The sequence below is a fragment of the Phenylobacterium sp. genome, from assembly GCF_030680185.1.
GTDB lineage: Bacteria > Pseudomonadota > Alphaproteobacteria > Caulobacterales > Caulobacteraceae > Phenylobacterium.
On record NZ_JAUXVZ010000047.1, the window covers coordinates 1 to 56664 of the forward strand.

Genomic DNA, 56664 nt, shown 5'->3' on the forward strand with positions numbered 1-56664 from the left:
CGCCATGCCCCACTGGATGCCGCGCAAGCTCGGCCTTCGCCTGGCCGCCAAACGCATCCGCAAGCTGGTGGGAAACATGGAGGACTATGGCCTGCCCAAGCCCGACCATGAGCCGCTGACCGCCCACCCCTCGGTCTCCGGCGAGTTCCTCACCCGGGCCGGCTGCGGCGACATCAAGTTCAAGCCGAACATCGCCGAGCTGATGGGCGACCAGGTGCGCTTCGAGGACGGCAGCGTGGAGACCGTGGACGCCATCATCTACGCCACCGGCTACAAGATCAGCTTCCCCTTCTTCGACGACCCGGACCTAAAACCCGACGCCGAGAACCGCTTCCCCCTGTTCAAGCGGATGATGAAGCCCGGCGTGCCGAACCTCTTCTTCATGGGCCTGGCCCAGCCCCTGCCGACCCTGGTCAACTTCGCCGAGCAGCAGACCAAGCTGGCCGCAGCCTGCCTCACCGGCCGCTACGTCCCGCCGCCGCGCGCAGAGATGGAAGCCATCATCGCCAAGGACGAAGCCCTGCACCTCGGCCACTTCTACAAAAGCCAGCGCCACACCATCCAGGTCGACTTCGGGCTCTATGTGCACGACCTGATGAAGGAGATTGGGCGGGGGGAGAGGCGAGGGTAACCCTTGACAAGCACTTCGCAGCACCTCTGCCATAGACGACATCGTGAGATCGATTGAGCCTGCCCACACATACGGGCAGCGGAGGGAAAATGTTCAAAAAGATTGCGGATCTCGATATCGGCTCAATCGACGCTATCAACTATAGCGGCCGAAAAGAAAAGGAACTTCTGAAGCGCATATTTTATAAAGACGCGTTCTTAGACCGAATTCTAGAGACTAAAAAGTATTTTATCGTCGGCGAGAAGGGAACCGGAAAAACTGCATACGCCACTTACCTTAGCAACGGCGTCTACAATTCTACAAATTCGACGACAAAAAATATCAATAGCACGGACTATACTAAATTCTATCACTTAAAGCAAATAGGTCACCTTCCGGTGTCTGATTTTATAGATACATGGAAAGTAATACTTTTACTTTTACTTTGTGACCATATAAAAGAGAATGGACGTTCGAGATTTGGGGCGCCCGAGAAGTTCAAATCCGCCCAGCAAGCAATTGAAAAGTACTACGACTCGGCTTTCGATCCGGAGGTCGTCAGCGCCATCGAATTCGTGAAAGATGCAGAGATTAGCGCCGAGCTACTTGTAAAGTATGCAAAATTAGCCGCATCAGAAAGGTCGAGCGTCTCGGCCTCTGGCACTAAGTTCCAGACCAATCTACTCATAATTGAAAAATCTCTAAAAGAGGCTATCTCTTCGTTAGACTTGAGAGATGATCATATTCTTTTCATTGACGGAATCGACGTTAGGCCAAGCGCGCTAAGTTTTACAGACTACATGGAATGCGTTAGAGGCCTTGCATTCGCAGTATGGCAACTTAATACCGAGTTTCTAGCTAACATTAGGGACTCAAAAGGGCGAATTAAGGTAGTTCTTCTGCTACGGCCCGACATATTTGATGCGGTTGAGTTCCAGAATGCCAACGCTAAAATGAGAGATAACTCTGTAAATTTATCCTGGATTACTACCTACGGTGATTACAGGACGTCTCGCATATTTCAACTAGTGGACGGCATTCTTGCTAAGCAAACCGGACACGATCCAATGATTGCCGGAGAGGCATGGGATCACTATTTCAATTATGACGTTCCAAATATGCGCATCGCAGAACGTCTAGACAATCCGTTCGTTTCATTTCTGCGATATTCTTTTTATAGACCCAGAGATGTAATATCCTACCTTGGAATTATGCAAGAATATGTTCGTCAGCACAATTCCGGTATGATGAATTTTACAGACCGCGTATTTTTGAACTGCCAAAAGGAGTATTCGGACTACTTACTTGGTGAAGTTCGTGATTATCTATCATTCTACTATTCGTCCGCAGATTTCAATGAACTCGTCGGATTTTTTAAATTTATGAAAGGAAAGAGCAAGTTTTCATGGGACGAATTTATTGAGAATTACACGCGCTTTCATGCAGCTAATTCCCGAGAGAAGCTAACGCTTCAGCAGCTTAAGGATGGCCCAGAAGAGTTCATTCAGTTTCTTTATTCTATGAATGTGGTTGGGTACGACGAGGAGGCTGAACATGGGCCAGGGCGGTTTGTACACTGGTGTTTCCGCGATAGAACCCCCGTCAACTTGTCACCGAAGATTCCAACCGGACTGAACGCAGGTCGTCCGTACGGAGTTCACCCAGGTTTGGTGCGAGCCCTCCAGGTTGGCGGCGAAAACGAAGCCAAGGCTACACATCGGCGGCGCTAGGCCTGCCATCGACCCCCTCTATCGACCCCCCAGATAAAATCGATTTCTGCGATGCAGCATGGGGTGGTAGGAAGGCGGTGTTTCCTCCCCCTATCCACAAAACGCCCAGGAGCGCGCCGCATGGCTTCCGTCAACACGACCATCCTTCCCTTCACCGCCCAGGCCTATAAGGGCGGCAAGTTCGTCGAGGTCAGCGACGCCGACCTGAAGGGCAAGTGGTCGGTGGTCTTCTTCTACCCGGCCGACTTCACCTTCGTCTGCCCGACCGAGCTTGAGGACCTGGCCGACAACTACGCCCAGTTCCAGAAGCTGGGCGTGGAGATCTATTCGGTCTCGACCGACACCCACTTCTCGCACAAGGCTTGGCACGACTCCTCGCCGGCCATCGGCAAGATCGAATACACCATGATCGGCGACCCCTCGGGCCTGGTCACCAACAACTTCGGCATGATGCGCGCGGGCCAAGGCCTGGCCGACCGCGGCACCTTCCTGGTCGATCCGGAAGGCGTGATCCAGTTCATGGAAGTCACCGCCGAGGGCATCGGCCGTAACGCCATGGAGCTGCTGCGCAAGATTCGCGCGGCCCAGTACGTGGCCGCCCATCCGGGCGAAGTCTGCCCGGCCAAGTGGGAAGAGGGCGAAAAGACGCTCTCGCCGTCCCTGGACCTCGTCGGCAAGATCTAAGGCCGACCCTTTCCAGATCCCCTGATCCTGCCGGGTCAGGCTGACGGAATAAGGGGCGTTTCCGGTCCCGTCTGGCGCACGCGCCGGGCAGGCCTGCGGGAACGCCCCGCCCGCCCTATCGATCGTGGAACCGAAAAGGCGCGCCGGACCTAGACTTGGTCCAGGCCCTGCCGGGCCGTGGTCGCCGCCCTGATCGTTTTCCTCCCCCTGCGCGCCGCGGGTCTTAGGCCCTTTGCGCGCGAACACCGGAACCGAGCCATGTTGGACGACACTCTGAAGAGCCAGCTGCAGGGCTATCTGCAGAACGTCACCCAGCCGGTCGAGCTGGTGGCCACCCTTGGCGAGGACGCCAAGAGCGCGGAGATGAAGGACCTGCTGAACGACATCGCCTCGGTGTCGGGCGGCAAGGTGACCGTGCGCCTGGATGGCGACGATGAGCGTAAGCCTTCCTTCGAGATCCGCCGCACCGGGACCGATGTGGCCGTCACCTTCGCGGGCCTGCCCATGGGCCACGAATTCACCTCGCTGGTTTTGGCCCTGCTGCATGTGGGCGGCCATCCGCCCAAGGTGGACGCCGAGACCGTCGAGCAGGTGAAGGCGCTGGACGGCGACTTCGTGTTCGAAACCTATTTCTCGCTGTCGTGCCAGAACTGCCCCGACGTGGTGCAGGCGCTGAACACCATGAGCGTGCTGAACCCGCGCATCCGCCACGTGGCCATCGACGGCGCGCTGTTCCAGGAAGAAGTGGCCGCCCGCCAGGTCATGGCCGTGCCCACCGTCATGCTGAACGGCGCGGAGTTCGCGCAAGGCCGCATGACCCTGGAACAGGTGCTGGCCAAGCTGGACACCGGCGCGGTCGCCCGCGAAGCCGAGAAGATCAAGACCAAGGAACCCTTCGAGGTCCTGGTGATCGGCGGCGGTCCGGCCGGCGCGGCGGCCGCCATCTATGCCGCCCGCAAGGGCATCCGCACCGGCGTCGCGGCCGAGCGGTTCGGCGGCCAGGTGCTCGACACCATGGCCATCGAGAACCTGACCGGCACCCCGCACACCGAGGGCCCCAAGCTGGCGTCCGACCTGGAGCGCCATGTGCGCGACTACGAGGTCGACATCATGAACCTGCAGAAGGCCGCCAAGCTGATCCCGGCGACCGAGACCGGCGGCCTGGTCGAGGTGGTGCTGGAGAACGGGGCGTCGCTGAAGTCGCGCACCGTCATCCTGGCGCCCGGCGCCCGCTGGCGGCAGATGAACGTCCCCGGCGAAGACAAGTATCGGAACAAGGGCGTGGCCTACTGCCCCCACTGCGACGGCCCGCTCTATAAGGGCAAGCGCGTGGCGGTGATCGGCGGCGGCAATTCCGGCGTCGAGGCGGCCATCGACCTGGCCGGCATCGTCGCCCACGTCACCCTGATCGAATATGACGGCAAGCTGCGGGCCGACGAGGTGCTGCAGCGCAAGCTGAAGAGCCTGAAGAATGTCGACGTCATCACCTCGGCCCTGACCACCGAGGTGATCGGCGACGGGTCCAAGGTGACGGCTCTGACCTATAACGACCGCGGGACCGGCGAGAGCCACACGGTCGAGCTGGACGGCATCTTCGTGCAGATCGGCCTGGTGCCCAACACCGAATGGCTGGCCGAGGGCGGCGTGGCCCTGTCCCAGCGCGGCGAGATCGAGGTCGACGCCAAGGGCCAGACCTCGGTGGCCGGCGTGTTCGCCGCCGGCGACGCCACGACGACGCCCTACAAGCAGATCGTCATCGCCATGGGCGAAGGCTCCAAGGCCGCCCTCTCGGCCTTCGACTACCTGATCCGCCTGGCCCCGGTGGAGGCCCGCGAAGCGGCTTAAGGGGAGGCGGCGCCCCCACCCCCAACGCCGTCATGCTCGGCCCTGTGCCGAGCATCCCTGTCGAGGGCGGACGCAAGCGTCGAGAGGGATCCTGGGCACAAGGCCCAGGATGACGGCGGAGAGGGAGGCCCACCCACGCCCCTCATCCTGAGGTGCGAGCGTAAGCGAGCCTCGAAGGACGCAAGGCATCCCCGTCTCCGTCACCCTCGGGCTCGACCCGAGGGTCCATGCACACCGCGGCCAAGGCCTGCGTTCATGGATGGTCGGGTCAAGCCCGACCATGACGGTAGAGGGGGTGAGCGCAGTTCCCCCTCCACCCCCACGTCGTCATGCTCGGCCTTGTGCCGAGCATCCCTGTCGAGGGCGGGCGCGAGCGTCGAGAGGGATCCTGGGCACAGGGCCCAGGATGACGGTGGAGAGGACTGCGCGCCGTCCTCGTCCTTCGAGGCCCTGCTAGCGCAGGGCGCCTCAGGATGAGGACGGACTTCAGACGCCCACATCCACGCCCCTCATCCTGAGGTGCGAGCGAAGCGAGCCTCGAAGGACGCACGGCCCAGCAGCCCCTACCCCACCGCAGCCTTGATCGCGTCGATGTCCAGCTTGACTTGGCTCAGCATCACGGCGCTCGCCCTCTCCGCCGTCTTTGGATCGGCCAGCAGGGCGTGGAGCTCCACCGGCACGACCTGCCAGGAGACGCCGAAGCGGTCCTTCAGCCAACCGCACTGAACCGGCTGTCCGCCGTCGGTCAGCCTCTCCCAGTAATAGTCCACCTCGCCCTGGTCAGCGCAGGGGATGACGAAGGACACCGCCTCGGAATGCGGGAACTGCGGCCCGCCGTTCAGGCCGGAGAATTTCTGGCCATCCAGTTCGGCCTCGACCAGCATAGCCTTTCCAGGCTCACCCATCCCGCCCTCGGGATAGCGGGTCACGTTCAGGATCTTCGAATTGGGGAAGATCCCGACATAGTGGCTCATGGCCTCTTCGGCCTCGGTGTCGAACCACAGGCAGGGATTGATCTTAGGCATGGCGTCCTCCGTCGTTGGGCTGACCCAAGGACGCCCCAGAGGTCGGCCGACCGACAGAGGCCGTTAATTCTCTTCCGGCGCCTGGGCCTGGAGGGCGGCGTTCATCACCTGAAGCTTCTCGCGCAGGTCGGCGATGTCGGCCTCGGCCATGGGCAGGCGGCGAACCACCTCGCAGCGGACATCGGCCACCTGCTCGCGCAGGTCCCAGCCGGCCTGGGTCAAGGTCACCCAGACCAGCCGCTCATCGGCGGTGTCGCGGGCGCGGGCCACCAGGTCCGCCCCCTCCATCCGCTTGATCAGCGGGGTGAGCGTGCCGGTGTCCATGGACAGGGTCTTGCGCAGATCGCGCATGGTCAGCGGGCGCTCGGCCTCCCACAGGGCGATCAGCACCAGATATTGCGGATAGGTCAGGCCGAGCGGATCCAGCAGGCCGCGATAGATGCGCGTCACCTGGCTGGCGGCCACCTGCAACGCCAGGCAGAGCTGGCGATCCACATAGAGGTCCCGCAGGCGGTGGGGCAGCTCGGCCGCCTCAGGCCTGGCAAAGGTATTTGTGGTGAAAACTGACATGGATCAAAGCCGACCGCAGCAACATGCGCCTACAGACAGCCTAGGGTAGAATGGCAAACCAAACCTTTACGCAATCATTTTTGATTCAATCAGGTTTGATACAATCACTTGTTAGGGATTGCGGGGCCATAGGGAAGAACAACGTTCCTCCAATACCCGCAGGACCTCCCCATGTTCCGCTTCGACTCCAAACGGCAGAAGGCCCAGGATCTCGAACTCTCCGAGCTGCGCGCCAAGTCGGCCGCCATGCTTCGGTCGCAGGCCGTCATCGAATTTGAGCTCGACGGCACGATCATCACCGCCAATGAGAACTTCCTCGGCGCGATGGGCTACACCGCCGACGAGGTGGTGGGCCGCAAGCACAGCATCTTCGTGCCCCCGGATTTCGCCAAGAGCCCCGAATACGCCGCCTTCTGGGACGGCCTTCGCCGGGGTGAATTCATGGCCGAGAAGTATCTGCGCCTCGGCAAGGGCGGCAAGGAGATCTGGATCCAGGCCAGCTACAACCCGATGTTCGACCCCGACGGCAAGGTCTACAAGGTGGTGAAGTTCGCCACCGACGTCACCGCCATCGAGGACGAGCGCGCCCGCAACGAGGCCGAGCGCCGCCAGCGCCAGGCCGACCAGCAGATGGCCATGAGCGCCATCGGCGCTGGCCTCTCGGCCCTGGCCGAAGGCGACCTGCGCGCCCGCATCGACGGCGACTTCCCCGCCGAATACGCCGCCCTGCAGCAGGACTTCAACGCCGCGGCCGACCGCCTGGGCGAAGCAATGGCCGCCCTGGTGGCCGTCGCCGACCAGATCGGCATGAGCACCGGCGAGATCAGCCAGGCCTCCGACGACCTGTCGCGCCGCACCGAACAGCAGGCCGCAAGCCTGGAAGAAACCGCCGCGGCGCTGGACGAGATCACCGCCACGGTGAGGAAGTCCGCCGAAAGCGCTCGCCTGGCCCGCGACTCCGTGGCCGTGACCCGCGGCGACGCCGAGGCCTCGGGCAAGGTGGTCCGCGAGGCGGTCGCCGCCATGGGCCAGATCGAACAGTCCTCGGCCCAGATCGGCCAGATCATCGGCGTCATCGACGAGATCGCCTTCCAGACCAACCTTCTGGCCCTGAACGCTGGGGTCGAGGCCGCCCGGGCCGGCGACGCCGGCCGTGGCTTCGCCGTGGTGGCCTCCGAAGTCCGGGCCCTGGCCCAGCGCTCGGCCGACGCCGCCAAGGAGATCAAGACCCTGATCAGCGCCTCGGCCGGCCATGTGGCTGGCGGCGTGCGCCTGGTGGCCGAGACCGGCCAGGCGCTGGAGACCATCGTCACCCAGGTCAGCCAGATCAACGGCCTGATGATCGAGATCTCCGCCTCCTCCGAGGAGCAGTCGATCGGCCTGGCCCAGGTCAACTCGGCCGTTAACCAGATGGATCAGATTACGCAGCAGAATGCGGCCATGGTCGAGGAATCTACCGCCGCCAGCCATGCGCTCGCCCAGGAGACCGCCGAGCTGAACCGCCTGATGGGCCGGTTCCAGTTCGCCACGGACATCCGCCCGCGCGCGCAATCCAAGGCTCCGGTCCGGGCGCCTCGCCCTGTCGCCCCCGCCCGTGCGCCGCGTCCCATGACGCACGGATCGGCGGCCTTGAAATTGGCGCCCGTGGCCCAAGAGGCCGGCTGGGAGGAATTCTGACCATGAACGACCAGGACACCATGTCGGCCAGCGGCGAGCTGATCACCGTCATCATCGGCGCCCAGCGCTTCGCCATCGACATCCAGCTGGTCCGCGAGATCCGCGGCTGGACCACCTCGACCCCGCTGCCCAATGCGCCGGACTATGTGCTGGGCGTGATCAACCTGCGCGGCGCGGTGCTGCCGGTGCTGAACCTGGCCGCCCGCCTGGGCCTGCCGGCCAGCGCGGCGGGGCCGTCGTCGGTCGTCATCGTCGTCGATCTGGTGGGCCGCACGGTCGGCCTGCTGGTGGACGCGGTCAGCGACATCATCAATGTCGGCGAGGGCGAGATCCAGCCCGCGCCGGTGATCGGGGCCGCCGCCTCAAAGGGCCTGGCCCGCGGCATGATCACCACCGACGAAGGCATCATTACCCTGATCGACATGAGCGGCATCCTGCCGACCGTCGCACAGGAAGCCGCCTGACCTCTAAATTCTAGGGCTCAGCACTCCACCACATTGACGGCCAGGCCGCCGAGCGAGGTCTCCTTGTAGATCTCGTTCATGTCCTCGCCTGTCCGCTTCATGGTGGCGATGACCTTGTCCAGGCTGACCGTGTGCTGACCATCCCCCAGCAGGGCCAGGCGCGAGGCGTCGATGGCCTTCACCGCCCCCATGGCGTTGCGCTCGATGCAGGGCACCTGCACCAGGCCGCCGATGGGGTCGCAGGTCAGCCCCAGATTGTGCTCCATGGCGATCTCCGCGGCGTTCTCGATCTGGGCGTTATTGCCGCCCAGCGCCGCCGTCAGGCCTGCCGCGGCCATCGAGCAGGCCACGCCCACCTCCCCCTGACAGCCGACCTCGGCGCCCGAGATCGAAGCGTTGCGCTTGTAGAGCGCGCCGATCGCCGCGGCCGTCAGCAGGAAGGTCCGGCGCCCCTCGGCCCCGCCCCGGTGGAAACGGTCATAGAAGCGCAGCACCGCCGGCAACAGGCCCGCGGCCCCGTTGGTCGGCGCCGTCACCACCTTGCCGCCTGAGGCGTTCTCCTCGTTCACTGACAGCGCCCAGAGATTGACCCAGTCCAGGGCCGCCAGGGGATCGCTGATATTGCGCTCCATCCGTCGGGTCAGCTCGTTGAAGTGCTGCTGGGCGCGGCGGCGCACCTTCAGGCCGCCGGGCAGGCAGCCATCCTGGCGCAGGCCCCGCTCGATGCAGGCCTCCATGGCCTCGAAGATGGCGTCGAGCCCGGCATTGACCTCCTCGGGCGTGCGGCGGGCGATCTCGTTGCGCCACATCAGTTCGGCGATGGTCACGCCCTGCTGCTCGGCCATGGCCAGCAACTCATCGGCGCTGGTGAAGTCATAGGGAACCGTCGGGCCGTCCGTCGTCGGCGCCTGTCCGAACTCGGCCTCGTCCACCACAAAGCCGCCGCCGATGGAGAAATAGACCTGCTCGGCCAGCACCTGGCCCTCGGCGTCCAGGGCGCGGAAGCGCAGCCCATTGGGATGTTGCGGCAGGCGGGTGCGGCCCTCCCACAGGATGTCGCGGGCGGCGTCGAATTCGACCTCCGGCCCCTCGCCGCCTAAGGTCAGGCGGCCCTCGGCCGCGATCTGCGCCAGAACGGCCTCGGCTTCGTCCGGGTCGATGGTGGCGGGCTCGAAGCCGGCCAGCCCCAGGATCACCGCCCTGTCGGTGGCGTGCCCGCGGCCGGTCATGGCCAGGGAGGCGTAGAGGGTCGTCTCCACCCGCGCCACCGAGCCCAGCCCCGACGCCTGAGCCAGGCCGCGCAGGAACCGCGCCCCGGCCGTCATCGGCCCCATGGTGTGGGAACTGGAAGGCCCGACCCCCAGCTTGAAAAGGTCGAAAACGCCGGCGGGCATGAAGGGCTCTTGGAATTGAGGCGAGGGAAGGCGCGACCATAGCGACCGCCTGCGCCCTGGCCAGCCTTGCGTTGCGCCACAGGCTGAGGGCCCGCCCTATGGGCGCTTCTGAACGCAATGCGACCACCAAGCTGACCTCGGGTGAGCTTTGACAAGGCCGGACGGCCCGCTCAACCTCATGCCATGACCGAGATCGCGCCCCTGCCCGCCCTGCCCTCGCAGCCCGCCGCCACGCCGTGGCCGACCCAGCAGTGGCCGGAGGGAGACCTGCCCAGCCAGGTGGATCGATCCGCCCTGGAGGCGCTCGTGGCCACCGCCTTCGCCGCGCCGGACACTGAGCTGCTCGGGGAGACCCACGCCCTGCTGATCGTCCAGGGCGGGCGGATCGTCCTGGAGCGCTATGGCGAGGGCTTCGGTCCGGACGCCACCTACCCCTCCTGGTCCAAGGCCAAGAGCATCACCCACGCCCTGGTGGGCCTGTTGGTCGCCGAGGGGAAGATCGACATCCACGCCCCGGCCGACGTCCCGGAATGGCGTGAGAGCCCCGGCGATCCTCGGGCTGAGATTACGCTCGATCAGCTCCTGCGCATGTCCAGCGGGCTTTCCTTCGTGGAGGACTATGTGCCGGGCCACGTCTCCGATGTGATCGAGATGCTGTTCGGCTCAGGCAAGGCCGATGTGGCCCACTACGCCGCCAGCCGGCCGCTCGCCCATCCGCCGGGGACCTTCTGGTCCTATGCCAGCGGCACGACCAACATCGTCGCCCGCTGCGCCGCCCGCGCGCTCGGCGTCGATGGGGCGGGCTTCGAGGCCTTCATGCGCCAGCGCCTCTTCGGCCCCCTCGGCATGGCGAGCCCGGTCCCCAAGTTCGACCCCGCCGGGACCTTCATCGGCTCGTCCTTCTGCTTTGCGACGGCCAGGGACTTCGCGCGCTTTGGCCTGCTCTATCTGCGCGGCGGACGGTGGGAGGATCGCCAGCTGCTGCCGGCCGACTGGGTCGACTATGCCCGCACGCCGACGCCGCAGCCGGCCGTGCGCGAAGGCGACTACGGCGCCCACTGGTGGCTGAAAATCGCCGGCCCCGGCTCCTTCAGCGCCAATGGCTATGAGGGCCAGTACACCGTCCTGGTCCCCGATCTCGACCTGATCCTCGTCCGCCACGGCAAGACGCCGCTGGAGAAGAAGGACCATGTCAAGACCTGGATCGCCCAGGTGGTCGACGCCTTCCGCTAGGGGTCAGTCCTCCACGGTCCGGCGAAGCGGCGCGAGCGCCACCAGGCTGACCAGGGCTGCGGCGCCCAGATAGAAGCCCACGGGGACCAGGCCACCGCGGTCGGCGAGCAGCTGGGCCACCAGGGGGGCGAGGCCGCCGCCCAGGATGCCGCCCACATTGAAGGCCACCGAGGCGCCGGTGTAGCGGACCCGCGCTGGGAACAGGCCCGGCAGGAAGGCGCCGAGCGGTCCATAGACAAAGCCCATGCAGAACAGGCTGAGCGACAGGAAGCCGAACACCAGCAGCAGCGAGCCCGACCCCAGCATCGGGGCCAGCAGCAGACCTGCGACGATCACCATGCCGCAGCCCCACATGAGCACGCCCCGGGGCGTGGTGGCGTCGGACCAGTAACCGGCGATGATGATGCCGAGCGCCATGAACAGAATGGCCCCCAGCTGGATGGCCAGGAACGACTCCCGGGAATAGCCCAGCGCCGTCACCCCATAGCCCAGCGCAAACGAGGTGGAGAGGTAGTAGGTGGCGAAGCAGGCCACGACCGCAAACGTGCCGCCCAGGGTCTCCAGCGGATGGCGGGCAAGCAGCTCGAACAGGGGCGTCTTGGGCGGCGGCGCTTCCTCCAGGGCCTTGGCGAAGGCCGGGGTCTCGGTCAGCTTCAGCCGCACCCAGAGGCCCACGCCCACCAGCACGGCGCTGAGCAGGAACGGGATCCGCCAGCCCCAGGCGATGAACTGCTCAGGGGTCAGCAACAGGCCCAGGATCAGGAACAGGCCATTGGCGGCGATGAAGCCGACCGGCGCGCCAAGCTGCGGGAACATGCCGAACCGCGCCTTCCAGCCCGGCGGCGCATTCTCCACCGCCAGCAGGGCCGCCCCGCCCCACTCGCCGCCGAGCCCCAGGCCTTGACCAAAGCGCAGCAGGCAGAGGAGAGCCGGGGCGATCCAGCCGGCGGTGGCATAGGTGGGCAGGAAGGCGATGGCGAAGGTGGAGACCCCCATCAGCATCAGCGACGCCACCAGGGTCGATTTGCGGCCGATCCGGTCGCCATAGTGGCCAAACAGCGCCGCACCTACGGGCCTGGCGAAGAAGGCGATGGCGAAGGTGGCGTAGGACGACAGCAGCTGCGCCGACGGCGAGGCCGCCGGGAAGAACAGCGGCCCGAACACCAGGGCCGCGGCCGTGGCGTAGATGTAGAAATCATAGAATTCCACCGCCGTGCCCACCAGGCTTGCGCCCAGCACGCGGCGGGTGGACGGCGCCTTCAGCACCTCGATCCCTTGCGACATCTGTTGTCCCCTCCCCGTCGAGGTCGAACGGCTTGGCCCCGGTGAAGATCGCCGTCAAGTCTTCGGCTTTTCCAGCCCGCCCCGGTTGTGTCACCTTGGCCGACCACAAGGAACAGAGCCGCAAAGCGGCCGACGGCGTCCGGGGAGGGCGAAATGGCCAGATTGGAACTGCCAGCTCAGGGGACGCCCTGGCCCCAGGTGGCCGCCCGCATGGACGAACTCGGCGCGCACGACGTCAAATGGCGCGACGGCAAGGCGGCGGTCTATGTGTTCAACGCCGGGCCTGAGATCGAACAGGTGCAGAAGGAGGCCTATGCCAGGTTCGCCTCGGAAAACGGTCTGGGGCCGGCGGCCTTTCCGAGCCTGAAGCAGATGGAGGCCGAGGTCGTCGGCTTTGGTCTTGGTCTGCTGCACGGCGACGAAGCCTGCGTCGGCAACATGACCAGCGGCGGCACCGACTCCATCCTGATGGCGGTGAAGGCCGCCCGCGACCACGCCCGCAAGGTGCGCGGCCTGACCGGCCAGCTGAACCTCGTCCTGCCCCGCTCGGCGCACCCCGCCTTCGACAAGGCCTGTGCGGTGATGGAGATCGAGGTGCGGCGCACGCCGCTGGCCGACCTGCTGGCCGATCCGGTGGCCATGGAGGCCGTGATCGATGGCCAGACCATCATGATCGTCGGCTCGGCGCCCTGCTTCCCCTATGGCCTGATCGATCCCATCGAGGCCCTGGCCGAGCTCGCCCTGCGGCGCGGCGTGTGGCTGCATGTGGACGCCTGCGTCGGCGGCTATATCGCCCCCTTCGTGCGAATGAACGGCGCGGCCATCCCGCCCTTCGATTTCGAGGTTCCGGGCGTCTCGTCCATCTCGGCGGACCTGCACAAGTACGGCTACTGCGCCAAGGGGGCGTCCACCGTCTTCTTCCGCAGCGAGGCCCTGCGCGCCCACATGATCTTCGAGGTCGGCGAATGGCCCGCGGGCAAGATGGTCACCCCGACCCTGGCCGGCACCCGGCCCGGCGGCGCCATCGCCGCGGCCTGGGCGGTGATGAATGTGCTGGGGATCGAGGGCTACCGGGCCAAGCACGGCGAGGTCACCGACGCCCGCCAAGCGATCGCCAAGGGCGTCCAGGCGCAGGGCTGGCGGCTGCTGGGCGATCCGATGCTCGGCATCCTCGCCTTCACCCGCGACGACGTGAACCCCTTCGCGGTGCTGAAGAAGCTCTATGAGCGCGGCTGGGTGACCAGCGCGGTGACCGAGCCGGCCGGGCTGCACCTGATGCTCTCGCCGGTTCACAAGTCCGTCGCCGACCACTATCTCGCCGACCTGGACTGGGCCATGACCGCCGCCCGCGGGGACGGCGGCAAACCGGCGGAGGCGCGCTATGGCGGCTGAACGGAAAATCCCCTGGGGCGCCATCGCCGCGGTCGGCCTGCCCACCGCCCTGCTCGGCGGCTTCCTGCTCGCCCGCGGCCAGCTGAACGACGAGTCGGTGCCCAGGGCTCATATCCTGCCTGGCGTCGGCGCCGAGGTCACGGTCCTGGCCATCTGGGCCCATCCGGACGACGAGATCACCTGCGCCGGGACGCTGGCCCGCATGGCCAAGGCCGGCGCGCGCGTCATCCTGCTCTATCTCACCCATGGGGAGGCGGCCCAGCACACCGGCTATGGGCCCGAGGAACTGGCGCGGGTGAGACTGGCCGAGGCCAAGGCCGCCGGCCGCCTGCTGGGCGCCGAGGCCGTGGAGGTGCTGGACTTTCCCGACGGCGGCCTCATCCGGCTGGATCCGGCCAAGCCCAAGGCCGCCATCGCCGAGGCCATCGGTCGCTATCGCCCCCAGGTGCTGATCAGCTTCGACGAGAAGGTCGGCTTCTACGGCCATCCCGATCACGTCCGCACCGGCGTCTGGGTGCGCGAGGTCTTCGAGGCTGCGCCCAAGGACGGACCCTGGCCGCGGCTGCTCTATCAGGTGACCCTGCCCGGCGCCCTGGTGCGTCTGGCGCGCCGGCTGGTGGCCGCCTTCCGCGAGCATTATCCCCGCGATCCAGCCAAGGGGCTGCCGTCGCCGGAACTGGCGGTGAGCATCGCCAGCGTGGCCCAGACCAAGCGCGACCTGCTGGACGTCCACGCTTCCCAGGCCAAGATCATCGCCGACGTGCAGCCCTATTACGACCGCGTGCCGGCCTGGCTCTATTACCGCCTGTTCGACCGGGAATATTTCGCGTCCATCCGCCGGCGCTGAGGCCTGCCCCCAGCGCCTTCCGGGTGTCAGGCAGCGTCGGTCCAGAGCGGCGAAGAGTCCTTCATGAAGCGCAGGCAGAAGGTCACGCGAGCGTGGTCGCGCCCGGAACGGGGGTCGGCGATCAGCACATCGTACCAGACGTTCTCGGTCCTGGGGCTTTCGGTCAGGGCGTGGATCCGCGTGCGGCCCACATAGTCGGCGCCGGCCCGCAGGGGACCCTGCAGAAACTGGATCTCCAGGGCGCCGAACAACCCCACCGCCGACCCGGCCGAGGCCACGACGGCCGATCGCGCCCCATGGGCCAGGTGGACAACCATCGACGGCGGCAGGACAGCCCGCTCGTCCTGATAGCAATCCAGGGTTTCGGTGATGGTCTCCAGCCGCCGCTTCAGGGCCTCTGGGGACACGCTGAGCGCGATGTCATGGGCCTCGTCCCCCACATGCAGGTCGCCCAGAATGCGAAGGGCGCTGCGGGATGCCGACTCTCGGGTCAGCAGCCGCCGCGACAGCTCGGAGCCGGCGTCGGCATGGTCGGCGGCCGTGCCCTGGCAGATCATGGCGCGGGCCTCGTCGTACATCTCCAACCGGGCGCGCTCGACGCCCGGCGTCGCCTGGGCGATGACCGCCTCGCCGTCCACGGTCGGCTGCTTGAACAGCAGCGAAAGATTGCCGCCCTCGAACCAGGACTCCCCATAGAGGTCCATCAGCAGGGGGACGAACTGGTCCATATGGATCGAGCCGGCCACCGTGCCGCCCCGGAATCCGAGCTTCTTGGCGGTGGCGTCCTCGTGGATGGAGCCCTGAACTTCGCCGGCCATGTTGCGGGGCGTGCGACGCGGACCGACCAGAGTCGCCCCGTCGCCTGCCGCCTGTTGTGCGACGCGCATCATCGTTTCCTTCCCTGGCCCGGTCATTGGCGCCGAGCTCATTTGTTTTCTGCAGGGCGCGCGCGATCGCGGGTGCGCGGACCCTGGCCAAGCGGCGCGGCGCGCTGGCCGCGACGGCATGACGGCGTTATCCTGACACGACCCCGCCAGAGGGTCACGGCGCCAATTGTCGCCGACCAGACACGGAGGACGTCACGCCCGCCGGCGCCCGGCCGGCCGCAGCCTTGCCAATCAGAACAGAGCCGCCCCAGGCGGCCGGGAGCGCCCCATGACCGAACACCCCGCCGAACACGACGCCTTTCGCCAGTCCGCCCGCGCCTGGCTTGCGGAGAACTTCCCCCCGTCCCTGGCGCACCGACCACCCCCTGGCCCCGGGGTGGAGGAGGGCGTCGAGACCGACGACGCCAGACTGTGGAAGTCTCGTATGGGCGAAAAGGGATGGGGCGTGCCCACCTGGCCGGCCCGCTATGGCGGCGGCGAGCTATCGGCCGAGCAGGCCCGCATCCTGGCCGAGGAGATGAAGGCCATCGGCGCGCACAACCCCATCGGCGGCATGGGGGTGATGATGTTTGGCCCCACCCTTCTGGAGTACGGCGACGAGGACCAGAAGGCCCGCCACCTTCCGCCCATCGCGCGGGGCGAACTGCGCTGGTGCCAGGGCTTCTCCGAGCCTGGCGCAGGCTCCGACCTTGCCTCGCTCTCGACCCGGGCCGAGGACAAGGGCGACCACTGGCTGGTCAACGGCCAGAAGATCTGGACCTCCGGCGCCGACCTGGCCGACTGGTGCTTCTGTCTGGTCCGGACCGACACGACAAAGAAGCACGAAGGCATCTCCTTCCTGCTGATCGACATGCGCTCGCCCGGCGTCGAGGCCCGCCCCATCCTGCTGATCGCCGGCAATTCGCCCTTCTGCGAGACCTTCTTCACCGATGTGAAGGTGCCCAAGGAAAACCTGGTCGGCCCGCTGAACGGCGGCTGGACCATCGCCAAGCGCCTCTTGCAGCACGAGCGCAGCGGCCTGGCCGGGGCGGCTGGCGCCCAGCGCGCCCAGGTCAAGGTCCCCCTGCCGCAGATGGCCAAGGCCTATGTGGGCGAGGATCAGGCCGGCCGTATCGCCGACCTCGACCTGCGCCAGCGGATCATCAATTACGAGATGGACCTGAAGGCCTTCCAGCAGACCGCCGAGCGCGCCGCCCTGGAGGCCAGGTCCAACCGCGGCCCCAGCGCGGCGACCTCGATCATGAAGAACGCCGGCTCCTTCCTGCGCCGCGACGGCGCCGAACTGACCGTCGAGATCATGGGCTGGCGGGGCCTGGGCTGGAGCGGCGATCCCTTCAGCGCTGACGAGCTGGCGGCTGCGCGCACCCTGGGAAGCTCCAAGGCCGGAACCATCGCCGGCGGCTCTCAGGAGGTGCAGTACAATATCATCGCCAAGCGCCTCCTGGGCCTGCCGGACCCGATCTCGGCGGCGGCGGGGCGTTAGGTTGGGCGGGGCTTCGGTGCGTCCTTCGAGGCTCGCGCCGCTCGCACCTCAGGATGAGGCGCGTGGGGACGGGCGCTCGCTGGAGCCTCTCATTCCGTCCTCATCCTGAGGCGCCCGGTGAAAGCCGGGCCTCGAAGGACGAGGGCGGAGGCTCGGGCCCTCGGTCCAGCGCTCGTCATTCCCGGCCTTGCGCCGGGAATCCCTTTCGAAGCTCGGGACAAGCCCGAGCATGACGGTTGGGAGCGCTGGGTCTAATATCACCCTCGGCGAAACGGAGAGTGCGATGAGCGACGCGGTCGGCCCTGGCGATCTGGTTCTATGCGTCAATGCGGCCCCCAATCACGTCAACGGACGGCCTGTGCCCCTGCAGGCCGGCGAGACCTATCGCGTCTGGGCGGTGATGGACTTCCCCTGCCCCTGCGGTCGCTCCGACGCCCTGATCGATGTCGGCGTCGACTTCGCCTGGTGCCAGTCCAGATTCCGCCTGCTCCCCAAGCCCAAGGCCCAGGCCAAGCCCCAGAAGGTCTCGGCGCCGCGGGAGAAGGAAACGGTGCGGTAGGTGGGCCCTACTCCGGCTGCCGCGGCCGGTCTGCAAAGAAATTCTCCCACCCCCTGCCGCGGACGTGGGTCTTCATGGCCTCGGGCTGGTCGGCAGGGCGCTCCATCCCATCGGTGACGTCAGGGCCGCCCCGCTGCGCCTGGGCGCGCTTGTTCATCAGGTTGACCAGTTCCGGCGAGGATCTCCAGAGCGCCGCATAGACTGGGGTGCGGCTGACCGACGGGGGAAACTCCGTGGCGCCGTAGGGCAGCGCCCAGGGCAGGTAAAGCGAGCCTCGGTCCACGGCCTCGCGGAGCGCTTCGAGCGCCCGCTCCGATGCGCCGGCCTGGGCATATTCCAGGGCGAGCACGAACCAGGCGTCCCCTAGTGTACGCCCGAATTTCCGGGCGTCGGGCGGGGCGGCCTCATAGAGGGCGCGATCAGCCTCAAGCACGCTGAGGAAGGCCTGGGGGCGTCCCTCGAGAGCATCGGCGCCGGCCTCCATGCGGGCGATCTGCGCGGCGATCTGCGCCGGCGGGGCGCCCCGCCAAAGATCGCTGCGCGTGAATTCGGCAAGGGCTCTCAACGCGGGCGCGTTCCGCTCCGCCAGCCGCATCAGATAGACCTCCCGCAGCAGGAAGGCATTTGCGGGGTCGCGCCCTTGGAGATCGCGGTAGATGTCCGCAGCCGCCTGCCGATGGCCCGCGCAGTGCAGCAGCCGGGGGACGGCCAGCTGGCGCCAGGTGACGTCCGGGGCGAGGCCTGCCGCGATACGGGCATGCTTCAGGCCCTCGTCGCATCGCCCCAGCAGCCCGAGGTGATAGGCGTACCAGGTGTTGGCGTCAGGCGAGTTGGGATCGATGGCGATCGCCCGTTCCAGCAGCCGCTCCGCGTCATCCCAGCGCAGACTCTGTCGATAGCTCTCGCCCGCGGCGACGAGGACTTCGGGATCATCCGGATTGGCGGCGACCGCGCGCGCCAGATAGCCCGCCGCCCGCTGCAATCGGCCCTGAAACTCGGCTTCGGTCTCGCCGGGCCGCGGATACTGGGGGGCATGGTCGACCTGATAGCGCACCATCAGGGCCCCGGCCGAGGTCGGCTCCAGGGCGAGGGCGCGTGCGGCGTCGGCGTCGGCGGCCTGGGCCAGCCGCATCGACAGGGGCCATTCACGACGATGCCTGGCTTCGTTGGATTGGGCGTAGGACCTTCGGGCCTTCGCCACCAGCCGCTCGGCCTCGGGGTCGGCCGGCTCACGAGCCGCGGCCTGCCCAGCGAGCCCGTCGCCGAGACGGACCGCGAGATACCGGGCCGCGGCTGAAACGGCGCGCTCCTGAGCGGTGGGATCGTCGGTCGCGCGGCCGTCGAACCGCGCGCTCCAGATACGCACGCCGGAATGGCCGTCACTGAGAATCAGCTCGATGACCGGCTGGCCGTCGCCCTGGCTCACGACCCCCTCGAGACTCAGATCCGGCGAGGCGGATGAACCGGCGTTCGTCGTCACCAATCTCAAGCCCTGCATATGCGACAGGGTCTCGCGCATCTGCCGTTCGAAGGCGACGGCCACAGGGGCGTCGGCAGGGTTGGGCGCGGTGAGGCTCAGGGACAGGCTTGGTCCCTCAAGGGACCCTGCGGGCGCCGGCGCTGCGGACGGCGGCATGAGGCGCGCCGCCAGCAGCCCCCCGCCCGCCGAAAGGATGACCACCAGCGCCAGCACGCCCACGAGCCATCCCATCCTGCGCCGGACCGCGGCGGCGGCGATCTGCGGTCCGCCGTCGGCCCCATTCTGGAGCGCACCGGGCTCGGGCGCGACGGGGTCCAGCCGATAGCCGACCTTGCGGATCGTGCTCAGGTGAAAGGCCCCGGTGGCGCTCGAAAGGCGGCGCAGGCGTGACAGCACGCGATTGATCGCGTCCTCGCTCACGGCGCGCCCGTCCCAGGCCTGGTCGACGATGGCGTCACGCGAGAGAACGCGGCCGGGCTGCCGAGCCAGGGCCAGCAGCACCCGCATGACCTGGGGCTCGATGGTCTCCACCCCGCCCGGGTGGACAAGTTCGCACGTCGATGGGCGCAGGGTCATCAGGCCCAGCGTCAGATCGACCTCATCGGCGAGCGGCGTCATGGGAACCCTCGGTAGCACTCCTGCATGTCAGGAAGAAATCGGCTTCCCGTCAGGTTGCGGTCCTTTTGCGAAGGCTCGCAGACCACGACCCTCTGCGCCACCTATGAAGCGGAGGGCGTGATGACGACTTTGGAGATGGCGGCCGGGGAACCTGGCCCATGGCGCACGGCGCGGGGCAGCCGGCGGTTCTTTCTGATCATGGCGCTAGCGATCGCAGCGACCGTGGTGTTCGGGTTCACCTTGAATGCGTCGCGCTTCAATTTCGATGTCTCCACCCTGCCGCCGCTGGTGCACCTGCACGCTGGGCTGTTCGCGGCCTGGATCGTCTTCTTCGTGCTGCAAAGCGCCCTGGTGGTCTCCGGCTCGGTCGCACTTCATCGGCGCCTGGGCGGCCTGGGCGCGGGGCTCGCCGTGCTGATGGTGATCACCGGGATCGCCGTGACCATCGCCTGCGTGAAGCGTGGGGCGACGCCGCCATTCTTTCCGCCCAACGTCTTCCTGATGGTCGATATCCTCGGGGTGCTCTGCTTCTTCGGCCTCACCGCCGCGGCCGTGGCTCTGCGACGCTCGCCGGAATGGCACCGGCGGCTGATGCTGTGCGGCACCATCATGGTGATGTCCCCCGCCTGGGGTCGTATCCTGCCCATGCCCCTGCTCGGGCCGTGGGGTGGATGGGCCGTGTTTGGGGCGATGATGGCCTATCTGCTGGCCGGCGTGGTCTATGACCTGGTCACCCGTCGGCGCATTCATCCGGCTTACTTCTGGGGAGGCGGCGCCATGTTCCTGACCCAGATCCTGATCGGACCCGTCGCCTTCAGTCCCCCGATCATGGCCTGGACCGCCAGCCTGCTCCCGTCATGACATGCCGGGCTTCCGCTGGGGTCCGCCCTATTCCCGCTTCAGCAGGCGTTCGGTGAAGAAACTTCCCCACCACTTGGCTCGGAAGTCGGCCTTGATGGCGTCGGGGTCGTAGGCGGGGCTTTCGACCCATTCGATGAAGGACAGGCCCGCGGGCTCGCCCTCGGCCAGGTAGCGCTCGAAGGTGTAGTCGAGCACGCCGGTCTTGCCGGCCTTCACGTGCAGATAGCGCAGGTGGAGCTGGTCCAGGGCCTCGCGGATCGTCTTGCCCTTGCGAAAGTGCATGTAGAAGACGCTCATGATGCCAGCGCGGTCCGCGCCGGACTTGCAGTGCATCAGGGCGGGATATTCGATCGACTGGAACAGATCCCGCGCCCCCAGCACGCGCACGCGGCTCGGCACTTCGCGCGAGGTGATGGTGAAGTCCACCAGGGTCAGGCCCAACCGCTCGCAGGCCTCTTTCTCCAGCACGTGGAAGCTGCCGTCGAAGCCGCCGCGCAGGTTGATGATGGTCTTGATGCCACGGGCCTTCCAGCCGGCCAGCTGCTCAGGCGAGGGCTGATTGGTGCGCACCAACTCCTCGCTGATCCAGTGGGCGTTCTGGAAGCGCAGGCGCAGGAAGGCGTGGTCGTTCCACATATAGTCCCGCCGGGCGCGCTTGCGGCCTTCGGGGGTGCTGAGGTCGAATTGGGCCAAGGGGCGCTCCGCGATTTGCCGCATAACTAGGCGGTCAGGGCGCTGAACGGAAGTCTTGGCGCCTGCGGCTTACTTGACTTGCGCGCCGTGACGGACGACGCCAGGGCCATGAGTTCCACGGCCACCCCGGAGCCTGACAAGACGCCCGCCCGCGTCCTGATCGGCCGCATTGCGCAGGTCTATCTGAAGCCGCGCTGGAAGGGCTTCACCGTGGCGCTTGTGGCCGCCGTCATCGTCGCCTTCTCCAGCGCCAAGCTGGTCCAGATCCTGGAGCCGGCGATCAACGACCTGCTGGTGGTGCAGAAGCCCGGCGCCATCTGGGCCATTCCCCTGGCCATCGCCGGCTACGCCATCCTTAGGGGCGTCGCCCAGGTGACCCAGGCGTCCCTGGTCAACCGGATCGGCAATGGCGTGGTGGGCGACGTCCAGGTGCAGCTGTTCGGCAAGCTGGTGCGGGCCGATCTCGCCCGCCTGCGGGGCCAGCATTCAGGCGCCTATGTCTCCTCGGTCCTCTATGACGCCGGTCTGATCCGCGAGGCGGCGACCTCTGGCCTGGTCAACTACACCCAGCACTTCCTGACCGTGATCGGCGCGGTGCTGGTCATGCTGTCCAACGATCCGATCCTGACGCTCGCCATCCTGCTGGCCGCGCCCCTGGCGACGGGCATCATGCGGCGGTTCTCGAAGAAGACCACCAAGGCCGCCCGCGGCGCCATGGCCGAGACCTCGGCGCTCTCGACCGCCATCATGGAGAGCCTGGACGGGGTTCGGGTGGTCAAGATCGAGAACCGCGAGGCCTTCGAAGAGGCCCGCGTCGCCGAGGTGGTGGCCAGGCGCCAGGCCCATCTGGTCAAGGGCGCCAACGCCCGGGCCGCCGCCGCGCCGGCCACCGAAACCCTGATGACCCTGATCGTGGCCGGCGTCATGGCCTATGCCGGCTGGCGCGCCGCGACGGGCGCGATGAATGTCGGGGCCTTCGTGGCCTTCATCGGCGCGCTGGGCATGGCGTCCCAGTCCCTGAGGCAGCTGGCCAATCTGCAGACCGTGTTCGCCGAGGGCCTGGCCGGCGCCCGGCGGCTGTTCGCCGCCCTCGATGTGGAGCCGCTGATCCGCGAGCCGGCCGGGGCCAGGGCCTTGCCCCGCAGCCAGGGCGCCATCGCCTTCGAAAATGTCAGCTTCGCCTATGGCGAGGGCGCGCCCGCCCTGACGGGGGTGACGTTGAGCGCCAATCGCGGCGAGACCATCGCGCTCGTCGGCCCGTCGGGCGGCGGCAAGAGCACCATCCTGAACCTGATCCCGCGCTTCTACGACGTGACCGCCGGCCAGGTGACCATCGACGGCGCCGATGTCCGCGAGCTGACGCTGGCCTCCCTGCGCGAGCAGATCGCCCTGGTCACCCAGGAGCCCTTCCTGTTCGACGACACCATCCGCGCCAACATCGCCTATGCGAGGCCACAGGCCAGCGAGGCCGAGATCGAGGCCGCCGCCCAGGCTGCGGCGGCCCACGACTTCATCACCGAACTGCCATCGGGCTACGCCACCCTGGTGGGCGAGGCGGGCGCGCGGCTGTCCGGCGGCCAGCGCCAGCGGATCGCCATCGCCCGAGCCTTCCTGAAGGACGCCCCCATCCTGCTGCTGGACGAGGCCACCAGCGCGCTGGACACCGAGAGCGAGGCCCAGGTCCAGGCGGCGCTCACCCGCCTGATGGCCGGGCGCACCACCATGCTCATCGCCCACCGTCTGTCGACCGTCCGCGGCGCCGACCGCATCTATGTGATCGACAAGGGCCAGGTGGTGGAGACCGGCGACCATGCCAGCCTGGTCAAGGCCCAGGGCCTCTATGCACGGCTGGCCAAGAGCCAGGATCTGGAGACGGAGAGCGCGGCGTGAAGCAGCTGCTGCGGCGCCCGCGCGTCCAGGCCTTTCTGGGTTGGCTCCTGGCCACCTATCTGCGGCTGATCCTGCGGACGGTGCGCTGGCGGCATGTGGATGACGCCTGTCTCGAACCGTTTCTGACCGACAAGACGGGACTGCTGGCCCTGCTGTGGCATGGGCGCATCCCGCTGTCCCTGGCCACCGCCCCCAAATGGTGGCCGAGGGGCAAGACCCAGGTGCTGGTCTCGCCCTCCTCGGACGGGGAGTTCGTCGCCCAGGCCCTGGAGCGGGTGGGCTTTCCCTCGATCCGCATGTCGTCGGCCAAGAAGGGCGACTCGGCCAAGGCCCGCGCCGCCGTGGCCGGCTTTCGCCAGGCCCTGGGTTTCGTGAACGACGGCGGCGCCCTGATCATCAGCCCCGACGGCCCCCGCGGCCCCAACGAGGTCGTCGCCCCCGGTGCGGTGCAGATCGCCAAGCGCACCCAGGCGCCGGTCTTCCTGATGGGCCTGGCGGCCGCGCCGTCCCTGCGGCTCGACAGCTGGGACAAGGTGATGCTGGCGGCCCCCTTCGGGCGCGGGGTCGTCGTCTGGGATGGTCCCTTCTACGCCCCGGCCGACGCCCAGGAGGCGGAGATCGCCGAGCTTTGCGCCGACTGGTCCGCCCGCCTTTCGGCCGCCACCCGCCGAGCCGAGGCCCTGGTGGGCGCCGCGCCGTTGCCTGCGCCAAGCGCGGATGAGACATAGGGCCATGGCGCACGACCATCCCGGCCATCCTCACGATCACGCCGACGGCCATGATCATGGGCACGCCCATGGTCATAGCCACGGCCATAGCCACGGACTGGGCGGTCATCACCACCACGCGCCCAAGGATTTCGGCCGCGCCTTCGCCATCGGCGTCATCCTGAACACCGGCTTCGTCGCCGCAGAGGTGGCGGCAGGCCTCTGGTTCGGCTCCCTCGCCCTGCTGGCCGACGCCGGCCACAACCTGTCGGACGTGATGAGCCTGCTGCTGGCCTGGGGCGCGGCGAGCCTCGCCAAGCGCCAGCCCTCAGGGCGCCGCACCTATGGGCTGCGCAAGGCGACCATCCTGGCCTCGCTCGCCAACGCCATCCTGCTGCTGGTGGCCGTCGGCGCCATCGTCTCCGAGGCCGTCCGGCGCATCGCCGAGCCCGCCGAGGTGGCCGCCGCCCCGGTGATGATCGTCGCGGCCATAGGCGTGGTCATCAACACCGCCACGGCGCTGATGTTCATGGGCGGCGCCAAGGGCGACCTGAACATCCGCGGCGCCTTCCTGCACATGGCTGCAGACGCCGCGGTCTCCCTGGCCGTGGTGATCGGGGCCGGCGTCATCGCGCTGACCAGCCTCTACTGGCTCGATCCTGCGCTCAGCCTGCTGATCGTGGCGGTGATCCTGATCGGCACCTGGGGCCTGCTGCGGGACTCCGTCGACCTGGCCCTGGACGCCGCCCCCCGGGGTATCGACGTCGAGGCCGTCCGTGCCTGGCTCGCGGGCCTGCCCGGGGTCACCGACATTCACGATCTGCATATCTGGGCCATGAGCACGACCGAGACGGCGCTCACCGTCCATCTTACCCGCCCCGACAATCACGACCCCGACGGCTTCCTGCATATGGCCTGCGAGGGCCTTCAGGGCCGGTTCGGCATCGGCCACGCCACCTTGCAGGTCGAGACCGGGGGGGGGGGGCGCCCATTGCCGTCTCTATCCGGCCGAGGTGGTGTGAAACCCCGTCCCCGCTCCCCTGGCCTAGCCGTCTATCGCCTGGCCCTGGCCGCCCTGGAGCCCCTGGCGCCGCATCTGCTTCGCGCCCGCGCCCGGCGGGGCAAGGAAGATCCCGAGCGGCTGAACGAGCGCCTGGGCCAGCCCCGCTGCGCCCGGCCGCCCGGCGATATCGTCTGGCTGCATGGGGTGAGTGTCGGCGAAAGCGTGTCGCTCCTGCCCCTGGTCGAGGCGCTGGGCGAGCGCCGTCCGGACCTGAAGCTGCTGGTCACCTCAGGCACCCGCACGGCGGCCGAGCTCCTGTCGCGGCGCCTGCCCCCCGGCGTGATCCATCAGTACGCCCCGGTGGACGGCCCCCAGGCGGTCGCCGGCTTCCTCGACCACTGGCGACCGGCGGTGGCGATCCTGGTGGAAAGCGAGCTCTGGCCCAACCTGATCATGGCGGCGGCCGATCGCGGCGTCCGCCTGGCCCTGGTCTCGGCCCGGATGACGGAGAACAGCGCGCGCGGCTGGGGTCGTGCGCCAGGCGCCGCTCGCGCCCTGCTGAACGCCTTCGACCTGGTCCTGCCGCAGGACGCCGAGACCGCCGCGCGGCTGACACGCCTGGGGGCGAGCGTCGGCCCGCATCTGAACCTGAAGCAGGTCGGCGCCCCCCTGCCCTGCGACGGCGCCGAACTGGACCGCCTGCGCCAGGAGACCGAAGGGCGTCCGGTGATCCTGGCCGCCAGCACCCATCCTGGCGAAGAGATCCTGATCGCCGAGGCGGTCCAGGGCCTGATGGCCGATCAGCCCGGCGCCCTGCTGATCATCGCCCCCCGCCATCCCGAGCGCGGCGCCGAGGTCGCTCAGATCCTGGGTCAGGCCGGCTTCAACACCGCCCGCCGCAGCGCCGGCCACATGCCGACGCCCCTGGTGGGGGCCTATGTGGCCGACACCCTGGGCGAGCTTGGCCTGTTCTTCCGCCTGGCCGATGTGGTGGTCATGGGGGGCGGTTTTGCGGCGGGCGTCGGCGGCCACAATCCGCTGGAGCCTGCGCGGCTGGGCGCCGCCATCATCACCGGCCCCTTGGTGTTCAACGCCGCCGAAACCTACGGCGCCATGTTCGACGAGGTCGCCGCCCTCTGCGCCCCGGACGGCGCGACCCTGACCCGTCACCTGGCCGGCCTGTTGGACAATCCCACCATCGCCCGGCGCATGGGCGCCGCCGCCCTGGCCCACGCCCAACGCTATGGCGCAGCCCTGGACCAGGCCATGGCCCGCTTGGCGCCGCTGCTGCCCGGCGAGGTGGCCCCTTGAAGCTCTCCACGCCGCGCTGGTGGTACGTGCGCGAGCGCGACCGCTCGTCCATGCCCATGACCCGGGCCCTGCTGACGCCGATCTCCTGGATCTGGACCGTCGTCACCGCCCGCCGCATCGCGCGTACGGAGGCCTGCGAGCCCGGCGCGCCGGTCATCTGCGTCGGCAACATCACCATGGGCGGAACGGGCAAGACGCCGGTGGCCCGGGAAATCCTCGCCCGACTGCGGCGCAGCGGCGTCGACGCCCATGGCCTGTCCCGGGGCTATGGCGGTCGGCTGACCGGACCCGTCCGCGTCGATCCCGCCCAGCACACCGCCGCCGATGTCGGCGACGAGCCCCTGATGATGGCGCAGGACGGCTCTCCCATCTGGATCGCCCGGGACCGGGCCCTGGGCGCCTGCGCCGCGGTTCAGGCGGGCGCGGCGGCCATCGTCATGGACGACGGCCATCAGAATCCCAGCTTGGCGAAACGCCTGTCCCTGATCGTGGTGGATGGGGAGACCCGCGAGGGCGAATGGCCCTTCGGCGACGGGGCGGTCTTCCCGGCAGGGCCGCTGCGCGAGCCCCTGGCCGCGGGGCTGGCGCGGGCCGATGCGGTGGTCATCATGCTGCCGGAGGATCTGGCCGCGCCGGACCGCGAACTCCTGGCCCTGTTTGGCCAGACGCCTGTGCTGGTCGCCCGACTGAAGGCCTCGTCGCCCCCGCCGCCGGGGCCGCAGGTGGCCTTCGCCGGCGTCGGCAAGCCGTGGAAGGTGGAGCGCGCCCTGAGGGCGGCCGGCTGCGAGCTGGCCGACTTCGTCGCCCTGCCGGACCACTTCGCCTATGACGCCGGAACCCTGGCCCGCCTCGCCGCCCGCGCCGAGGATTTCGGCGCCGGGCTGGTGACCACGGAAAAGGACTGGGCGCGCCTGCCGCCCGACTGGCGCAGCCGCGTCGCGGCCTGGCCCGTTCAGGCGCAGTTCGAAGACGAGGCCGCCCTGGACGCGCTGTTGTCCAGGGCGATCGGCCAGCCGCTTTAGCCTGCCGCCTTAAGCGGTCGCCCCCGCCTTCTTGGCGAAGCTCCAACCGGCCTTGGCCAGCAGCGGTACGCGCTCGGCCATGGCTGCGGCCTGCGGGCTGTTGGCCGTGCCGTCGCGGACGCGCCCGACGATGCCCTGGATGATGCCGGCCAAGCGGAAGATGTTGTAGGCGAAGTACCAGTTCAGGTCCGGCAGGCTGTCACGGCCGGTCAGACGGCAGTATTCGGCCACGTACTCGTCGATGGACGGCACGCCGTGGGCCTCCAGGTCCTCGATATTGGCGATGGTCCCATTGACCCAGTTCATCAGCAGATAGGTGAAGTCGGCCAGGGGCTCGCCCAGGGTCGACAGCTCCCAGTCCAGCACGGCGATCACCCGCGGTTCGGTGGGATGCAGCACCATATTGTCCAGGCGGTAGTCGCCATGGACGATGGAGGTCCGCTCCTGGGGCGGCACGGTGCGGGGCAGCCATTCGATCAGCCGCTCCATCTCCTCGAGCTTGACGGTCTCCGAGGCGCGGTACTGCTTGGTCCAGCGATCCACCTGCCGGCCCATATAGTTGCCGGGCTTGCCGTAGTCGCCCAGGCCGATGGCCTCGTGGTCGGTGTTGTGCAGATCGGCCAGGGTCTTGAGCTTGGCCATGTAGATCGGCCGGCGCTCCTCGGGCGTGTACTGGGGCAGTTGCTGGTCCCAGAGGATGCGGCCTTCGACCATGTCCATGACGTAGAACATGGTGCCGATGACCTCGTCGTCGGTGCACAGGCCGTAGGACCGGGCCACCGGGAAGCCGGTGGGATAGAGGGCGCTGATCACCTTGTACTCGCGGTCCACCGCGTGCGCCGAGGGCAGCAGCTTGCCCGGCGGCTTGCGGCGCATGACGTACTTCTTGTTCGGCGTCACCAGCTGGTAGGTCGGGTTGGACTGGCCGCCCTTGAACTGGCGCACCTCGAGCGGGCCCTCGAAGCCTTCGACATTGGCCTGCATCCAGGCCTCAAGCCGGGACTCGTCGAACCGGTGGGACTCCGCGACCTCCTTGGTGCCGGTGTTCAGCTGTTCGCGCTGCTGCTCGGCGGCGTCGACCATGGAATTCCCCTCTACTCGCAGGCTTGGGCGCGTAAGTCTTACGCTTGTTTGAACCCACCTTACCGAGCCTGCGCATGGCGCCGCAAGGCGTTCGGCGCCCGAGCGTACCGGAAGCTCGAAATTCCCAGGCGGCGCTCAGCGCTGCAGGGCGCGCCAGCCGATGTCCGAGCGATAGAAGCCGCCCGGCATCTCGATCTGGTCCACGGCGCCATAGGCGGCCTTGCGCGCCATCGGGAAATCTGGACCGACCGCGCAGACGTTCAACACCCGGCCGCCCGCCACCCGCAGGGTTCCATCGGCGTCCTTCGCCGTACCGGCATGGAAGACCACGACGCCATCGCCGAACGCCTGATCTGAGCCAGTGATCGGCGCGCCGGCGATCGGAGCATCCGGATAGCCCTCGGCCGCCATCACGACGCAGACCGCCGCCTGATCGCGCCAGACCGGCGCCGGGAGCCTGTCGAGCTCGCCCTTGGCGCAGGCCGTCAGATAGGGGACCAGGTCGCTTTCAAGCCGCAGCATCAGGACCTGGCATTCCGGATCGCCGAAGCGGACGTTGAACTCCACCAGGCGCGGGCCATCGCGGGTGGCCATGAACTCCACGAACAGCACGCCGCGATAGGGCGCGCCCTCGGCGGCGATGGCGGCGAAGGTCGGCTCAGCCAGCTCCTGGCGCACACGATCCACCAGTTCGTCGGTGAACAGCGGGGCCGGCGCATAGGTGCCCATGCCGCCGGTGTTGGGGCCCTTTTCGCCGTCATAGGCGCGCTTGTGGTCCTGGGCATGGCCAAAGACCATGCTGGTCGTTCCGTCGCACAGGGCGAACAGGGAGCCGATCTCGCCCTCGAGGAATTCTTCGATCACCACCCGCGCGCCGGCGGCGCCGAAACGGCCGCCCAGGGTGTCGTCGATGGCGGCCTCGGCCTCAGCCCGCGTCTGGGCGATGACCACGCCCTTGCCGGCCGCCAGGCCGTCAGCCTTGATCACATAGGGGGGCGAGAAGCGGTCCAGGGCCGCCTTGGCCGCGGCGGCCTCGTCACAGACCACATAGGCCCCGGTGGGCAGGCCGTGACGTTCGGCGAAGGCCTTGGTGAAGGCCTTGGAGGATTCGAGCTGGCCGGCCGCCTGGCTCGGGCCGAAACAGGGAACGCCCGCAGCGGCGAGCGCGTCGGCGAGACCGGCCTCGACGGCCGATTCAGGGCCAATGACCACGAGATCAGCGGCCATCTCCCGGGCCAGGGATACGAGGCCCACGACGTCGGTGGCCTTGACCGGCACGACCTCACCCAGGGCCGCCATGCCGGGATTGCCCGGCGCCATGACCAGGCGGCTGAGCAGGGGCGACTGGGCGATCTTCCAGGCCAGCGCATGCTCGCGCCCGCCCGAACCGACGAGGAGAATGTTCATGGGCGGGCTTTGCCGCGCCGCGCCCCCAGCGTCAAGCTGACGGCGTCAGGCCTCGACGTCGAGGGAATAGCCGGCCGAACGCACGGTGCGGATCGGGTCGGCCGAGGCCTCGCGGTTCAGCGCCTTGCGCAGGCGGCCCACATGCACATCGACCGTGCGGGCCTCCACATAGACATCCGAGCCCCAGACAGCGTCCAGCAGCTGCTCACGGGAAAACACCCGGCCAGGATGCTGCATCAGATAGTCCAGCAGGCGGAATTCGGTCGGGCCGAGGTGGATTTCCTTGCCGCCGCGCTTCACCCGGTGAGCGACGCGGTCGATGACCAGGTCGCCGATCCGCACCCGGTCCTCGGCCAGGCCCGGCCGCAGGCGGCGCAGGACCGCGCGGATGCGGGCCGAGAGCTCCGACATGGAGAAGGGCTTGACGATGTAGTCGTCGGCGCCGGTGTCCAGGCCGCGGATCCGGTCGGTTTCCTCGCCCCGGGCTGTCAGCATGATGATCGGGATGTTGCGGGTTTCGGACCGCGCCCGCAGGCGGCGGCAGACCTCGATGCCGGACACCTTGGGCAGCATCCAGTCCAGCAGGATCAGGTCGGGCATCTTCTCGTCGACCATCACCAGGGCCTCTTCCCCGTCGGCGGCGACCGCGACGGCGTAGCCCTCTTTTTCGAGATTGTAGTTCAGGAGGGTCGAGAGGGAGTCTTCGTCCTCGGCGACCAGGATGTTGGGGGTCATGGGGTTGTCTCCCGCGCCTACCGCTGCAGCGGATCGGTCTTGGGACGCTCGGCGGCGATCGCCTCGTCCCCGGTGATCTCGTAGTGGATGATCTCGGCGATGTTGGTGGCGTGGTCGCCGATGCGCTCGAGGTTCTTGGCCACGAACAGCAGATGGGCGCAGGCGGTGATCGTGCGCGGATCGGCCATCATATAGGTCAGCAGTTCGCGGAAGAGGCTGTTGTAGTGCTCGTCCACCTCGTCGTCCCGGGACCAGACGGTCATGGCCCGCTCGAGATCTGACGACGTGTAGGCGTCCAGCACCTCTTTCAGGCGGGTCACCACCAGCCGGCCCATACGCTCGATGGAGCGCGTCAGGGGCACCATCGGGTCGGACTCGATGATGACGATGGTCCGCTTGGCGATGTTCTTGGCCAGGTCGCCGACCCGCTCAAGATTGTTGGCGATCTTCATCGCCGCCACCGTGCGGCGCAGGTCGTTGGCCAGCGGCTGGCGCAGAGCGATCATGCGGATCGCCTTGCGCTCGATATCGGCCTGCAGGACGTCCAGACGCTCGTCGCGGCCCACCACCAGGTCGGCGGTCTGCTGGTCACGGCGCACCACGGCTTCCAGCGCGTCGGCGACGGCGGCCTCGGTCAGCCCGCCCATCCGCGCGCACTCGGCGGTGAGCATGTTGAGCTCGTCTTCGTAGGCCTTGACGATGTGTTCGTTCATGGCGGCGTCCTCCCGGTCAGCCGAAGCGTCCGGTGATGTAATCCTGCGTGCGGGTGTCACGCGGGTTGGTGAAGATCTCGTCGGTGGCGCCAGCCTCGACCACCGTGCCCATGTGGAAGAAGGCGGTGCGCTGGGAGACCCGCGCGGCCTGGGCCATGGAGTGGGTGACGATGACGATGCAGTACTGGCTGCGCAGATCGTCGATCAGTTCTTCGATCTTGGCCGTGGCGATGGGGTCGAGCGCCGAGCAGGGCTCGTCCATCAGGATCACTTCAGGGCTCACGGCGATGGCCCGGGCGATGACCAGGCGCTGCTGCTGGCCGCCCGACAGGCTGGTGCCCGGCGCCTGCAGGCGATCGGCCACCTCGGCCCAGAGGCCGGCGCGCTTGAGCGAGGATTCAACGATGTCGGCCAGCTCGCTCTTGGTGGAGGCGAAGCCGTGGATGCGCGGCCCATAGGCCACGTTCTCGAAGATGCTCTTGGGGAAGGGATTGGGCTTCTGGAAGACCATGCCCACCCGGGCGCGAAGCAGGACGGGATCGACGCCGCGATCGTTGATGTCTTCTTCGTCCAGAATGATCCGACCCTCGACCCGCGCTCCGGGAATGGTGTCGTTCATCCGGTTGATGCAGCGCAGAAAGGTCGACTTGCCGCAGCCCGAGGGTCCGATCAGGGCCGTGACGGCCCGGTCGGGCATGTCCAGCGAGACGTCGAATAGGGCCTGCTTGTCGCCATAGAAGACGCTGATATCGGTGGCCGAGACCTTGGGGCCAGCCTGGCTGGCGCGGGAGATCGTCGTAGAGACGCCCTGGGCGTGGGCGTCGTCGCGTTGGCGGGTCATCGGCGAACTCGGGGTATGGCGGGATTGCGAAGACATGGGGATCACCACCGCCGTTCGAAACGCCGGCGGAGCAGAACCGCGGCGAGATTCATCAACACCATGAAGACCAGCAGCACGATGATGGCGGCGGCCGTGCGCTCATGGAAGGCGCGCTCTGAGGCGTTTTCCCAGATGAAGATCTGCACCGGCAGCACGGTCGCGGCGCTGGTCATGGTCTCGGGCACGCCGGGCACGAAGGAGACCATGCCGATCATCAGCAGGGGCGCGGTCTCGCCCAGGGCGTGGGCCAGGGACAGGATGGTGCCGGTCATCATGCCCGGCAGGGCCAGCGGCAGGACGTGATGGAAGACCGTCTGGGTGCGCGAGGCGCCCACGGCCAGGGCGGCCTCACGGATCGACGGCGGCACCGCCCGAAGCGAGGCGCGGGTGGCGATGATGATGGTCGGCAGGGCCATCAGCGCCAACACCAGGCCCCCCAGCAGCGGCGAGGAGCGCGGCACGGCCAGCCAGTTGATGAACACCGCTAGGCCCAGCAGGCCGTAGATGATCGAAGGCACGGCGGCGAGGTTATTGATGTTCACCTCGATCAGGTCGGTCCAGCGGTTCTTGGGCGCGAACTCTTCCAGATAGGTGGCGGCAAGGACGCCGATGGGCGCGGCCAGCAGGGCGGTGACCAGCAGCATCATGGCCGAGCCGACCACCGCGCCGAGCACGCCGGCCTGCTCCGGCTCGGTGGAGTCCGAGCGCGAGAGGAAGGTCCAGTTGAAGCCGCCGCTGACCATGTCGCGCTGGCGCAGTTCGTCCAGCCAGTCGAGCTGACGATCGCTCAGCAGCCGCCCGCCGATCTCGGTGTCCCGGCTGATCTGGCCCTTGTAGTAGAGGCTGGCGTTGGCCTTCATCGGCCCCTGGACCGTGATGGTCTGGCCAACGAGCGAGGGATCTTCCCGCAGGCGGTCGAGGATCTGGAAGCCCAGGTCCCCCGACAGGATGGCCATCATCTCGGCTGAGGCCTCCCCATAGGGGTCGTCCTGTTCGCCCAGAACAGCGAGCGCGGACTCGGCGACCATGAGGTTGAAGTTCGAACCGCCGAGGTCGGCCATGTCGACGCGGTCGGCCGAGATCTCCACCGGCAGGCTGATGCGATAATCGACGAAGGTCGAATAGCCCTGGGTCCCGATCCGGCCGAGCAGCACCACGAGGAAGGCCAGGGCCAGGAAGATGGCCGCGCGACCATAGAACCGGAAGCGCGTCTCGGCGCGATAGCGGCGCTTCAGGCGCGCCTCGGCCTGGGCGCGGGCGCGGGCCTTGGCGGCCTGGGCGGGGGTCAGGGCCGCGTCAGTCATACTGTTCCCGATACCGCTGCACGATCTGCAGGGCGACGATGTTGAGCACCAGCGTGATCACGAAGAGGGTCAGGCCCAGGCCAAAGGCCGACAGGGTCTTGGGGCTGTCGAATTCCTGGTCGCCGGTCAGCAGGGTGACGATCTGCACCGTCACGGTGGTCACCGTGTCGAGGGGATTGAAGGTGGCGCGGGCCTGAAGGCCGGCGGCCATGGTGACGATCATGGTCTCACCGACCGCCCGGGAAATGGCCAGCAGCAGGGCGCCCATCACGCCCGGCAGGGCCGCAGGCATGATGACCCGGGTGATGGTCTCCGACCGCGTCGCGCCCATGGCCAGGGAGCCATCGCGCAGGGATTGGGGGACGGCGTTGATGATGTCGTCCGACAGGGACGAGACGAAGGGGATCAGCATGATGCCCATCACCGCCCCGGCCACCAGGGCCATCTGGTTCTGCACCTGCATCAGGTAGAGGCCGACCCCGTCAAAGGGGCCGCCCAGGAGTTGCGCGCCGATGCCGTTGAAGAAGCCGCGGAACAATGGTCCCACCGTCAGGGCGGCGAAGAAGCCGTAGACCACGGTGGGAATGCCGGCGAGCACCTCAAGCAGCGGCTTGACCACCGCCCGCGTCGTGCGCCCGGCATATTCCGAGAGATAGATGGCGGCGAACAGGCCGACAGGCGCAGCCACCGTCATGGCGATCATCATGATCAGGAAGGTGCCCATGAACAGCGGCACCGCGCCGAAGGCGCCCGAGGAGGCCACCTGGTCGGCGCGAATGGCGATCTGTGGGTCCCAGGTCAGACCGAACAGGAATTCGAAGATCGGCACGGCCTGGAAGAACCGCCAGGACTCCCAGACCAGCGAGGCCACGATGCCCACCGTGGTCAGCACAGCGACGATGGAGCAGACCAGGAACAGGGCGGCGATCCACCGCTCCACCCGGGGGCGGGCGGCGAAGCTGGCGCTGATCTTCGGCCAGGCGAAGGCCGCGCCGGCCAGGGCGAGGGCGAGGGCCGCCGCCAGGGTCGCCGCCACGAGATTGCGGTGGATGTCGCGGGCCTGGACCAGCTTGGCGCCGAAGGCCTCGCCGATGGCGCCGTCATAGACGGTCTGGCTGACCTGACCGCCCGTCACCGTGGCGACCACGTCGTTATAGAAGACGTCCTGCGTGCTGTCGGGCAATTGCGTGACGACGGCCGGCGGATCGGCGCGCAGGGCCGCTTCCTCGATCTGGGCGCCGAGCATGCTGACCAGGATCAGCAGGATGGCGGCCGGCGCAGCCGCCCACAGGGCGACATAGGCCCCGTAGTAGCCCGGCAGGGAATGGAGCACCCGCGTGCTGCCGCCCGAGGCGCGCAGCACCTTGCGGCGTCCGGCCGAATAGGCCGTGAGCGAGAACAGGACGAGCCCGATTAGGGCGATCCAGATGAGCATTCAGGCCTTCGACTTGCGGCTCGGATCGCGCGGGGAAAAGGGGTTCATAAGGCTGAACTGACCCTTGGGTGCGCGGCGCGGAACCTGCCTACGGATTGCTGATGGAACGCGACAGTTTCATGACACTTTTGCGACATCGTCAGACTTGTCGGGGTTTCCGGGCTCCCGACGGCCCCGCGCCTGCTCCACGCGGGGGAAATAGGCGGTGAAAATGGCCCCGCGGCCGGGCGCGCTTTCCACCATCAGCCCGCCTCTGTGACGGTTCATAATGTGCTTGACGATGGCCAGGCCGAGCCCCGTGCCGGACTTCTCGCCGCTCTTCTGGCCCTCGACGCGATAGAAGCGCTCCGTCAGCCGGGGCAGGTGCTCCCGCGCCATGCCGGCGCCCGAGTCCGTCACCGACAGGGCGGCGAAGCGGTCCGGACCATGGTCGGGCGTCAGCAGCGACAGACGCGCCGCCTGGTCCATGCGCGCCGCCATGGCCGCCTCGATCCCCAGGCCATCCTCCAGGGCGATGCGGACCACCCCGCCGGCGGGCGAGTATTTCATCGCATTGTCCACCAGATTCTGGGCCACCTGCACGACCTGGTCGCGGTCGCCCACCGCTGTCACGCTGCCCCTGGGCGGCAGGTTGACCTCCAGACTGACGCCCTTTTCCCGCGCCAGCGGGGTGATGGCGTCGACGACGTCCATCACCGCAGCCACCAGATCCACGTCTTCACTGGGGGGCACATGTTCGTTCAGCTCGATGCGGCTGAGCGACATCAGGTCGTCGATCAGGCGGGACATGCGCTCGGCCTGGACATGCATGATGCCCAGAAACTTCTCGCGGGCCCCCTCATCGGCCCGGGCGTGGCCGCGCAGGGTCTCGATAAAGCCCGAGAGCGAGGCCAGCGGCGTGCGCAGTTCGTGACTGGCGTTGGCCAGGAAGTCTGCCCGCATCCGTTCCACGCGGCGGATGTCGGTTTCGTCGTGCAACACCAGCAGCGCCAGGCGCCCCCCATCGCCCCCCATCCCCAGCGGCCGGGCATAGACCCGGAAGATTCGTTCCTGGGAGCCGCCCGGCTCATAGAGCGCCTCGCCTTCGAGGCCGCCGAACAGGGCCTCATCGACGGCTTCCAGCACGTCTGGATCGCGAATGGCGGTGACCAGCAGGCCGGCCTCCCGCTGGATCTTCAACACCTCGCGGCCCGCCAGATTGACCATGACGAACCGACGCCCGGTAAGGTCGTCGGGCTCATGGGCCGAGATCACCATGACGGGATCCGGCAGGGCGTTCAGCACCGCGGTATAGGGAAGGGACAGCTGGCCAGCGGCGACCTCGGCATGGGTCTCGGCCACCTCGGCCTTGATCCGCGCCGCCTCGCCCCTGGCGCGGAAGGCCTGGATGGCGGCGACGCCCGCCACCGGCAGGGCCAGTATGAAGGCCGCCAGGGGGTCGGCGTCGCCCACGGCGACCAAGCCAGCCATGGCCAGCAGGCCCGTCGCCCCGGTGACGAGGGCGGGCCCGGCGGCGAACCCGCGGCGAGGTCCGAGGGGCAAGGGTTGCGGCAGCAGGGACAAGATCGAATCTCCGTTCGCCGGATCATCCACCAAGCCGCATACCTGTGTCATCGCCGTGACAGTGGAAAGAATCCCTGACCGACATACGCCCGACCTGGGCCGCCGTTCGGGAACTGGCGTGGGGAGCCGGCGTTTCCCAAGCCCTGGGGAGTGGCGGTGCAGGTATTATGAGCGAGCGAAGGGACACCTTTCGGGCCGACAGTCTGCTGACGCCGCGGGCGGGAATCGACGATCCGTTCGCCGCGGCGGTGCACGCCACCCGCATGTCGATGATCATCGCCGACGCTCAGGCGCCCGACATGCCGATCGTCTTCGCCAATGACGCCTTCCTGGCTCTGAGCGGTTACGCCCGCGATGAGGTGCTGGGACGCAACTGTCGCTTTCTTCAGGGCCCTGACACCGATCCTGAGGCGGCGCGCCGTCTGGCGCAGGCGGTGACCGACGCCGTGCCCATCAATGTCGACATCCTGAACTACAGCAAGGACGGCAAGCCGTTCTGGAACGCGCTCCAGATCAGTCCGGTGCACAACGCCGATGGCGTGCTGGTCTATTTCATCGGCTCGCAGATCGATGTCACCGCGCGGAAGAACGCCGAGGATCGCCTGGTGCAGGATCGGGAAGGCCTGGTTTCGGTGGCCACCGAACAGACCAGGGCCGCCGAACAGGCCCTGGCTGAACGCACGGCCCTGCTCCACGAGGTCGATCACCGGGTCAAGAACAACCTCCAGCTCATCAGTTCCCTTCTGGTCCTGCAGACGCGGCGGACCGAAGATGCAAAGACCCGGGTGGCCCTGCAGTCGATGCTGTCGCGGGTCAGCGCCATCGCCACGGTTCACCGCCGGCTGTTCCAGAGCCGCGATCTGGCGCGATTCGACGTGGCCGCATTCGTCCGCGATCTGGTGGGCGACGTCTCATCGAGCCGCGAGGAGGTCGAGGTCGATCTGGACCTGGAAAGCATCGACATCGCCGCCGCCCAGGCTGCGCCCCTGGCCCTGGCGGTCAACGAGTTGCTGGACAACGCCTTCGCCCACGGCCTGGCGAGCGAGAAGGCCGGAAAGCTGGGAATCCGCGTCAAGCGGCTGAACGGCCACTATGTGATCGAAATCTGCGACGACGGCCCCGGCCTCCCCCCCACGGGACGGTTCGAGCCAGGCTTCGGCCTGACGATTGTGGGACTGCTGGCGCAACAACTGCGGGCAGAACTGCGTTTCGAGCCGACGAACCCCGGCGTGCGCGCCATTCTCGAACTGCCCGTAAACGCCTAGGTCCCCCATGTCGCAACCCATGTCCGTGCTGATCGTCGAAGACGAGGCCCTGTTGGCCGTCGAACTCGGATTCCTGGTCGAAGAGGCGGGATGCGTGCCGGTGGGCCACGCCCTTGACGCGGCGGTGGCGGTTCAACTGGCGGCCCGACACAGGCCAGACATCGCCCTCGTGGACGTGCATCTGGCTGACGGCCCGACAGGCGTCGATGCGGCCCGCGAGATCGCCGGTCATCACGGGGCTCTGGTGCTGTTCATGCCGGCCAATGTGAAACGCCTTCCTGAGGATCTGGCCGGCGCCTGTGGCGTCATCGGCAAGCCCTATACCGACCGGGCCGTCCGCCGCGCCTTGACCTATCTTGTCGGATGCCAGGCGCGCGGGTGCGCAGAGTCGCCCCCGCCCCCCGGTCTCACCTTGTCCGACGCCTATGCCGCCCGCTGGGGCGTTCATCAGCTCGAACAGTCGGCCTAGTCGAAGACATGGCTGCGAGTTTCCTGCCAGAGGCGATCGGATTTTTGGCCGGTCTGTGTTCGATGGTGAGCTTCACCCCCCAGCTCATCAAGACCTGGCGGGAACGGGACGCCCGGTCGATCTCGCTGCGCATGTATGTGGTCACCGTCACCGGCTTCGCCCTCTGGGTGACCTATGGCGTATCGATCGGAAGCCTACCGGTGATGCTGACCAATTCGGTCTGCCTGGTTCTTTCGGGACTTATCCTGGCGATGAAGTGGCGTTTCTCGCATACGCAGGCCGGAGCCGACCTCAAGCCCATGGCCTAGCCTGGCGGCCTTGGTTGGCGCCGCAGCACCGGCTGTCTAGAATTGCGACTCCGACGACAGGCGCCTCGCCTCCCCTGGCGCGCGCCGCCGCCAATTCAGGACCTCGCAATGAACGACCGGATCGCCGCTGCTGAGGCTGCTTTCAAGGCTGGCCACTTCGACGAAGGGGTCGCCCTGACGGAAGCGCTGCTCATCGACGAGCCCAAGTCAGGAAACCAGCTCTATCGGAACTTCGCCTCGCTGCTGTTCCGCCGGGGGCGGTATGAGGACAGCGCCCGCTGGGCGAAGACCGGCGCCGAAATCTATCCCCGCGACAGCGAGCTGTGGAACATTCTGGGCGTCTCCCTGCGCCGCCTCGATCGCCCCCAGGAGGCCCTTCAGGCCCTGAACGCCGGCATCAAGGCCCAGCCCAAGAATGAAGCCCTCTGGCAGAACAAGGGCAATGTCCTCAACGATCTGAAGGACGGCCCAGGCGCCATCGCGGTGTTCAGTCGCCTGGTCCGTTCGGCGCCGACCAACCCCGAGTTTCAGCGGAGCCTGGGGCGCGCCCATTGGCACGCAGGCGACATGGAAAAGGCCGAAATGCGCTATCGGCTGGCCACGCGCCTGCGGCCCGACCTGGTCGACGCCTGGCTTGATCTCTCGGCGCTGCAGGCCGACTCCAAGAAACCGGAAATCGCCGTGGCGACCCTGGACGAGGCGATCGCGCAGAATCCCGCGCCGCGCCTGAAGGAGGCCAAGGCCCTGGCCATTCGCCGGTCCAACAAGCTGCGCCAGGCCGAGGCCTATCTGCTCACCCTTCTGGAGGAGCTTCCGGACGAGGCCTGGGTGCACCACCAGCTGGGCGCCGTGATCACCGACTGGGACCGGCCCCGGGCCAACGAGCATCTGCGCCGGGCCGTCGAATTGGCGCCGGACAATCTCGAATATCGGATGGGCCTGGTCGAAAGCCTCGCCCGCTCACGGCACGGCGATGAAGCCGCCCATATCGACGCGGCCTATGTCGAGCTGAAACTCGCCCGCGAGCTCGGCCCCCTGGTCACCGGCGGTCAGTTGAAAGTGGCTTCCGAAGTCCTCTCGCGCGTGGCCGATTTCGAGGGCCTGGAGGCGACTTGCGACTTCCACGAGACGGGCCGCCTTTGGGCCGAGCAGGGCCGCCACACCGCGCTCCTCAGCCAGCTGTCGCGGGTGCGGGCGCCGGAGGATCGCGACGAACTGGTCACCCAGCACCGCATCTATGGCGATCTCGTGCAGGAGCGCGTGGCCCGCTACCCCCTGCGTGCGCCGGCGGCGCCCCGACAACCGGACGGCAAGATCCGTCTGGGCTTCATGTCATCGGACCTGCGCAACCATCCGGTGGCCTATTTCGCCCTGCCCCTGTTCGAGCACTATCCCCGCGATCGCTTCGATCTCTATTGCTACTCCTTCTATCAGGGGCAAGAGGACCACCTGCAGAAGCGGATCACCGGCCTGGTGAAGGCCTTCCGTTGGAACCAGGACGTCAGCGACCTGGACGCCGCCCAGATCATCAGCGACGACCAGCTGGACATGCTGATCGAGCTCGGCGGCTCGACCCACATGAACAAGCTCAATGTGATGGCCTGGAAGCCGGCGCCCCTTCAGGCCAGCTGGCTCGGCTATCCGCACTCCTCGGGCCTGTCGAAGATCGACCATCTGATCGTCGATCCATATCTCCTGCCGCCCCGGCCGGAACTGATGATCGAAGAGCCCCTGCTGATGCCTTCGAGCTGGATCGCCATGGGCGAGCTGGCCTTCCCCGAGCGACCGATGGCCGCCCAGCCGCCTGTGGTCGCCAATGGCTTTGTCACCTTCGGCACCGCCAACAATCCCTACAAGTACAGCCGCGAGATGGTCCGCCACTGGGCGCGGGTGACCGCCGCGGTGCCCCATTCGCGGTTCATGTTCGTCCGGCCCGAGGCGGGCACGGCGGCGTTCCGCGACAACATCAGCGCCATCTTCGAGTCCGAGGGCGTGAGTCGAGACCGGATTCGCTTCGAGGCCGTGCGCGGCGCGCACATGCCGTTCTACAACGAGATGGACATCACCCTGGACACCTTCCCCCAGACGGGCGGCACCACGACGTGCGAGTCCCTCTGGATGGGCGTGCCGGTGGTGACCCTGGTGGGGCCTGGCCTGTTCGAGCGGTTGAGCCTGTCGATCCTGGGCAATGCGGGCCTGGCCGATCTCTGCGCGGGCGACCTCGACACCTATCTCCAGACCGCGGTGAAGCTGGCGGGCGATGTGGAGCGGCTGACCAGCCTTCGCCAGACTCTCCGCCCGACCCTGAAGGCGAGCCGCCTGGGCCAGACCAAGGTCTTCGCCCAGGACTTCTACCGCATGATCGACGCCGCGGTGACCCGCAGCCAGGGGGCGACGGCCAAGGCCAGCGAGGTCGCCTAACCCTGGAAGAAGCCCGGCGCCGCAAGGGCGTCGCGCAGCAGCCCCTGGGCGTCGCGCGGGGTGACGCCCAGGGCGCGCAGGCGCTCGGTCGCGCAGGCCGGCGCCGGCGGCGTCGGTCGATCGGCCGCCAGGTTCAGGGTCCAACCGGCCTCGGCGAATACGCGGGCGAGATCGGCGTTGGAGACGTTCTCTCCCCGGGCCACATTGACCACCCCGTCCGCCCCTTGATCGGCCATGGCCAGCAGGGCCGCCACCACGTCGTCGGCATGGATGTAGTCGCGCACGGCGCCGGGGAGAGAGTCCCGGGTCAGGACCCGGCTTTGACGGGCCTCCTGCAGCAACTCCGGCAGGAAGCCGCTGGCGCCTTGGGCCAGATCGAAGACATTGGAGAGACGGGCCACCGCGCCACGGCCATCGGAGCGCGCCAGGGTCAGGTTCTCGCCCAGGGCCTTGGAGAGATCATAGACATTGCGCGGGGCGGCCGGATCAAAGGCCAGGACGTCGTCCTCCCGCCCGCCGGCCGCGCCGAGGCTGTCGTAGAGCCTGGTGGACGACAGATAGATCAGCCGATCGAAACGGGCCTTGGCCAGCACCTGGGCCAGCAGGGTGACGTGGGCCTCGACCGTATCGAAGGGCCGGACGGCGAAGTCGCCGGTCAGGCCGGCGCAATAGAAGACCTGGCCCAGATCGCGCGTGAACAGATCGGCCTCGCCGCGGGCCGGCGCATAGACCGCCTCGCCCCGATCGCGCAGGGCCTGGGCCAGCCGTCCGCCGATGAAGCCGCCGGCCCCGATGACGGTCCAACCCCTCACCGCTTGCCGCGCTCGCCGATGCGGCGGACCGGCGCGCCGGCATAGATTCCGTAGGGCTCGAGCTGGCCGCGCACCACTGCGCCCGCGGCCACGACGCAACCCTTGCCGATCACTGCGCCGTCCAGCACCACCACGCCGGCGCCGAGCCAGACGTCGTCCTCGATGACGATGCCGCCGCGGCTCTCCATGAAGCCCTGGTCGCGGATGCGCACGTCACGGTCGGCGATCTCGTGATTGGTCGGGGCGAGCGTGCAGTTGGCGGCGATCAGCACACCCTCGCCGATGCGCACCCCATTGCCGGTGTAGATCACCGTGCCGGAATTGACCGCGGAGTCCGCGCCGATGGTCACCTCGCCAGAGCCGCCGACGGCCTTGATCTTGACGAAGGAGTCGATGAGCACGCGCGGTCCGATCTCGATCAAGGTGCCCCGCACCGAGCGCTCGATATCCGCCAGCGGCGAGATGGTGGCGGTGGGGTCGATCTTGAGCATCAGCGGCCTCCTGGCCCGGCTTCGCGACCGAAGTCCGGGTAGCTGGCGTCCCGCTCGGAGATCACCTGCGGGTCGGCCGGCCAGGCGATGGCGAAGGCCGGATCGTTCCAGCGCACGCCGGCCCCGTACCCGGGCTCGAACATCGGCGCGATCTGGTAGAGCACGTCGGTGTCGGCCTCCAGGGTGAGGAAGCCATGGGCGACGCCTTCGGGGATGAAGAGGGCGCGGCCGGCTTGCGCGTCCAGCTCGACCCCGGTCCAGCGGCCCAGAGTCGGGCTGCCCGGACGCAGGTCGAGGGCGACATCGAAGATCCGCCCCCGGACGACCCGCACCAGCTTGGTCTCCCCATGAGGCGCTGGCTGATAGTGCATGCCGCGAAGGGTCAGCGCCGCAGTGTTCCGCGACAGGCTGGTCTGGGCCGGGGTGAAATCGATGCCGGCGTCTGCAAACTCGGCGGGGCAATGCAGCCGCGCAAAGGCGCCGCGGTCATCAAGGACGGGGTCGGGATCAACGACGACGACGCCCGCGATATCCGTCGGCGCAAACCGCATCAGTCGAGAACCTTGGTCACCGGCGAGGCGATCACGAAGCGGCCGCCCCAGTCCCGCACATAGGCCAGCTGGCCCATGATCTCATCCTTCAGGTTCCAGGGCAGGATCAGCACATAGTCGGGCTTCACCTCGGCCACCTTGTCAGGCCCGTAGATCGGCGCATGGCTGCCAGGCAGGAAGCGGCCCTGCTTGTGCGGATTGGCGTCGAAGGCGCAGACGATGTCGTCGGGTCCCACGCCGGCATAGTTGAGGAAGGTGTTGCCCTTGGCCGCCGCCCCATAGGCGGCCACCGTCTTGCCGTCGGCCTTGGCCTGGCGAAGGAAGGCCAGGAAGCTGTCGCGCACCTCGTCGACCCGCGCGGCATAGCCCTCATAGGTCTCAAGCTGATGGAGACCGGCCGCGGCCTCGCGGGCGCGCAGGGTCTTGAGCGCGTCGGTCTCCTGGTGGCTGGAGGCCTCGTGGGCGCAAAACAGGCGCAGCGACCCCCCATGGGTCGGCAGCAGCTCGACGTCGAAGGCGCGCAGGCCGTTGGCCCGCAGCACCTGGGCCACCGCCAGCAGCGACAGGTAAGAGAAGTGCTCGTGATAGATGGTGTCGAACTGCACCATCTCCAGCATGTTCAGGAAGTGGGGAAACTCGAAGGTCAGCACGCCTTCCGGCTTCAGAACCTCGCGGAACCCGGCCACGAAGCCGCCGATGTCAGGCACATGGGCCAGCACATTGTTGGCCGCCATCAGGTCGGCCTTGATCCCCCGCGCCGCCAGCGCCTTGCCGGTCTCCCCGTGGAAGAACATCACCTCGGTGGGCACGCCCTTGTCGATGGCCGCCTGGGCGGTGTTGGCCGTGGGCTCGATCCCGAGCACCGGCACGCCAGCGGCCTTGAAGTGCTGCAAAAGGTAGCCGTCGTTGGAGGCGATCTCGACCACCAGGGAGTCAGGCCCCAGGCCGAACCGCGCGATCATCGCCTCGGCGTAGCGGCGGGCGTGCTCCACCCAGCTGGCCGAGTAGGACGAGAAATAGGCGTAGCCGGCGTCGAAGATCTCGTCGGCGGCGACCGGATCGTCCACCTGCACCAGGAAGCACTCGGCGCAGACGCGGGCGTGCAGGGGATAGGTCTTCTCACCGCCGGCGGCCAACTGCTCGGCGGTCAGGTTGCTGTTGGCCAGCGGCTGACGGCCCAGATCCACCAGGGTATGGCTGAGCGGCGAGCGGCAGAAACGGCAGACGGGCGTCGTCATCACAGGCTTTCGTAGGTCTCAATCTGCGCCAGGCAGAGGTCGCGGGCGGCTTCGCCCAACCCCTGGCGGCGATACCAGTCCATGGTCCAGGCCACGGCTGTGGGGCCATCGAGGGCGCTCTCGAAGTCGAGCGTCCTGCGGGCGAGGCTGGCGTCCACCGCCAGGCTCCTGGCCTCGATGGAGGCGGGGTCGGGTTCATGACGCCAGGGCTGGGCGTCCAGGGCGGCGATGGCCTGGGTGGCCAGTTCGCCGACGGTGATCTCGGCCGCGCCCGGACGCGGCCCGAAGTTCAGGGCGCGCGGGGTGTCCGGCTTCTGGACCAGGGCCTGGGCGAAGACGAGGTAGCCGGCCAGGCAGTCCAGCACATGCTGCCAGGGCCGCGTGGCCTCGGGGTGACGCAGGACAGTGGTCTCCCCGGCTCTCGCGGCGCGGACGATATCGGCCACCAGGCGGTCGCGGGAGAAGTCTCCCCCGCCGATCACATTGCCGCCTCGGGCGGTGGCCACCGGCACGCCGGCCTTGTCGAAATAGGAGCGAGCGAAGCTGGCGGTGACGATCTCTGCGCAGGCCTTGGACGCCGAATAGGGATCCTTGCCGCCCAGGGCGTCGCCCTCCTGGAAGGCGCGGCCGCCGTCGTTGTTGGCGTAGACCTTGTCCGAGGTGATCACCAGCACGGCGCGCAGGGCGTCCTCGTCCCTTAGGGATTCCAGCAGATGGGCCGTGCCCATGATATTGGTGGAGAAGGCGCCAACCGGGTCCTCGATGGCCGCGCGCACGATGGGCTGGGCGGCCATGTGCAGCACGAGATCGAAAGGCCGGCCGCCGACCACGTCCAGCACAGCGCGGCGATCGCGGAGGTCCGCCAGATGCGAGGCGGCCAGATGGTCATAGCCGGCAAGGTCAGCGAGGGCCGGGGTCTGGTCCGGCGCCAGCGCCAGGCCGGTGACCTTGGCCCCCATGCGCGCCAGCCAGAGGCCCGCCCAGGCGCCCTTGAAGCCCGTGTGGCCGGTCAGCAGGACGCGCTTGTTCGCCCAGAAGTCCGGGTCGGGCCTGATCATGCCCACTTGCGCCAGGGCGCCTGACCCGACGCCCAGAGGCCTTCCAGCTGGTTCTTGTCGCGCAGGGTGTCCATGGCCGCCCAGAAACCGTCATGGCGATAGGCGATCAGTTCGCCGTCCGCGGCCAGGCCCTCCAGGGGACCAAGCTCCCAGACGGTGGCGTCATTCTCGACCCGGTCGATCACCGAGGGGTCGAGGACGAAGAAGCCGCCATTGATCAGACCATTGTCGCCCGGCGGCTTTTCCACAAAGCGGTCCACCCGGTCGCCGGTCATCTCCAGCGCGCCATAGCGCCCAGGGGGCGCCACGGCGGTCACCGTCGCGGGCTTCCCATGGGCGGCATGGAATTTCGCCAGGGCCGTGAGGTCCACATCGGCGACCCCATCCCCATAGGTGAAGAAGAAGGGCTCGCCGGGGGGCAGGAACTCCCGCACGCGCTTCAGCCGCCCGCCGGTCATGGTGTCGGGACCGGTGTCCACCAGGGTCACCTTCCACGGCTCATGCTTGGTGGCGTGGTAGTCGATGGCGCGGTTGGCGAGGTCGACGGTGAAGTCCGCATTGTGCAGGACGTAGTTGGCGAAATACTCCTTCACCACATAGCCCTTGTAGCCCAGGCAAACGACGAACTCGTTGAAGCCGTGGTGGGCGAACATCTTCATGATGTGCCAGAGGATCGGCCGGCCGCCGACCTCGATCATCGGCTTGGGCCGCAGGTGGCTTTCCTCGGAAATCCGGGTGCCCAGGCCGCCGGCCAGGATGACGACTTTCATCGCTGCTGTTCCCCCGCCGACGCTCAGGCGATCCGCTTGACGAAGGCGTCAGGCCAATAGGTGACCCGCGAATTCACCACCCCTTCGTTGAAGGGGAAGGTCGGCTCTTCGATGATGAAGCGCTTATCCTGGGCCACGAACTCATGTACCGCCTGACGGGGATTGTTCCAGGTCCAGTCCTCGGCCGTGCGGGGTCCGCCCACCACCTGTTCCATGATCCCGTCGGTGGCGACGATGTAGGAGCCCACCGGCACCATGTCGGCATAGGCGCGCAGTTCGTCGAGCACGTGGCCCTTGGTGTGGTTGGAATCGAGCACCACCAGCACGGTCTCGCCGGGCTTGATCTGCGCCTTGACCTGTTCGACCACCTCGGGCGCGGTGGAGGAGCCTTCGATCAGCTCGATCCGCTTCTTCATCGGGTGGGCCTCGATGGCCGTGCGATTGTGCGGCCGGATCTCGATATCGATGCCGATCACCCGACCCTTGTTCATCGCCTCGAACAGGGAGGCGTAGAAGACCAGGGACCCGCCATGGGCCACGCCGGTCTCCACCAGCACGTCGGGCTTCAGATCCCAGATCACCTCCTGCAGGCGGACCATGTCCTCCGGCAGCTGAATGATCGGCCGGCCCATCCAGGCGAAGGAATAGACGTATTTGGAATCCCAGGTCGCCCGGACCCAGGCCTTGGACGCCGCGGCGAACCCTTCGGCGGTGGAGAGGCTGTGGCGCGTTTCTGTGTCGCCGTCGCGGACGACGACTTCGCCGCGCTCTTCGTCGATGATGGTGATCAAGACCCCGACCTTGTATGCCGTTTCTGGCGGGCCGTGCTTAGGTGACCCGCTCTGTGGCCTCCTCCATATCGCGTGTCGGCGGCCCGATGAAGCCGTATCCCGCGTCAGGGGCGCTGGCGCTCCTCTAGATGATCCAGGAGCAGGACTTGGAGCCGAAGGTCGATTTCATCATCGTCGGCGCGCAGAAGGCCGGGACGACGGCCCTGTTCGACTATCTGGGCGAGCATCCGCAGATCGGCCTGTCGGACGTCAAGGAAGTTCACTTCTTCGACGACGAGACCCAAGACTGGGCCGCCCCGGATTACGGCGACTATCACGCCCGCTTCGACCTGGCCGATCGCAGCCGCCGCTGGGGCGAGGCCACGCCCATCTACCTCTATTGGAAGAACAGCATCGCGCGGATCGCAGCCTATAATCCCGCGGCGCGGCTGATCATCCTGCTCCGCGATCCGGTGGAGCGGGCCTGGTCGCACTGGAAGATGGAGTTCGCCCGGGGGGCGGAAACCGCACCGTTCGATTGGTGCATTCGACGGGGCCGCGCCCGACTGTTCGAATCCGAACCATGGGGCTTCCATCGGGAGTTCAGCTATGTGGAGCGCGGCTTCTATGGCGAGCAGATCGCCCAGGCACTGGCGCATTTTCCAGCGCGACAGCTGCTGATCCTGCGCTCCGAAGATCTCGACGCCGCGCCTGCGGCGACCTTGCAGCGAATCAGCGGCTTCCTGGACATCGACCCTGCCCCGCCCGTCCAGCGCCGGCGGGTGCACGAGGGCCAGCCAATGAGCTATCCGTCCAGCCTGACGACCGAGGATGTCGCCTATCTGCGCGGGCTGTATGGCGAGGACATGGCCCAGCTCGCCGAGCTGACCGGCATTCGATTCTGGTGAGCCTCGCCATATTTCCGTCAGGCCACTTGGCCAATCTCGCCGCCATGCTCGCCATGTCCCGCAGGTGGAAAACGCCACCGGCCGCCGTTCCGATTCTTGCCGCGACCACCCTGCTGGCGGCCTGTTCGCCTAGCGCCCCGAGCGAGGCGGCTGACGCGGCTCCGCTCGGCCCCCAGCTCGTCCTGCCGGTGGACTGCGTGCTGGGGGAGACCTGCGAGATCCAGAACTATGTGGACCGCGACCCTGGCCCCGGCGCCAAGGACTATACCTGCGCGACGCGCACCTATCAGGACCACAAGGGCGTCGATATCCGCATCCCCGACATGGCCGCCCAGCGAGCCGGGGTCGATGTCCTGGCCGCAGCGCCGGGCCGTGTGACGCGGTTGCGCGACGGGGTGGCCGACGTATCGGTGCGCAACACCGGGGTGGCCGCCGTGGACGGCGTTGAGTGCGGCAATGGGATCGTCATCGACCATGGCGACGGCTGGGAAAGCCAGTACTGCCATCTGGCCCAGGGCAGTCTGATCGTCGCACAGGACGCCGAGGTTCGGGCCGGACAACCCATCGCCCGCATCGGCCTGTCTGGGCAGACCGAATATCCCCACCTGCACTTCTCGTTGCGCAAGGACGGCCAGGTAGTCGATCCATTCGCACCGGAGGGCGGCGAGGCCTGCGAGGCGAGGGGCGCGCTATGGGCCGCCAGCGTTTCAGCGGCCATGGCCTATAAGTCCGGCGCCGTGCTCAACACGGGATTTTCGTCCGGCGCCGTGTCGATGGAGTCCATCGAGGACGGCGGGCTGCCCCCGGCCAGCGCCCATGCGCCAGCCCTGGTGGCCTATGTTCGCGCCATTGGCCTTGAGGCCGGCGACATCCAGCATCTTACGGTCACGGGCCCCGGAGGGGACCTGCTGGCCGAGACCACGATCGATCCCCTGGATGGCCCCAAGGCCCAGTACATGCTCTATGCCGGCCGACGGACCCCCGCCGACGGCTGGGCGCCCGGGACCTATATGGCGGCCTATTGGGTCGAGCGCGGCGGACGACGCGCCCTGGAGCGGCGCTTCGAGATCAACCTCCAGGACTAAGCGGTCCGCCTGGAATTTTCTCTAAACCTGTCGTTAAGACGACAGACTCTCTTTCGCAGCTCGGCGGACTAAGCTACAGTTTGATGTCAGCCTTGCTCTCCAGGGCTGTGTCGCATCGGTCGGGCCATAGCGTCCATGCCAGCTATGGCCCGACCTCTTGCATCTCCTGAAAATTTGGATCGTTCGTCGCCGGGTCGAGGTGGCCTTGGTCGCGTCAGGCTTGTGCGCGCGCTTGTTGTCGGGCGACGCGTGCAGGCCTCTTGGGCCAAATCGTCCGACGCCGACGTTGTTCAGGGGCCCCGAGGCCCCGTATGGCCAGGTCTGCCTGGAAAGCCGAGCCGCCCGACGGCCCTGCCTGTCGAAGTCCGGGTTTCTGGCCTAGACCGGCCCAGAACAGGCCTGACTTGCACACAGATCGGACGGGGAAGCCGGTGCGCGTCCGTGAGCTCCGTCGAGAGACAGGCTCCGATGACGTGAACGGGTCGCACCAAAGAAAAGGGGCCGCCCCGAAGGACGGCCCCAATCTTAGTTCGGACTGTAAGTCGTTTAGACGACGAAGTCGGACTGCTCGACGCCAGCCAGGGTGACGCCGTTCAGGTAGACAGTGCCGGTCACCGTGTTGGTGCCGCTGATGTCGGCGAAGACATAGACGTCGCCGCCAACTTGCACCGCGACGATGTCGCGCTGACCGCCGCCGATCAGGGCAGCCGCGTCATTGAACGCCTGGGCGTAGGTCCAGGTCGCGTCGCCGATTTCGGCGTAGTTGGTCGCCGTGGCGGCCACACCGAAGGAGATCGAGTCATCAGCAGAGACGAAGTTGTTGATGCGATCGATCGAACCCGTGGTCGACGAGGTGTCGCCGGCCGCGAAGACGAAGCGATCGGCGCCAGCGCCGCCGTCCATGGTGTCGACACCGGCGCCGCCGGTGATGGTGTCAGCGCCAGCGCCGCCGATGATGGAGTCGTTGCCGGCTCCACCGAGCAGGGCGTTGCTACCGCCGTTGGCGGCCGCCGTGATCAGGTCGTTGCCTTCGCCACCGTTGATGGTGTCGTTGCCGCCACCCGAAGTGATCAGGTCATTGCCCGCATCGCCGTTAGCAACGTTGTTGCCGCCAGCCGACAGATCGATGGTGTCATTGCCGTCGCCACCGGAGATGGTGTCGGCGCCCGTGCCAGCCGTGATCGAGTCGTTGCCCGCGCCGCCAGACATGTTGTTGGCGCCCGCGGTCGCGCTGACCTGGTCGTCACCTTCGCCACCGTCGATGGTGTCGTTGCCCGCACCGCCGGCGAGGGTGTCGTTGCCGCCCTCACCGAAGATTTGGTCAGCGTCCGTGCCGCCGGTGATGTTGTCGTTACCAAGGTTGCCGTTCAGGAAGTTGGAGCCCGAGGTGCCAACGATGGTGTCGTTACCTTGACCGCCGAGGAGGGTGTCATTACCCGCGCCGCCCGTCATGTTGTCGTCGCCGAGGTTGCCGTTGGCCCAGTCGTTGCCAGCGTCGCCGTCGATCGTGTCGTTGTCCTGACCGCCGTACAGGCTGTCGTTGCCGGCGCCACCGTTGATGGAGTCAGCGCCCGCATTGCCTTGCAGCGAGTCGTTGTCGGCTTCGCCCAGCAGGGTGTCGGCGCCGAGGCCGCCCCACATGGTGTCGTTGCCGGCGCCGCCCGTGAGGCTGTCAGAACCTTCACCGCCATCGACGCTGTCGTTGCCCGTGCCGCCGGCGATATCGTCGTCGCCAGCTTCACCCAGGAGGGTGTCGTTGCCGCCGCCGCCAACGAGCGAGTCGTTGCCGAGGTTGCCGTTGATGAAGTCGGCGCCAGCGCCACCGGTGATCGAGTCGGTGCCTTGGCCGCCGAGCAGGGTCTCGGACTGACCGGTCAGGCCGCCACCGGTGATGGTGTCGTCGCCCAGGTTGCCGTGAGCAAAGTTGTTGCCGCCACCGGTGCCGATGACGTCATTGCCCTGGCCGCCGTAGATCTGGTCAGCCGACGAACCCGCGGTGATGGAGTCGTTGCCGGCGTTGCCTTGGATGAAGTTCGCGCCGTCGTTGCCGGTCAGCGAGTCGTTGCCGTCGCCGCCGTACATGCCGTCAGCGCCCGAAGCGCCAGCCTGGGTTTCGTTGCCGGCGCCGCCGATGAACAGAACCGAACCCGTGGTGGTGGTTTCGACTTCGCCGTAGATGCCGGTGCCGAAGATCTTCGTGACGCCATTGACGGTGATGCTCACCCGAGCCGGCTCAGCGCCAACCGCGGGAACGTAGAGCACAGTGATCGCCGAAGCGTTGGTGCCCGGCGCGAACGCCAGCGAGTCAGCGCCGGACGCATAGGCGAGGGCCTGTGCCGGCGTAATGGTGTCGAAAGTATAGTTAGCCATGCTTCTCTCCAGTCAGTGTCACGTGGACCCCAGAACGCCTGGCCACCATCCCGCGGATGGAGCGGTCCTGGCGGTCCCTCCCCGCGCGCCATTACACATGGACGTGGCGAAGGTTAAAACGAGCCCGAGGAATGGGTATCGGATGCTTCGGCGATACGCAATATCAAAAAGCCTTGCCGGGCGCGGGTCGCGTAGAGGTGTGACTTACCCGCCGAGACTCATATGACCTGGATTCTACTCTTCCCGCAGGGCGTTGTCGAAGGTGTCGGTCAGCGGATCGAGAATATAGGACAGGATCGAGCGGCGCCCGGTGACGATCATGGCCTGGGCGGGCATGCCCGGCGCCAGCTCCACGTCGCGGGGTAGCTTGGCCAGGGCCGCGGGGTCGATGCGCAGCTCGGCGAGGAAGTAGGCGACGCCGGTCTGCTGATCCACCAGGCGGTCGGCCGACAGGCTGGTGACCGTGGCGCTCATGGGCGGGACGCGGCGCGAGCTGAAGGCCGAAACCTCGACCTGGGCCTCCTGGCCGATCCTGACGCTGTCCACGTCGGTCGGCTTGACGCGGGCATGGACGATCAGCGGCGCGTCGGCCGGCACGATGTCCATCAGCAGCTCGCCGGGGGTGACGACGCCGCCCACCGTAAACTGGGTGAGGTTCAGCACATAGCCGTCCACCGGCGAACTGACCGTGGTGCGGTCCAGAATCTGCCGGGCGGCGGTCAGGCGGGGGCCCACGTCGGAGAGCTGGCTCTGCATCTGGCGGAGGCCTTCGGCCGCCTCGCTGATTCGCTGATTTCGCAGGGTGGTGAGCTGAAGCCGCGCCTCCCCTTGCGCCTGACGCAGGCGATTGAGCTCTGAGGTCAGGGCGCCGCGACGCCCGCCCAGCTCCGCCAGGCTGCGCTCATAGCGCAGGATCAGGGTTTTGGGCGCGTAGCCCTTTTCATAGAGCGTCTGATAGCCGGCCAGCTCCTCGCGGGTGAAGCCGATCTGTTCGTCGATGGAATCGAGCTGGGCCTGGACCCCGACCATCTGGGTGGCCAGCTGATCGACCCGCTGCTCCAGCACGCCCTGCTGGCTGATGAAGAACTGCAGGCGGGTGTTGAACAGAAGCTGCTGGTCGCGGATCAGGCCGGCGACCCGAGGATCGCTCATGCGGCCGGTCAGTTCCTGCGGCAGGGCCAGGGTCTGGCTCCCTGCCGATTCGGCGCTGAATCGGGCGCTCTGGGCCAGGACGGCGTCATACTGATTCTGAAGCACGTCGACCGTGGCGTCCGACTGGACGGCGTCGAAGCGGATCAAGGGCTGATTGGCGCGCACGCGCTCGCCCTCGCGCACCAGGATCTGGGAGACCACGCCGCCTTCCCGATGACGCAGGGTCTTGCGGCTGGACTCCACCCGCACCTCGGCCGGGGCCGCCACAGCCGCGCTGATCTGGGTGAAGCCCGCCCAGATCAACATGCCGAAGACGAAGACGCCCACGACCACGCAGCCGATCAGGACCGGGCGCCAAAGGCGCTTTTCCAGGTCGCGGTTCGGCTCGGGCTCGCCCACGTCAAAGCGGGTGTCGAGAGGGCGGATCGGGCCGAGCACCGGCTTGAGGGGACCGAGGTCGAATTTCATCGGCTGGCCTCGACGGGACGCACAGGCGCCGGCTGGGTGACCCGGGCCATGACCGCCTCGCGCGGACCGAACATCTCCATGCGGCCATCGCGCAGGACCAGCATCTTGTCGGCGGAGCGCAGGATGCTCGGCTTGTGCGACACCACCACTACGGTCGCGCCCTTGGCGCGCTGGGCGTCGATGGCCTGCATCAGGGCGTTCTCGCCCTCGGCGTCCAGGCTGGCGTTGGGCTCGTCCAGCACCAGCAGGCTGGGATCGCCCAGCAGGGCGCGGGCGAGGCCCACCCGCTGCCGCTGGCCAGCCGACAGGATATAGCCGCCGTCGGTCAGCTCGGTCTCATAGCCCTTGGGCAGCCGCAGGATCATCTCGTGCACATTGGCCTGGGTGGCGGCGTCGATCACCGCTTGGTCGGTCACGTCGGCCCGGAAGCGGGCGATGTTGTCGCGCAGGGTGCCGGCGAACAGCTCCGTATCCTGCGGCAGGTAGCCCACATGAAGGCCAAATTCCGCCCGGTTCCAGGCGAAGACGTCGGCGCCGTCCAGGCGCACATGGCCGTTCACCGGCCGCCAGACCCCGACGATCAGCCGCGCCAGGGTGGACTTGCCCGCCCCCGAAGGGCCGATGATCCCGAGCATTTCGCCGGGCTCGATCTTGAAGTTCAGCCCCTGCAGCACATAGCGCTCGGCGCCCTGCGGGGCGAAGTTCACCCCCTCGATGCTCAGCTGGCCGAGCGGCCGCGGCAGGGAGGTGGCCGGGGTCGTCGGCTTGTAGGCGTTCAGAAGATTGTTCAGCCGGTCATAGGCGCGGCCGCCATTGACGATGCCGTCCCAGGCGCCGACCACCTTCTCGATCGGCTGCAGGGCGCGGCTGGCCAGGATCATGTTGGCGAACAGCATGGCCGGCGGGATCTTGCCCGTCACCACCAGATAGGCGCCGACGCCGATCACCAGGATCTGGATCAGCATGCGGGTGAACTTGGTGGTGTTGGCCACCACGCTGGAGCGCTGCGAGGCCCAGGCGCCGCGTTCGATGGCCCGGCCGCGGAAGGCCGACCAGCGGGCGCCCAGCGCGCCGAGCATGCCCATGGCGCGCACCACCTCGCCATTGCGCAGACCGGCCTCGGTGAAGGTGTAGGCCTTGAGGCTGGCCTCGTTGGCCTCCTGCAGCGGCGGCCGCGACAGGCGATCCTGCAGCATGGCCAGGCCGAACAGGGCCACAGCCCCGATCAGAGTGATGAACCCGACGAGGGGATCGATCACGAACAGAATGCCGATAAAGAGCGGCATCCACGGCAGATCGAAAATGGCCGAGAAGACCGCGCCCGTCAGGATCTGCCGAAAGGCGTCGAGGTCGCGCAACGCCTGGGACCGGGTCTGGCCCTGCCCCTTGCTCTCGGCCTCGAACAAGGCGGCGAAGACATGGCTGGAGACCCGCTGGTCGAGCATGATCCCGTAGTTGATCAGGATCCGCGTCCGCAGCTCGTCGATGACGCCCGAGATCACGAACACCAGCAGCGTTCCCACCGTCAGGACCATGAGGGTCGAGAGGCTGTGGCTGGACAGCACGCGCCCATAGATCTGGAAGGTGTAGAGCGGCAGGGCGAGGTAGAGCAGGTTGCTGATCAGGCTGAAGCCGGCGGCGAACGCCAGAGGCCTGGAGCCTTCCTTCAGCGCGCCCGTCAGCACATTGTCGGGCAGCGACGCAAACGGGTTGAGTATCTTCATGCGTGCGAGCGTCCGTCGGAGCCTCAGAGCCCCCAACATTGGAGCGCTTGAGGGCGCGACACATGACGACCGACGCTGGTCAAGTCAATGGCGGCCCCCTTATGGGGCGAACATGCTATGGCCCGGTCAAGGCCTTCCGGAAAAGGACCCATGGCGAGAGTAGCGATCCTCGGCAGTTGCATCACCCGCGAGCTTTGGCCGCGCCGCGATGAGGCGCCGTCCGACCTTCTCTATGTATCCCGCACCAGCCTTCCGAGCCTGTTTTCCACCCCTGTCGATCCCGGCGGCGCCCCCGGCCATGGGCTGACGCGGTATCAGGCCATGGCGGTCGAGGCCGACCTGACCAAGCGCGGCCTGGCCGAGCTGGTGGCGCACCGGCCGACCCACCTGATCCTTGACTTCATAGATGAGCGCTTCGACCTGCTGGCCCTGCCGGGCGGGCAGATCGTGACCCATAGCTGGGAGTTGGACAGCGGCGGCTGGCTAGGGACGCCGGCCTTCGCCGAACGTCGCGAAATTCCAAGGCTGTCCGGCGCCTGCGAGCATCTGTGGCGCAACGGCCTGGATCAAATGGCCCTGCTGCTGAACGCCAGCGTGCTGAGCGAGGCCCAGATCATCCTCCACTCGGCCCGTTGGGCCGACCATCAGCGGAACGCGGATGGCGCCGAGACGCCGCTGACCCGCGAGCCGCACATCTGGGACGGACGCCCGGCCAGCCTTGTGGCCCACAATCAGCTGCTGGCCAGATATGAGGCGGCCTTCATGGCCGCCGTCCCCCAGGCGCAGGTCATCGCCGCAGCCCCCCAGAACAGAGTGGCCGATCCGGCTCACCGCTGGGGCCTGAGTCCCTTTCACTATGTGCCGGCCTATTACGACGACATCCGCCAGGCGCTGGCAGAGCTCGGGGTTTGAAGCTCTTGCCTACGAGCCCGGGGCGGATCGGGCCCAGTGCTCCAGCGGCGTCATGCCGGTCTCGGCCAGTTCGGGGTGGGCCGCCAGATAGGCGGCCGGCGCGAAGCCGGACGGCGCCGCGCCAAGGTCCCAGGCGCCGCCGGCCAGATAGTCCATCAGCGGATTGATCCCCGGCGCCAGGCCGCCAACCTTGGCCGAGGCGTATTGGGCGGATGAAAACCATCCGCTGGGGTCCCGCAGCTCGGCGCCGCCCACCATGACGAAGTGGGTCAAGGGCTCGACGCCCGCGTCGGCCACATCGGCATAGCGCTCCAGGTACCAGGTCGGGTCGAACAGGGGATGGGGCTTGAACCCGTCCCGCCAGCCCTGGGTCAAATAGTGCAGCAGGGCCGGCTGGTCCCGCGCGGCCTGGCCAGCCTGGGCCAGGTAGAAGTCGGAATCGAACACGGGGTGGGGATTGACGCCTTCGCGCCATCCCTGGGTCAGATAGTGAACCAGGGGGTTGACCCCTGCGGCGGCGAGATCGGGGCGCCGGGACACATACCAGTCCCCACAGAAGAGCGGATGGGGATCGAACCCTTCGGCGGCGCCGATCCGCACATAATGCTCCAACGGCGAAAGGCCGGTCGCCTCGACGGCGGCGCGATAGGCCGCAAGGTAGAAGGCCGGATCAAACAGCGGATGGGGAATGCGGCCTTCCCGCCCCCCCCTGACCAGGTAGTGGCCCAGCGGGCTGGCCCCGGCGGCGTCGGGGTAACGCGCGAGATAACCGTCGTGGTCGAAGATGGCCGAGGGCCGCAGGCCAGCCTCGGAACCCTGCCGGGCGTAGCGCGCCATATCTTTCAGGCTGGACAAGCGGCCTCGCACCCCCCCGGCCGACGGAACCCACAAGGCCGAACGCGCAATCATCGCCGCCCGTCCGGGGGCGCCAAGCCGCAGAAGCACGCTTTGGATCATCTGGCTGAGGCGATTGCGCCGTTGCGGACGTCGACGGGCCGCCCGGCGGTGGATCGCGACCTGCGCCTGGCGCGCCGCCGCCTCGGCCTCGGCCCGACCGGCCAACGCGCGATCCAGGGCCAGGGTCAGGCGCGAACGCGTCAGGGCCAGTTCAACCTCAGCCTGATGCTGGTCGGCCTGCAATCGCCTGTGGCGCTCGGCCAGCCTGATCGCCTTGGCGAAGACCGGACTGACGGCGTTCTGCGGGTCGGGAAGCGCGCCGACGACGGCGGGCGGGTTCGGGGCTTTAGTCATGCGGCGCTGTCCTGGGCGCGGCCCTCGGCGATCAGCCAGGCCAGATAGGAGCCTGGGCCCGCAGCGAAGGGGTCTTCGAAGGCGGCCTGCAGATCGGGGCTCTCCCGCCACAGCACCCGATGGCTCTTGTCGATCAGCGTGCCGTCCGCATAGGTCCCATAGGCCCAGTAACGGGCGGGTATGGCGGGATCGGTGGCCGCCGCCACCTGGCGCTTGTACCAGTTCCAGATCTCATAGACCTCGAAGTTGTCG

General features: G+C 67.6%; 49 protein-coding genes and 1 pseudogene (1 of these 50 only partly in view). 23 read left to right on the forward strand and 27 right to left on the reverse strand.

The genetic code is table 11. From position 1 onward, the window contains the following. The 4 genes and pseudogenes from Q8L83_RS10790 to ahpF all read left to right on the forward strand — a co-directional run. A pseudogene (locus tag Q8L83_RS10790) lies at positions 1-631 on the forward strand (NAD(P)/FAD-dependent oxidoreductase); the annotation flags it as partial. 89 nt (positions 632-720) lie between these two features. Beyond that, positions 721-2340, forward strand: a complete 1620-nt coding sequence (locus Q8L83_RS10795; RefSeq protein ID WP_305286784.1) for a P-loop ATPase, Sll1717 family — start codon at positions 721-723, stop codon at positions 2338-2340. Between the two features lie 120 nt (positions 2341-2460). Continuing rightward, positions 2461-3024, forward strand: coding sequence for an alkyl hydroperoxide reductase subunit C (gene ahpC / locus Q8L83_RS10800; RefSeq protein ID WP_305286786.1), 564 nt, complete (start codon positions 2461-2463; stop codon positions 3022-3024). A 258-nt stretch (positions 3025-3282) separates the two neighbouring features. Then, the gene (ahpF, locus tag Q8L83_RS10805) at positions 3283-4869 is read left to right on the forward strand and encodes an alkyl hydroperoxide reductase subunit F (RefSeq protein WP_305286788.1); all 1587 of its coding nucleotides are present in this window, start codon (positions 3283-3285) and stop codon (positions 4867-4869) included. Between the two features lie 563 nt (positions 4870-5432). Here the strand turns inward: ahpF and Q8L83_RS10810 are convergent. Further along, complete coding sequence (locus Q8L83_RS10810; protein ID WP_305286790.1) at positions 5433-5894, reverse strand: VOC family protein; 462 nt, start codon at positions 5892-5894, stop codon at positions 5433-5435. 63 nt (positions 5895-5957) lie between these two features. Next, a complete protein-coding gene (locus tag Q8L83_RS10815) occupies positions 5958-6464 on the reverse strand; it encodes a MarR family winged helix-turn-helix transcriptional regulator (RefSeq protein ID WP_305286792.1) in 507 nt (168 codons plus the stop codon). Between the two features lie 171 nt (positions 6465-6635). On the opposite strand from Q8L83_RS10815, the gene Q8L83_RS10820 reads away from it, so the two are divergent. Both Q8L83_RS10820 and Q8L83_RS10825 read left to right on the forward strand, forming a co-directional pair. Next, positions 6636-8141, forward strand: coding sequence for a PAS domain-containing methyl-accepting chemotaxis protein (locus tag Q8L83_RS10820; protein WP_305286794.1), 1506 nt, complete (start codon positions 6636-6638; stop codon positions 8139-8141). A gap of 2 nt (positions 8142-8143) precedes the next feature. Next, the gene (locus tag Q8L83_RS10825) at positions 8144-8605 is read left to right on the forward strand and encodes a chemotaxis protein CheW (protein WP_305286796.1); all 462 of its coding nucleotides are present in this window, start codon (positions 8144-8146) and stop codon (positions 8603-8605) included. A gap of 17 nt (positions 8606-8622) precedes the next feature. On the opposite strand, the gene Q8L83_RS10830 is transcribed toward Q8L83_RS10825, so the two are convergent. Further along, positions 8623-9999, reverse strand: coding sequence for an L-serine ammonia-lyase (locus tag Q8L83_RS10830; RefSeq protein ID WP_305286798.1), 1377 nt, complete (start codon positions 9997-9999; stop codon positions 8623-8625). Positions 10000-10182: 183 nt separating this feature from the next. Here Q8L83_RS10830 and Q8L83_RS10835 point away from each other — a divergent pair, with 183 nt between their 5' ends. Further along, entirely contained in the window at positions 10183-11232 is a 1050-nt protein-coding gene (locus Q8L83_RS10835) for a serine hydrolase (RefSeq protein ID WP_305286799.1), read from the forward strand. A 3-nt stretch (positions 11233-11235) separates the two neighbouring features. Here Q8L83_RS10835 and Q8L83_RS10840 read toward each other — a convergent pair whose 3' ends face one another. After that, positions 11236-12516 carry an MFS transporter gene (locus Q8L83_RS10840; RefSeq protein ID WP_305286801.1) on the reverse strand — a complete coding sequence of 427 codons (1281 nt, stop codon included), beginning with the start codon at positions 12514-12516 and terminating at the stop codon, positions 11236-11238. 153 nt (positions 12517-12669) lie between these two features. On the opposite strand from Q8L83_RS10840, the gene Q8L83_RS10845 reads away from it, so the two are divergent. After that, positions 12670-13908, forward strand: coding sequence for an aspartate aminotransferase family protein (locus Q8L83_RS10845; RefSeq protein ID WP_305286803.1), 1239 nt, complete (start codon positions 12670-12672; stop codon positions 13906-13908). Continuing rightward, on the forward strand, positions 13898-14755 hold the full coding sequence (locus Q8L83_RS10850) for a PIG-L deacetylase family protein (protein WP_305286805.1): 858 nt from the start codon (positions 13898-13900) through the stop codon (positions 14753-14755). Before Q8L83_RS10845 ends, Q8L83_RS10850 begins: the two co-directional genes overlap by 11 nt. Before the next feature lie 26 nt (positions 14756-14781). Here Q8L83_RS10850 and Q8L83_RS10855 read toward each other — a convergent pair whose 3' ends face one another. After that, positions 14782-15642 (reverse strand): hypothetical protein, encoded by an 861-nt coding sequence (locus tag Q8L83_RS10855; protein ID WP_305286806.1) that lies wholly within the window; start codon positions 15640-15642, stop codon positions 14782-14784. Positions 15643-15910: 268 nt separating this feature from the next. Between Q8L83_RS10855 and Q8L83_RS10860 the strand changes: the two genes are divergently transcribed. After that, positions 15911-17125 (forward strand): acyl-CoA dehydrogenase family protein, encoded by a 1215-nt coding sequence (locus Q8L83_RS10860; RefSeq protein WP_305286808.1) that lies wholly within the window; start codon positions 15911-15913, stop codon positions 17123-17125. A 283-nt stretch (positions 17126-17408) separates the two neighbouring features. Further along, positions 17409-17684 carry a hypothetical protein gene (locus tag Q8L83_RS10865; protein ID WP_305286811.1) on the forward strand — a complete coding sequence of 92 codons (276 nt, stop codon included), beginning with the start codon at positions 17409-17411 and terminating at the stop codon, positions 17682-17684. Positions 17685-17691: 7 nt separating this feature from the next. On the opposite strand, the gene Q8L83_RS10870 is transcribed toward Q8L83_RS10865, so the two are convergent. Beyond that, positions 17692-19782, reverse strand: a complete 2091-nt coding sequence (locus tag Q8L83_RS10870) for a winged helix-turn-helix domain-containing protein (protein WP_305286813.1) — start codon at positions 19780-19782, stop codon at positions 17692-17694. A gap of 120 nt (positions 19783-19902) precedes the next feature. On the opposite strand from Q8L83_RS10870, the gene Q8L83_RS10875 reads away from it, so the two are divergent. Continuing rightward, on the forward strand, positions 19903-20643 hold the full coding sequence (locus Q8L83_RS10875; RefSeq protein ID WP_305286815.1) for a hypothetical protein: 741 nt from the start codon (positions 19903-19905) through the stop codon (positions 20641-20643). A 27-nt stretch (positions 20644-20670) separates the two neighbouring features. Here the strand turns inward: Q8L83_RS10875 and Q8L83_RS10880 are convergent, their stop codons facing one another. Then, the gene (locus Q8L83_RS10880; protein WP_305286816.1) at positions 20671-21336 is read right to left on the reverse strand and encodes a protein tyrosine phosphatase; all 666 of its coding nucleotides are present in this window, start codon (positions 21334-21336) and stop codon (positions 20671-20673) included. A gap of 108 nt (positions 21337-21444) precedes the next feature. On the opposite strand from Q8L83_RS10880, the gene Q8L83_RS10885 reads away from it, so the two are divergent. Genes Q8L83_RS10885 through lpxK form a run of 4 tightly spaced genes read left to right on the forward strand, consistent with a single transcriptional unit; the run spans position 21445 to position 27269 of the window. Next, on the forward strand, positions 21445-23226 hold the full coding sequence (locus Q8L83_RS10885) for an ABC transporter ATP-binding protein (protein ID WP_305286817.1): 1782 nt from the start codon (positions 21445-21447) through the stop codon (positions 23224-23226). Then, positions 23223-23954 carry a lysophospholipid acyltransferase family protein gene (locus Q8L83_RS10890; RefSeq protein WP_305286818.1) on the forward strand — a complete coding sequence of 244 codons (732 nt, stop codon included), beginning with the start codon at positions 23223-23225 and terminating at the stop codon, positions 23952-23954. Before Q8L83_RS10885 ends, Q8L83_RS10890 begins: the two co-directional genes overlap by 4 nt. Positions 23955-23958: 4 nt before the next feature. Next, entirely contained in the window at positions 23959-26247 is a 2289-nt protein-coding gene (locus Q8L83_RS18645; RefSeq protein WP_370868384.1) for a cation diffusion facilitator family transporter, read from the forward strand. Further along, entirely contained in the window at positions 26244-27269 is a 1026-nt protein-coding gene (lpxK, locus tag Q8L83_RS10905; RefSeq protein WP_305286821.1) for a tetraacyldisaccharide 4'-kinase, read from the forward strand. The genes Q8L83_RS18645 and lpxK overlap by 4 nt, the downstream gene beginning before the upstream one ends. 9 nt (positions 27270-27278) lie before the next feature. On the opposite strand, the gene Q8L83_RS10910 is transcribed toward lpxK, so the two are convergent. From Q8L83_RS10910 to Q8L83_RS10945, 8 genes are all read right to left on the reverse strand, one after another. Continuing rightward, positions 27279-28352 (reverse strand): phosphotransferase, encoded by a 1074-nt coding sequence (locus Q8L83_RS10910; protein WP_305286823.1) that lies wholly within the window; start codon positions 28350-28352, stop codon positions 27279-27281. A gap of 135 nt (positions 28353-28487) precedes the next feature. Further along, entirely contained in the window at positions 28488-29759 is a 1272-nt protein-coding gene (gene purD / locus Q8L83_RS10915) for a phosphoribosylamine--glycine ligase (protein WP_305286825.1), read from the reverse strand. A gap of 45 nt (positions 29760-29804) precedes the next feature. Then, positions 29805-30494, reverse strand: a complete 690-nt coding sequence (gene phoB, locus Q8L83_RS10920; protein WP_304713966.1) for a phosphate regulon transcriptional regulator PhoB — start codon at positions 30492-30494, stop codon at positions 29805-29807. 17 nt (positions 30495-30511) lie between these two features. After that, complete coding sequence (gene phoU / locus Q8L83_RS10925; RefSeq protein WP_305286828.1) at positions 30512-31207, reverse strand: phosphate signaling complex protein PhoU; 696 nt, start codon at positions 31205-31207, stop codon at positions 30512-30514. 16 nt (positions 31208-31223) lie between these two features. Further along, positions 31224-32048 carry a phosphate ABC transporter ATP-binding protein PstB gene (gene pstB / locus Q8L83_RS10930; RefSeq protein WP_305286830.1) on the reverse strand — a complete coding sequence of 275 codons (825 nt, stop codon included), beginning with the start codon at positions 32046-32048 and terminating at the stop codon, positions 31224-31226. 41 nt (positions 32049-32089) lie between these two features. After that, complete coding sequence (gene pstA, locus Q8L83_RS10935; protein WP_305286832.1) at positions 32090-33391, reverse strand: phosphate ABC transporter permease PstA; 1302 nt, start codon at positions 33389-33391, stop codon at positions 32090-32092. Then, positions 33384-34826, reverse strand: a complete 1443-nt coding sequence (pstC, locus tag Q8L83_RS10940) for a phosphate ABC transporter permease subunit PstC (protein WP_305286834.1) — start codon at positions 34824-34826, stop codon at positions 33384-33386. Before pstC ends, pstA begins: the two co-directional genes overlap by 8 nt. A 117-nt stretch (positions 34827-34943) precedes the next feature. After that, a complete protein-coding gene (locus Q8L83_RS10945) occupies positions 34944-36380 on the reverse strand; it encodes an ATP-binding protein (RefSeq protein WP_370868386.1) in 1437 nt (478 codons plus the stop codon). 176 nt (positions 36381-36556) lie between these two features. Between Q8L83_RS10945 and Q8L83_RS10950 the strand changes: the two genes are divergently transcribed. The 4 genes from Q8L83_RS10950 to Q8L83_RS10965 all read left to right on the forward strand — a co-directional run bounded on the left by Q8L83_RS10950 (position 36557) and on the right by Q8L83_RS10965 (position 40852). Then, positions 36557-37654 carry a histidine kinase dimerization/phosphoacceptor domain -containing protein gene (locus Q8L83_RS10950; RefSeq protein WP_305286838.1) on the forward strand — a complete coding sequence of 366 codons (1098 nt, stop codon included), beginning with the start codon at positions 36557-36559 and terminating at the stop codon, positions 37652-37654. Positions 37655-37661: 7 nt separating this feature from the next. Then, the gene (locus tag Q8L83_RS10955) at positions 37662-38123 is read left to right on the forward strand and encodes a response regulator (RefSeq protein ID WP_305286840.1); all 462 of its coding nucleotides are present in this window, start codon (positions 37662-37664) and stop codon (positions 38121-38123) included. 8 nt (positions 38124-38131) lie between these two features. Beyond that, positions 38132-38431: a SemiSWEET family sugar transporter gene (locus tag Q8L83_RS10960; RefSeq protein ID WP_305286842.1), complete on the forward strand. Its 300-nt coding sequence runs from the start codon at positions 38132-38134 to the stop codon at positions 38429-38431. Positions 38432-38539: 108 nt separating this feature from the next. Then, on the forward strand, positions 38540-40852 hold the full coding sequence (locus Q8L83_RS10965) for a tetratricopeptide repeat protein (protein WP_305286844.1): 2313 nt from the start codon (positions 38540-38542) through the stop codon (positions 40850-40852). Here Q8L83_RS10965 and Q8L83_RS10970 read toward each other — a convergent pair. The 7 genes from Q8L83_RS10970 to Q8L83_RS11000 are packed head-to-tail and all read right to left on the reverse strand — an operon-like array spanning position 40849 to position 46563. Continuing rightward, positions 40849-41664: an NAD(P)-dependent oxidoreductase gene (locus Q8L83_RS10970; RefSeq protein ID WP_305286845.1), complete on the reverse strand. Its 816-nt coding sequence runs from the start codon at positions 41662-41664 to the stop codon at positions 40849-40851. The genes Q8L83_RS10965 and Q8L83_RS10970 overlap by 4 nt on opposite strands. Further along, a complete protein-coding gene (locus Q8L83_RS10975) occupies positions 41661-42155 on the reverse strand; it encodes a DapH/DapD/GlmU-related protein (protein WP_305286847.1) in 495 nt (164 codons plus the stop codon). Before Q8L83_RS10975 ends, Q8L83_RS10970 begins: the two co-directional genes overlap by 4 nt. Further along, positions 42155-42706, reverse strand: a complete 552-nt coding sequence (locus Q8L83_RS10980; RefSeq protein WP_305286849.1) for a dTDP-4-dehydrorhamnose 3,5-epimerase family protein — start codon at positions 42704-42706, stop codon at positions 42155-42157. The genes Q8L83_RS10975 and Q8L83_RS10980 overlap by 1 nt, the downstream gene beginning before the upstream one ends. Then, positions 42706-43944 carry a class I SAM-dependent methyltransferase gene (locus Q8L83_RS10985; protein ID WP_305286851.1) on the reverse strand — a complete coding sequence of 413 codons (1239 nt, stop codon included), beginning with the start codon at positions 43942-43944 and terminating at the stop codon, positions 42706-42708. The genes Q8L83_RS10980 and Q8L83_RS10985 overlap by 1 nt, the downstream gene beginning before the upstream one ends. Continuing rightward, positions 43944-45002: a CDP-glucose 4,6-dehydratase gene (gene rfbG, locus Q8L83_RS10990; RefSeq protein WP_305286853.1), complete on the reverse strand. Its 1059-nt coding sequence runs from the start codon at positions 45000-45002 to the stop codon at positions 43944-43946. Before rfbG ends, Q8L83_RS10985 begins: the two co-directional genes overlap by 1 nt. After that, positions 44999-45772 (reverse strand): glucose-1-phosphate cytidylyltransferase, encoded by a 774-nt coding sequence (gene rfbF / locus Q8L83_RS10995; RefSeq protein WP_305286855.1) that lies wholly within the window; start codon positions 45770-45772, stop codon positions 44999-45001. Before rfbF ends, rfbG begins: the two co-directional genes overlap by 4 nt. Positions 45773-45795: 23 nt before the next feature. Next, entirely contained in the window at positions 45796-46563 is a 768-nt protein-coding gene (locus tag Q8L83_RS11000) for a cephalosporin hydroxylase family protein (protein ID WP_305286857.1), read from the reverse strand. Between the two features lie 128 nt (positions 46564-46691). Between Q8L83_RS11000 and Q8L83_RS11005 the strand changes: the two genes are divergently transcribed. Beyond that, positions 46692-47450, forward strand: a complete 759-nt coding sequence (locus tag Q8L83_RS11005; protein WP_305286859.1) for a sulfotransferase — start codon at positions 46692-46694, stop codon at positions 47448-47450. Beyond that, positions 47447-48535 carry a M23 family metallopeptidase gene (locus Q8L83_RS11010; RefSeq protein WP_305286861.1) on the forward strand — a complete coding sequence of 363 codons (1089 nt, stop codon included), beginning with the start codon at positions 47447-47449 and terminating at the stop codon, positions 48533-48535. Before Q8L83_RS11005 ends, Q8L83_RS11010 begins: the two co-directional genes overlap by 4 nt. Before the next feature lie 546 nt (positions 48536-49081). Here the strand turns inward: Q8L83_RS11010 and Q8L83_RS11015 are convergent. The 3 genes from Q8L83_RS11015 to Q8L83_RS11025 all read right to left on the reverse strand — a co-directional run bounded on the left by Q8L83_RS11015 (position 49082) and on the right by Q8L83_RS11025 (position 54249). Then, entirely contained in the window at positions 49082-50905 is a 1824-nt protein-coding gene (locus Q8L83_RS11015) for a calcium-binding protein (RefSeq protein ID WP_305286863.1), read from the reverse strand. A 234-nt stretch (positions 50906-51139) separates the two neighbouring features. Further along, on the reverse strand, positions 51140-52525 hold the full coding sequence (locus tag Q8L83_RS11020; RefSeq protein ID WP_305286865.1) for an HlyD family type I secretion periplasmic adaptor subunit: 1386 nt from the start codon (positions 52523-52525) through the stop codon (positions 51140-51142). Then, positions 52522-54249 carry a type I secretion system permease/ATPase gene (locus Q8L83_RS11025; RefSeq protein WP_305286867.1) on the reverse strand — a complete coding sequence of 576 codons (1728 nt, stop codon included), beginning with the start codon at positions 54247-54249 and terminating at the stop codon, positions 52522-52524. Before Q8L83_RS11025 ends, Q8L83_RS11020 begins: the two co-directional genes overlap by 4 nt. Before the next feature lie 150 nt (positions 54250-54399). On the opposite strand from Q8L83_RS11025, the gene Q8L83_RS11030 reads away from it, so the two are divergent. Beyond that, entirely contained in the window at positions 54400-55161 is a 762-nt protein-coding gene (locus tag Q8L83_RS11030) for a DUF6270 domain-containing protein (protein ID WP_305286869.1), read from the forward strand. Between the two features lie 9 nt (positions 55162-55170). On the opposite strand, the gene Q8L83_RS11035 is transcribed toward Q8L83_RS11030, so the two are convergent. Then, complete coding sequence (locus Q8L83_RS11035) at positions 55171-56412, reverse strand: hypothetical protein (protein WP_305286871.1); 1242 nt, start codon at positions 56410-56412, stop codon at positions 55171-55173. Then, a protein-coding gene (locus tag Q8L83_RS11040) for a hypothetical protein (protein WP_305286872.1) crosses the window boundary here: on the reverse strand, positions 56409-56664 show its final stretch. 785 nt of this gene lie beyond the right edge of the window; the window shows 256 of its 1041 coding nt (coding positions 786-1041); its start codon lies off the right edge, out of view; it ends in the stop codon at positions 56409-56411. Before Q8L83_RS11040 ends, Q8L83_RS11035 begins: the two co-directional genes overlap by 4 nt.

Excerpts from the sequence above, each read along its gene's own strand:
- pstA (WP_305286832.1), bottom strand. The coding sequence starts at position 33,391 with ATGACTGACGCGGCCCTGACCCCCGCCCAGGCCGCCAAGGCCCGCGCC.
- Q8L83_RS11025 (WP_305286867.1), bottom strand. The coding sequence starts at position 54,249 with ATGAAGATACTCAACCCGTTTGCGTCGCTGCCCGACAATGTGCTGACG.
- Q8L83_RS10960 (WP_305286842.1), top strand. The coding sequence starts at position 38,132 with ATGGCTGCGAGTTTCCTGCCAGAGGCGATCGGATTTTTGGCCGGTCTG.
- phoB (WP_304713966.1), bottom strand. The coding sequence starts at position 30,494 with ATGACCCCCAACATCCTGGTCGCCGAGGACGAAGACTCCCTCTCGACC.
- Q8L83_RS10875 (WP_305286815.1), top strand. The coding sequence starts at position 19,903 with ATGACGACTTTGGAGATGGCGGCCGGGGAACCTGGCCCATGGCGCACG.
- ahpC (WP_305286786.1), top strand. The coding sequence starts at position 2,461 with ATGGCTTCCGTCAACACGACCATCCTTCCCTTCACCGCCCAGGCCTAT.
- Q8L83_RS10860 (WP_305286808.1), top strand. The coding sequence starts at position 15,911 with ATGACCGAACACCCCGCCGAACACGACGCCTTTCGCCAGTCCGCCCGC.
- Q8L83_RS10980 (WP_305286849.1), bottom strand. The coding sequence starts at position 42,706 with ATGCGGTTTGCGCCGACGGATATCGCGGGCGTCGTCGTCGTTGATCCC.
- Q8L83_RS10810 (WP_305286790.1), bottom strand. The coding sequence starts at position 5,894 with ATGCCTAAGATCAATCCCTGCCTGTGGTTCGACACCGAGGCCGAAGAG.
- Q8L83_RS10820 (WP_305286794.1), top strand. The coding sequence starts at position 6,636 with ATGTTCCGCTTCGACTCCAAACGGCAGAAGGCCCAGGATCTCGAACTC.
- Q8L83_RS10795 (WP_305286784.1), top strand. The coding sequence starts at position 721 with ATGTTCAAAAAGATTGCGGATCTCGATATCGGCTCAATCGACGCTATC.
- Q8L83_RS10870 (WP_305286813.1), bottom strand. The coding sequence starts at position 19,782 with ATGACGCCGCTCGCCGATGAGGTCGATCTGACGCTGGGCCTGATGACC.
- Q8L83_RS10985 (WP_305286851.1), bottom strand. The coding sequence starts at position 43,944 with ATGACGACGCCCGTCTGCCGTTTCTGCCGCTCGCCGCTCAGCCATACC.
- Q8L83_RS18645 (WP_370868384.1), top strand. The coding sequence starts at position 23,959 with ATGGCGCACGACCATCCCGGCCATCCTCACGATCACGCCGACGGCCAT.
- rfbG (WP_305286853.1), bottom strand. The coding sequence starts at position 45,002 with ATGATCAGGCCCGACCCGGACTTCTGGGCGAACAAGCGCGTCCTGCTG.
- Q8L83_RS10965 (WP_305286844.1), top strand. The coding sequence starts at position 38,540 with ATGAACGACCGGATCGCCGCTGCTGAGGCTGCTTTCAAGGCTGGCCAC.
- Q8L83_RS10865 (WP_305286811.1), top strand. The coding sequence starts at position 17,409 with ATGAGCGACGCGGTCGGCCCTGGCGATCTGGTTCTATGCGTCAATGCG.
- Q8L83_RS10815 (WP_305286792.1), bottom strand. The coding sequence starts at position 6,464 with ATGTCAGTTTTCACCACAAATACCTTTGCCAGGCCTGAGGCGGCCGAG.
- Q8L83_RS10955 (WP_305286840.1), top strand. The coding sequence starts at position 37,662 with ATGTCGCAACCCATGTCCGTGCTGATCGTCGAAGACGAGGCCCTGTTG.
- Q8L83_RS10910 (WP_305286823.1), bottom strand. The coding sequence starts at position 28,352 with ATGGTCGACGCCGCCGAGCAGCAGCGCGAACAGCTGAACACCGGCACC.
- Q8L83_RS10845 (WP_305286803.1), top strand. The coding sequence starts at position 12,670 with ATGGCCAGATTGGAACTGCCAGCTCAGGGGACGCCCTGGCCCCAGGTG.
- Q8L83_RS10840 (WP_305286801.1), bottom strand. The coding sequence starts at position 12,516 with ATGTCGCAAGGGATCGAGGTGCTGAAGGCGCCGTCCACCCGCCGCGTG.
- Q8L83_RS10830 (WP_305286798.1), bottom strand. The coding sequence starts at position 9,999 with ATGCCCGCCGGCGTTTTCGACCTTTTCAAGCTGGGGGTCGGGCCTTCC.
- ahpF (WP_305286788.1), top strand. The coding sequence starts at position 3,283 with ATGTTGGACGACACTCTGAAGAGCCAGCTGCAGGGCTATCTGCAGAAC.
- rfbF (WP_305286855.1), bottom strand. The coding sequence starts at position 45,772 with ATGAAAGTCGTCATCCTGGCCGGCGGCCTGGGCACCCGGATTTCCGAG.
- Q8L83_RS11020 (WP_305286865.1), bottom strand. The coding sequence starts at position 52,525 with ATGAAATTCGACCTCGGTCCCCTCAAGCCGGTGCTCGGCCCGATCCGC.
- Q8L83_RS11015 (WP_305286863.1), bottom strand. The coding sequence starts at position 50,905 with ATGGCTAACTATACTTTCGACACCATTACGCCGGCACAGGCCCTCGCC.
- purD (WP_305286825.1), bottom strand. The coding sequence starts at position 29,759 with ATGAACATTCTCCTCGTCGGTTCGGGCGGGCGCGAGCATGCGCTGGCC.
- Q8L83_RS11005 (WP_305286859.1), top strand. The coding sequence starts at position 46,692 with ATGATCCAGGAGCAGGACTTGGAGCCGAAGGTCGATTTCATCATCGTC.
- Q8L83_RS10950 (WP_305286838.1), top strand. The coding sequence starts at position 36,557 with ATGAGCGAGCGAAGGGACACCTTTCGGGCCGACAGTCTGCTGACGCCG.
- Q8L83_RS11030 (WP_305286869.1), top strand. The coding sequence starts at position 54,400 with ATGGCGAGAGTAGCGATCCTCGGCAGTTGCATCACCCGCGAGCTTTGG.
- phoU (WP_305286828.1), bottom strand. The coding sequence starts at position 31,207 with ATGAACGAACACATCGTCAAGGCCTACGAAGACGAGCTCAACATGCTC.
- Q8L83_RS10885 (WP_305286817.1), top strand. The coding sequence starts at position 21,445 with ATGAGTTCCACGGCCACCCCGGAGCCTGACAAGACGCCCGCCCGCGTC.
- Q8L83_RS10850 (WP_305286805.1), top strand. The coding sequence starts at position 13,898 with ATGGCGGCTGAACGGAAAATCCCCTGGGGCGCCATCGCCGCGGTCGGC.
- Q8L83_RS10835 (WP_305286799.1), top strand. The coding sequence starts at position 10,183 with ATGACCGAGATCGCGCCCCTGCCCGCCCTGCCCTCGCAGCCCGCCGCC.
- pstB (WP_305286830.1), bottom strand. The coding sequence starts at position 32,048 with ATGACCCGCCAACGCGACGACGCCCACGCCCAGGGCGTCTCTACGACG.
- Q8L83_RS10825 (WP_305286796.1), top strand. The coding sequence starts at position 8,144 with ATGAACGACCAGGACACCATGTCGGCCAGCGGCGAGCTGATCACCGTC.
- Q8L83_RS11035 (WP_305286871.1), bottom strand. The coding sequence starts at position 56,412 with ATGACTAAAGCCCCGAACCCGCCCGCCGTCGTCGGCGCGCTTCCCGAC.
- pstC (WP_305286834.1), bottom strand. The coding sequence starts at position 34,826 with ATGCTCATCTGGATCGCCCTAATCGGGCTCGTCCTGTTCTCGCTCACG.
- Q8L83_RS10855 (WP_305286806.1), bottom strand. The coding sequence starts at position 15,642 with ATGCGCGTCGCACAACAGGCGGCAGGCGACGGGGCGACTCTGGTCGGT.
- Q8L83_RS10975 (WP_305286847.1), bottom strand. The coding sequence starts at position 42,155 with ATGCTCAAGATCGACCCCACCGCCACCATCTCGCCGCTGGCGGATATC.